General features: G+C 45.5%; 56 protein-coding genes and 1 pseudogene (2 of these 57 running past the window's edge). 32 read left to right on the top strand and 25 right to left on the bottom strand.

Translation table 11 applies throughout. From position 1 onward, the window contains the following. The 3 genes in view from gspL to R8O70_RS04505 are tightly spaced (at most 7 nt apart) and all read left to right on the top strand, a layout consistent with a single transcriptional unit that may run on beyond the window. Window positions 1–640, top strand: the 3' portion of a protein-coding gene (gspL, locus tag R8O70_RS04515) for a type II secretion system protein GspL (protein ID WP_053303405.1). Its footprint begins 563 nt before the window's first position; only the last 640 of its 1203 coding nucleotides appear in the window; its start codon lies beyond the left edge, outside the window; the stop codon is at window positions 638–640. A gap of 7 nt (window positions 641–647) precedes the next feature. Then, window positions 648–1139 (top strand): type II secretion system protein M, encoded by a 492-nt coding sequence (locus R8O70_RS04510; protein ID WP_005383002.1) that lies wholly within the window; start codon window positions 648–650, stop codon window positions 1137–1139. A gap of 1 nt (window position 1140) precedes the next feature. Next, the gene (locus R8O70_RS04505) at window positions 1141–1902 is read left to right on the top strand and encodes a type II secretion system protein N (protein ID WP_017635007.1); all 762 of its coding nucleotides are present in this window, start codon (window positions 1141–1143) and stop codon (window positions 1900–1902) included. A 303-nt stretch (window positions 1903–2205) separates the two neighbouring features. Here the strand turns inward: R8O70_RS04505 and cysQ are convergent, their stop codons facing one another. The 4 genes from cysQ to R8O70_RS04485 all read right to left on the bottom strand — a co-directional run bounded on the left by cysQ (window position 2206) and on the right by R8O70_RS04485 (window position 5231). After that, entirely contained in the window at window positions 2206–3033 is an 828-nt protein-coding gene (gene cysQ / locus R8O70_RS04500) for a 3'(2'),5'-bisphosphate nucleotidase CysQ (protein ID WP_005379308.1), read from the bottom strand. Window positions 3034–3077: 44 nt separating this feature from the next. Then, window positions 3078–3647 carry an ADP compounds hydrolase NudE gene (gene nudE, locus R8O70_RS04495; RefSeq protein ID WP_065275013.1) on the bottom strand — a complete coding sequence of 190 codons (570 nt, stop codon included), beginning with the start codon at window positions 3645–3647 and terminating at the stop codon, window positions 3078–3080. A 176-nt stretch (window positions 3648–3823) separates the two neighbouring features. Continuing rightward, window positions 3824–4408, bottom strand: coding sequence for a Fe-S biogenesis protein NfuA (nfuA, locus tag R8O70_RS04490; RefSeq protein WP_005379313.1), 585 nt, complete (start codon window positions 4406–4408; stop codon window positions 3824–3826). 97 nt (window positions 4409–4505) lie between these two features. Beyond that, on the bottom strand, window positions 4506–5231 hold the full coding sequence (locus tag R8O70_RS04485; RefSeq protein ID WP_258625042.1) for a phosphoribosyltransferase family protein: 726 nt from the start codon (window positions 5229–5231) through the stop codon (window positions 4506–4508). 84 nt (window positions 5232–5315) lie between these two features. Between R8O70_RS04485 and bioH the strand changes: the two genes are divergently transcribed. Both bioH and R8O70_RS04475 read left to right on the top strand, forming a co-directional pair. Continuing rightward, window positions 5316–6083, top strand: a complete 768-nt coding sequence (gene bioH, locus R8O70_RS04480) for a pimeloyl-ACP methyl ester esterase BioH (protein ID WP_005384724.1) — start codon at window positions 5316–5318, stop codon at window positions 6081–6083. Between the two features lie 124 nt (window positions 6084–6207). Beyond that, complete coding sequence (locus R8O70_RS04475) at window positions 6208–6672, top strand: hypothetical protein (protein WP_005379316.1); 465 nt, start codon at window positions 6208–6210, stop codon at window positions 6670–6672. A gap of 104 nt (window positions 6673–6776) precedes the next feature. Here the strand turns inward: R8O70_RS04475 and R8O70_RS04470 are convergent, their stop codons facing one another. Then, window positions 6777–9098: a Tex family protein gene (locus R8O70_RS04470; RefSeq protein WP_005379317.1), complete on the bottom strand. Its 2322-nt coding sequence runs from the start codon at window positions 9096–9098 to the stop codon at window positions 6777–6779. A 230-nt stretch (window positions 9099–9328) separates the two neighbouring features. Between R8O70_RS04470 and R8O70_RS04465 the strand changes: the two genes are divergently transcribed. The 5 genes from R8O70_RS04465 to envZ all read left to right on the top strand — a co-directional run bounded on the left by R8O70_RS04465 (window position 9329) and on the right by envZ (window position 14563). Beyond that, window positions 9329–11209 carry an ATP-dependent zinc protease gene (locus R8O70_RS04465; protein WP_086013892.1) on the top strand — a complete coding sequence of 627 codons (1881 nt, stop codon included), beginning with the start codon at window positions 9329–9331 and terminating at the stop codon, window positions 11207–11209. Window positions 11210–11326: 117 nt separating this feature from the next. Beyond that, window positions 11327–11818: a transcription elongation factor GreB gene (gene greB / locus R8O70_RS04460; RefSeq protein WP_005379321.1), complete on the top strand. Its 492-nt coding sequence runs from the start codon at window positions 11327–11329 to the stop codon at window positions 11816–11818. A gap of 105 nt (window positions 11819–11923) precedes the next feature. Next, complete coding sequence (locus tag R8O70_RS04455) at window positions 11924–12319, top strand: DUF1090 domain-containing protein (RefSeq protein WP_017635004.1); 396 nt, start codon at window positions 11924–11926, stop codon at window positions 12317–12319. Window positions 12320–12448: 129 nt separating this feature from the next. After that, window positions 12449–13168 carry a two-component system response regulator OmpR gene (gene ompR, locus R8O70_RS04450; protein ID WP_005379333.1) on the top strand — a complete coding sequence of 240 codons (720 nt, stop codon included), beginning with the start codon at window positions 12449–12451 and terminating at the stop codon, window positions 13166–13168. Between the two features lie 102 nt (window positions 13169–13270). Then, entirely contained in the window at window positions 13271–14563 is a 1293-nt protein-coding gene (gene envZ / locus R8O70_RS04445; protein ID WP_017820700.1) for a two-component system sensor histidine kinase EnvZ, read from the top strand. Between the two features lie 71 nt (window positions 14564–14634). Here the strand turns inward: envZ and R8O70_RS04440 are convergent, their stop codons facing one another. From R8O70_RS04440 to R8O70_RS04380, 13 genes are all read right to left on the bottom strand, one after another. Then, on the bottom strand, window positions 14635–16023 hold the full coding sequence (locus tag R8O70_RS04440; protein ID WP_005379335.1) for a uracil-xanthine permease family protein: 1389 nt from the start codon (window positions 16021–16023) through the stop codon (window positions 14635–14637). A gap of 232 nt (window positions 16024–16255) precedes the next feature. Then, window positions 16256–18337: an ATP-dependent DNA helicase RecG gene (gene recG / locus R8O70_RS04435; protein ID WP_086046435.1), complete on the bottom strand. Its 2082-nt coding sequence runs from the start codon at window positions 18335–18337 to the stop codon at window positions 16256–16258. Window positions 18338–18590: 253 nt separating this feature from the next. Beyond that, on the bottom strand, window positions 18591–19274 hold the full coding sequence (gene trmH / locus R8O70_RS04430; RefSeq protein WP_017635001.1) for a tRNA (guanosine(18)-2'-O)-methyltransferase TrmH: 684 nt from the start codon (window positions 19272–19274) through the stop codon (window positions 18591–18593). Between the two features lie 52 nt (window positions 19275–19326). Next, window positions 19327–21447 (bottom strand): bifunctional GTP diphosphokinase/guanosine-3',5'-bis pyrophosphate 3'-pyrophosphohydrolase, encoded by a 2121-nt coding sequence (spoT, locus tag R8O70_RS04425; RefSeq protein WP_005379340.1) that lies wholly within the window; start codon window positions 21445–21447, stop codon window positions 19327–19329. A 39-nt stretch (window positions 21448–21486) separates the two neighbouring features. Then, window positions 21487–21759 (bottom strand): DNA-directed RNA polymerase subunit omega, encoded by a 273-nt coding sequence (rpoZ, locus tag R8O70_RS04420; protein WP_005379346.1) that lies wholly within the window; start codon window positions 21757–21759, stop codon window positions 21487–21489. Between the two features lie 182 nt (window positions 21760–21941). Beyond that, on the bottom strand, window positions 21942–22565 hold the full coding sequence (gene gmk, locus R8O70_RS04415) for a guanylate kinase (RefSeq protein ID WP_005379347.1): 624 nt from the start codon (window positions 22563–22565) through the stop codon (window positions 21942–21944). 448 nt (window positions 22566–23013) lie between these two features. After that, window positions 23014–24237 carry a tetratricopeptide repeat protein gene (locus R8O70_RS04410; RefSeq protein WP_086046436.1) on the bottom strand — a complete coding sequence of 408 codons (1224 nt, stop codon included), beginning with the start codon at window positions 24235–24237 and terminating at the stop codon, window positions 23014–23016. A 9-nt stretch (window positions 24238–24246) separates the two neighbouring features. Beyond that, window positions 24247–24879, bottom strand: coding sequence for an energy transducer TonB (locus R8O70_RS04405; RefSeq protein ID WP_182038432.1), 633 nt, complete (start codon window positions 24877–24879; stop codon window positions 24247–24249). A gap of 4 nt (window positions 24880–24883) precedes the next feature. After that, the gene (locus tag R8O70_RS04400) at window positions 24884–25291 is read right to left on the bottom strand and encodes an ExbD/TolR family protein (RefSeq protein WP_005379359.1); all 408 of its coding nucleotides are present in this window, start codon (window positions 25289–25291) and stop codon (window positions 24884–24886) included. Between the two features lie 25 nt (window positions 25292–25316). Beyond that, complete coding sequence (locus tag R8O70_RS04395) at window positions 25317–25844, bottom strand: MotA/TolQ/ExbB proton channel family protein (RefSeq protein WP_005379363.1); 528 nt, start codon at window positions 25842–25844, stop codon at window positions 25317–25319. 9 nt (window positions 25845–25853) lie between these two features. Beyond that, complete coding sequence (locus R8O70_RS04390) at window positions 25854–27215, bottom strand: MotA/TolQ/ExbB proton channel family protein (RefSeq protein WP_258645032.1); 1362 nt, start codon at window positions 27213–27215, stop codon at window positions 25854–25856. A 3-nt stretch (window positions 27216–27218) separates the two neighbouring features. Then, on the bottom strand, window positions 27219–27983 hold the full coding sequence (locus R8O70_RS04385) for a DUF3450 domain-containing protein (protein WP_005379365.1): 765 nt from the start codon (window positions 27981–27983) through the stop codon (window positions 27219–27221). 65 nt (window positions 27984–28048) lie between these two features. After that, window positions 28049–30649 carry a TonB-dependent receptor plug domain-containing protein gene (locus R8O70_RS04380; RefSeq protein WP_033905922.1) on the bottom strand — a complete coding sequence of 867 codons (2601 nt, stop codon included), beginning with the start codon at window positions 30647–30649 and terminating at the stop codon, window positions 28049–28051. Between the two features lie 820 nt (window positions 30650–31469). Between R8O70_RS04380 and R8O70_RS04375 the strand changes: the two genes are divergently transcribed. From R8O70_RS04375 to R8O70_RS04350, 6 genes are all read left to right on the top strand, one after another. After that, window positions 31470–32495, top strand: coding sequence for an ABC transporter permease subunit (locus tag R8O70_RS04375; RefSeq protein ID WP_005384771.1), 1026 nt, complete (start codon window positions 31470–31472; stop codon window positions 32493–32495). Between the two features lies 1 nt (window position 32496). Continuing rightward, window positions 32497–33540, top strand: coding sequence for an ABC transporter permease (locus R8O70_RS04370; RefSeq protein ID WP_053303397.1), 1044 nt, complete (start codon window positions 32497–32499; stop codon window positions 33538–33540). 38 nt (window positions 33541–33578) lie between these two features. After that, complete coding sequence (locus R8O70_RS04365) at window positions 33579–35405, top strand: extracellular solute-binding protein (protein WP_161446244.1); 1827 nt, start codon at window positions 33579–33581, stop codon at window positions 35403–35405. A 9-nt stretch (window positions 35406–35414) separates the two neighbouring features. Then, the gene (locus R8O70_RS04360; RefSeq protein WP_005379371.1) at window positions 35415–36272 is read left to right on the top strand and encodes an ABC transporter ATP-binding protein; all 858 of its coding nucleotides are present in this window, start codon (window positions 35415–35417) and stop codon (window positions 36270–36272) included. Between the two features lie 35 nt (window positions 36273–36307). Then, window positions 36308–37147: an ABC transporter ATP-binding protein gene (locus R8O70_RS04355; protein ID WP_005379372.1), complete on the top strand. Its 840-nt coding sequence runs from the start codon at window positions 36308–36310 to the stop codon at window positions 37145–37147. Window positions 37148–37315: 168 nt separating this feature from the next. Then, window positions 37316–37741, top strand: a complete 426-nt coding sequence (locus R8O70_RS04350; RefSeq protein WP_025768316.1) for a phosphate-starvation-inducible protein PsiE — start codon at window positions 37316–37318, stop codon at window positions 37739–37741. Between the two features lie 55 nt (window positions 37742–37796). Here R8O70_RS04350 and R8O70_RS04345 read toward each other — a convergent pair whose 3' ends face one another. Further along, window positions 37797–38663, bottom strand: a complete 867-nt coding sequence (locus tag R8O70_RS04345; RefSeq protein ID WP_005384776.1) for a YicC/YloC family endoribonuclease — start codon at window positions 38661–38663, stop codon at window positions 37797–37799. A 184-nt stretch (window positions 38664–38847) separates the two neighbouring features. Here R8O70_RS04345 and rph point away from each other — a divergent pair, with 184 nt between their 5' ends. Together rph and pyrE are read left to right on the top strand one after the other, a co-directional pair. Next, window positions 38848–39564, top strand: coding sequence for a ribonuclease PH (rph, locus tag R8O70_RS04340; protein WP_017634994.1), 717 nt, complete (start codon window positions 38848–38850; stop codon window positions 39562–39564). 104 nt (window positions 39565–39668) lie between these two features. After that, window positions 39669–40310 carry an orotate phosphoribosyltransferase gene (pyrE, locus tag R8O70_RS04335; RefSeq protein WP_026000307.1) on the top strand — a complete coding sequence of 214 codons (642 nt, stop codon included), beginning with the start codon at window positions 39669–39671 and terminating at the stop codon, window positions 40308–40310. Between the two features lie 84 nt (window positions 40311–40394). Here pyrE and R8O70_RS04330 read toward each other — a convergent pair whose 3' ends face one another. The 3 genes from R8O70_RS04330 to coaBC all read right to left on the bottom strand — a co-directional run bounded on the left by R8O70_RS04330 (window position 40395) and on the right by coaBC (window position 43313). Further along, window positions 40395–41345: a Kdo(2)-lipid IV(A) acyltransferase gene (locus tag R8O70_RS04330; protein WP_033905948.1), complete on the bottom strand. Its 951-nt coding sequence runs from the start codon at window positions 41343–41345 to the stop codon at window positions 40395–40397. A 6-nt stretch (window positions 41346–41351) separates the two neighbouring features. After that, window positions 41352–41942 carry a nucleoid occlusion factor SlmA gene (gene slmA / locus R8O70_RS04325; protein ID WP_005379386.1) on the bottom strand — a complete coding sequence of 197 codons (591 nt, stop codon included), beginning with the start codon at window positions 41940–41942 and terminating at the stop codon, window positions 41352–41354. A 171-nt stretch (window positions 41943–42113) separates the two neighbouring features. After that, window positions 42114–43313 carry a bifunctional phosphopantothenoylcysteine decarboxylase/phosphopantothenate--cysteine ligase CoaBC gene (coaBC, locus tag R8O70_RS04320; RefSeq protein ID WP_054701136.1) on the bottom strand — a complete coding sequence of 400 codons (1200 nt, stop codon included), beginning with the start codon at window positions 43311–43313 and terminating at the stop codon, window positions 42114–42116. Between the two features lie 193 nt (window positions 43314–43506). Between coaBC and R8O70_RS04315 the strand changes: the two genes are divergently transcribed. From R8O70_RS04315 to R8O70_RS04280, 8 genes are all read left to right on the top strand, one after another. Further along, a complete protein-coding gene (locus tag R8O70_RS04315; protein ID WP_258490751.1) occupies window positions 43507–45180 on the top strand; it encodes a methyl-accepting chemotaxis protein in 1674 nt (557 codons plus the stop codon). Between the two features lie 114 nt (window positions 45181–45294). Beyond that, the gene (gene radC / locus R8O70_RS04310; protein ID WP_017820707.1) at window positions 45295–45969 is read left to right on the top strand and encodes a RadC family protein; all 675 of its coding nucleotides are present in this window, start codon (window positions 45295–45297) and stop codon (window positions 45967–45969) included. Between the two features lie 302 nt (window positions 45970–46271). Continuing rightward, on the top strand, window positions 46272–46508 hold the full coding sequence (rpmB, locus tag R8O70_RS04305) for a 50S ribosomal protein L28 (RefSeq protein ID WP_005384783.1): 237 nt from the start codon (window positions 46272–46274) through the stop codon (window positions 46506–46508). 13 nt (window positions 46509–46521) lie between these two features. Beyond that, on the top strand, window positions 46522–46692 hold the full coding sequence (gene rpmG / locus R8O70_RS04300) for a 50S ribosomal protein L33 (RefSeq protein WP_004410866.1): 171 nt from the start codon (window positions 46522–46524) through the stop codon (window positions 46690–46692). Between the two features lie 272 nt (window positions 46693–46964). Beyond that, complete coding sequence (locus R8O70_RS04295) at window positions 46965–47441, top strand: hypothetical protein (RefSeq protein ID WP_025998646.1); 477 nt, start codon at window positions 46965–46967, stop codon at window positions 47439–47441. A 102-nt stretch (window positions 47442–47543) separates the two neighbouring features. Beyond that, window positions 47544–48353 (top strand): bifunctional DNA-formamidopyrimidine glycosylase/DNA-(apurinic or apyrimidinic site) lyase, encoded by an 810-nt coding sequence (mutM, locus tag R8O70_RS04290; RefSeq protein WP_053349744.1) that lies wholly within the window; start codon window positions 47544–47546, stop codon window positions 48351–48353. Window positions 48354–48439: 86 nt separating this feature from the next. Beyond that, window positions 48440–48922, top strand: a complete 483-nt coding sequence (coaD, locus tag R8O70_RS04285) for a pantetheine-phosphate adenylyltransferase (protein WP_017820709.1) — start codon at window positions 48440–48442, stop codon at window positions 48920–48922. Further along, a complete protein-coding gene (locus tag R8O70_RS04280; protein ID WP_053303391.1) occupies window positions 48909–49844 on the top strand; it encodes a glycosyl transferase family 90 in 936 nt (311 codons plus the stop codon). Before coaD ends, R8O70_RS04280 begins: the two co-directional genes overlap by 14 nt. A 31-nt stretch (window positions 49845–49875) precedes the next feature. On the opposite strand, the gene R8O70_RS04275 is transcribed toward R8O70_RS04280, so the two are convergent. From R8O70_RS04275 to R8O70_RS04265, 3 genes are read right to left on the bottom strand one after another with little or no spacing between them, the layout of a single operon-like run. Then, on the bottom strand, window positions 49876–50664 hold the full coding sequence (locus tag R8O70_RS04275; RefSeq protein ID WP_054701158.1) for a glycosyltransferase family 2 protein: 789 nt from the start codon (window positions 50662–50664) through the stop codon (window positions 49876–49878). Beyond that, window positions 50661–51428 (bottom strand): glycosyltransferase family 2 protein, encoded by a 768-nt coding sequence (locus R8O70_RS04270; RefSeq protein ID WP_005395793.1) that lies wholly within the window; start codon window positions 51426–51428, stop codon window positions 50661–50663. Before R8O70_RS04270 ends, R8O70_RS04275 begins: the two co-directional genes overlap by 4 nt. 35 nt (window positions 51429–51463) lie before the next feature. Then, window positions 51464–52519: a glycosyltransferase family 9 protein gene (locus R8O70_RS04265; protein WP_065275024.1), complete on the bottom strand. Its 1056-nt coding sequence runs from the start codon at window positions 52517–52519 to the stop codon at window positions 51464–51466. A gap of 107 nt (window positions 52520–52626) precedes the next feature. On the opposite strand from R8O70_RS04265, the gene R8O70_RS04260 reads away from it, so the two are divergent. The 6 genes and pseudogenes from R8O70_RS04260 to R8O70_RS04235 form a co-directional block, all read left to right on the top strand. Continuing rightward, window positions 52627–53034, top strand: a complete 408-nt coding sequence (locus tag R8O70_RS04260) for a diacylglycerol kinase (protein WP_065275025.1) — start codon at window positions 52627–52629, stop codon at window positions 53032–53034. Between the two features lie 11 nt (window positions 53035–53045). Next, window positions 53046–53756 (top strand): 3-deoxy-D-manno-octulosonic acid kinase, encoded by a 711-nt coding sequence (locus R8O70_RS04255; protein WP_258625028.1) that lies wholly within the window; start codon window positions 53046–53048, stop codon window positions 53754–53756. A 144-nt stretch (window positions 53757–53900) separates the two neighbouring features. Beyond that, window positions 53901–54965: a dTDP-glucose 4,6-dehydratase gene (gene rfbB, locus R8O70_RS04250; RefSeq protein WP_258625027.1), complete on the top strand. Its 1065-nt coding sequence runs from the start codon at window positions 53901–53903 to the stop codon at window positions 54963–54965. Further along, window positions 54965–55063, top strand: a pseudogene (locus tag R8O70_RS04245) (sugar phosphate nucleotidyltransferase); the annotation flags it as partial. The gene rfbB and the pseudogene R8O70_RS04245, both read left to right, overlap by 1 nt. Before the next feature lie 183 nt (window positions 55064–55246). Continuing rightward, window positions 55247–56332 carry a DegT/DnrJ/EryC1/StrS family aminotransferase gene (locus R8O70_RS04240; RefSeq protein ID WP_199266749.1) on the top strand — a complete coding sequence of 362 codons (1086 nt, stop codon included), beginning with the start codon at window positions 55247–55249 and terminating at the stop codon, window positions 56330–56332. Between the two features lie 27 nt (window positions 56333–56359). Continuing rightward, window positions 56360–57424 carry the 5' portion of an amino acid adenylation domain-containing protein gene (locus tag R8O70_RS04235; RefSeq protein WP_258625026.1) on the top strand. It continues 471 nt past the right edge of the window, so 1065 of the gene's 1536 nt are visible here — the first part of the coding sequence; it begins with the start codon at window positions 56360–56362; its stop codon lies beyond the right edge, outside the window.

Raw genomic sequence — 57424 nt, 5'->3', positions numbered from 1 at the left:
TTGGAAGCTCGATTGCTATAGCTCGGTCCCGGAATCTGCGTTACCTGAAATATGGGAGCCGCAACCAGAAGAAATGACGATGGCTTTACTGGCGAAGGGGGTGACAGAAAGCAAAGTCAATTTGCTGACTGGGATCTTCAAGCCGAAATCTTCTTGGGGTAAATACTGGAAGCTCTGGCAAAAAGCCACCATTGCTGCGGGGGTGCTTATCGTTGTCATGGTTGCGCAGCAGTTGCTCGTGGTCCACAAGTACGAAGCACAAGCTCAAGCGTATCGTGAGGAGAGTGAGCGTATTTTCCGCCAAGTGTTCCCAAATAAAAGACGCATTCCTACCGTTAGTTACCTCAAACGACAAATGGATGATGAAGAGCGCCGCTTATCTGGTGGAGGTGGTCAGCAGGCAATGTTGTCATGGTTGGCGGCATTACCCGCGACGCTTGGTCAGGTCAGCGACTTGGAGATCACTAGCTTTAAATACGACGGACAACGTGGCGAAGTACGTATTCAGGCTCGTAGTTCAGACTTCCAACCTTTTGAGCAGGCTCGTGTGAAATTGGCAGAGAAGTTTAATGTTGAGCAAGGTCAGTTGAACCGTAGCGATAACGTTGTGGTTGGCAGCTTTGTTTTGAAGCGTTTGTGAGGTGATGATGAAAAATTTAATTTCTCAAGCTCAGGTTTGGTGGAGCAGCATCTCGCAGCGTGAGCAGCGTTTGGTCATGGGATGTGGCGCTATTGCCGTTATCGGTATTATTTATTGGGGTTTATTACAACCAATGAGTCAACGTGCGGAGCTAGCTCAGTCACGTATTCAAAGTGAAAAGCAGTTGCTAGCTTGGGTACAAGATAAAGCGGATGGCATCACTGCACTGCGAAAAAGCAGCGGTGTGAGCTACTCTAGTCAACCGTTGAATCAGTTAGTTTCTTCTTCAGCTCGTCGTTATAAAGTTGAGTTGATTCGAGTACAACCTCGTAATGAGAGCGTTCAAGTGTGGATCAAACCACTCGCGTTTAATCAACTAGTGGATTGGTTACGTTACTTGAAAGAGCAACAGGGTATTGAAGTCGAATTTTTAGATATCGACCGAACAGAGCAAGCGGGCATGATCGATGTAAACCGCCTTCAGTTTAAGCGAGGTTAAGGTGAAGCGAGCAGTACTTTACGTTGTTATCTTTATCGTCTTTTTTTCAGTCAGTCTTTTAATGGGATTACCAGTCTCTTGGGTGTTACAACAAGCACCAACAGTGAGAGGCCTGGACATTCAAGGAGCCAACGGTTCGGTATGGCAAGGTCAAGCTGCTAGTATTCGTTGGCAGCGCCAGAACCTTGGAGAAGTTAATTGGGATTTCCAATGGTCGAGTCTACTGACAGGTAAAGCTGAGTTTGCTGTGCGCTTTGGTCGTGGTAGTGAAATGGACGTTCGTGGGCGCGGTTTTGTCGGCTATAGCTTAAGTGATGGCCCTTATGCCAAAAACTTAGTTGCCTCGATTCCGGCGGTAAAAGTTGTTGAGCAAGCGCGCCTCCCTGTGCCTGTTGGTGTTGATGGGCAGCTTGAGCTGAATATTCGTCATGCGACTTATGCTGCGCCTTGGTGTAAGAACGGTGAAGGCACTTTAGTATGGAATGCCAGTGGTATTCAAAGCCCCGTTGGCAGCTTAGATCTCGGTCCTGTGATTGCCGATATAAACTGTCAGGATAGTGTATTGACGGCAACTGGTGAGCAGAGCAGCAAACAAGTCTCTGCGGCGTTTTCCGCTGAACTGATGCCTAATCAACGGTACTCAACCAAAGCGTGGTTCAAACCTGGTGCAGAGTTCCCATCCAGCATGGGGGAGCAACTGAAATGGTTGGGTAAGCCGAATGCTCAAGGTCAATATGAGTTTAACTACCAAGGGCGCTTCTAACCTATCGTGACAAAATCCAATATCTTAAAAGAGCTGCTATTGTGCAGCTCTTTTTGCTTTTGGATCATCGTAAGCTAAAACCTCTATTCGCTGTACATTCGATCTTGATTGGGAGTGAATGAAAGTTTAAAGTCATGATTTTTTAAGCGATTTGTTTCTTTTGTTCAGCTTTGCAAGTAACTGGAACATGGTAGGCCAAATACTCCAAGTGCTGTACAGAAGGTCAAAAAGAAAAGGCCACGAAGATATTCGTGGCCTTTCTATTGCTAGAATTTTGTGCTCTAAATTTTACCGATAGGGCGCTTAATCTTTGCGTTGTAAAATCTCATTCCAAGGTAAATCCGCATCACCAAGAACAATAAAATTCGGGTTTTCTAGTGTTTCCCGCTCGTTATATGACAGCGGTTCTAATTGCGTGCTGAGAATACGTCCGCCAGCTTCTTCAACAATGCATTGTGTCGCAGCGGTGTCCCACTCACCTGTTGGACCTAGTCGGAGATAGCAATCTACCGCCCCTTCCGCGACGAGGCATGCTTTCAATGCCGCAGAACCGAGCGGTATTAAGTCGTAATTCCAGGCGCTGCTCATACGGTTAGTAATACGATTGATGTCTTGGCGACGACTAATAGCAATTGCGATGCTTTGCTCTGGCTGTTCGTGTTTGTGTGTATGGATTTTGACGCTGTCCGACATGTCGGGAATTTTCCAGGCGCCTTTGCCATTATAAGCGTAGTAAGTCACGCCAGATACAGGACCGTAAACGACGCCCATGGTTGGTCGATTGTTGTCGACCAACGCGATAATAGTGGCAAAGTCACCACTGCGAGCGATGAATTCTTGAGTACCATCAAGAGGGTCGACTAACCAATAACGTTCCCACTGAGCGCGTTGCTCTAAGCTTATGTCTGCGTCTTCTTCTGACAACACGGGAATGTCAGGCGTCAGATCACTCAAGCGTTCAGTGATGAACTTGTGAGCTGCAATATCTGCACTTGTTACGGGAGTTTCGTCACTTTTGGTGTAGGCCTCGTATTGCTTCTTTTCATATATTTCGAGGATCATTTGCCCAGCACTGCGGGCAATCTCGATGACTTGAGGAAGTAGGTGAGATAGATCTTTTGTCATTGGCATAAGTGATAGTCCTTACTCACAGTGTTATTCGGTTCTAATGACCGTTATTGGTTATGATTGTGAGTGGTGTTTGGTAAGTGTTTCAGTGCCAACATTAGCGCTGTGATGCTTCGTGCTTCACAGAAATCCATGTGAGTTAATAACTCTTCGGCTTGCGCAAGTGGCCAACGCACAATTTCCAGTGGTTCAGGCTCATCGCCTTCTTGCTTCTCTGGATAAAGCGCCTGTCCTAAAAATAGAGTCATTTTGCTCGAAAAGTAAGATGGCGCGAGGATAACTTGTTTCAACGGGGTTAACTGATTGCAGCCAAAGCCGATTTCTTCTTTTAACTCACGATCCGCAGCTTGGTGTGGTGTTTCTCCTGGGTCAATCAGCCCTTTTGGGAAACCTAGCTCGTAACGTTCAGTTCCAGCGGCGTATTCACGCACCAGTAATAAATCGCCTTGTTCTGTTACAGGGACTACCATTACAGCATCTCGTCCACTTGGCTTCATACGCTCATAAGTACGGTGCTCACCATTGGAAAAACGAAGGTCGAGCGCTTCCACAGCAAACAGTTTGGATTTTGCAACCGTCTGGCATGAGAGTATCTCTGGTGGGGTTCGTTTCGGCATGACGCTGGCTCCTTGGTGTCGTTGGCGTTTACGAGATGCGTAAGATTCTTAATATATGAGAACTCCGCCTGAGTTTCTAGCGGATTTTACGAGTCGAGCTAAGCATCTCAGCATCACCTCAGTATCGATACAAAAATGGGAGACCGAAGCCTCCCATTTTCTGACAGTGTTTACTCTTAGTAGTAAGAGTGATCACCACGGTCATGTTCTGTAGCATCACGAACTGCGGTTAGTTCACCAATGAACTGGTTTAGCAGCTCTTTCTCGATGCCTTCTTTTAGTGTTACGTCAACCATAGAACAGCCATTACAACCGCCACCAAATGCAACAATCGCAACACCGTCTTCAGTGATCTCAACCAAGTTTACGTGACCACCGTGGCCAGCAAGTTGTGGGTTCACTTGAGTTTGGATAACGTACTCAACGCGCTCAACCAGTGGTGCGTCGTCCGCAACTTTACGCATTTTAGCGTTAGGTGCTTTTAGCGTTAGCTGAGAGCCCATTTTATCGGTAACAAAATCGATTTCAGCGTCTTCAAGGAATGGCAGGCTTAGCTCATCCACGTAAGCTGAAAAACCGCTGTAAGAGAGTTCAGTGTCGGTCGATTCTACTGCTTCTGGTGGGCAGTAAGACACGCCACACTCAGCGTTTTGTGTACCTGGGTTCACAACGAAAATACGAATGTTAGTGCCTTCAGGTTGTTGACCTAAAAGGTTAGCGAAATGCGTTTGCGCAGTTTCTGTAATAGTAATATTTGACACGACGAATACCCGAGTAAATTTGTAGGTTACTGCTGCTATTCTACTCTTGTTGACGTATGGGTCTAGTCTTTTTGATGCTAAGGCATGGCGAAGCGATCTAGAGAGAACGAGGAGCAGGTGTTCTGCAGATGCAGTAAATATCGATGCTTTCTACGCCAACTTCAAGTAGTAAATGACATAATTGTCGGACGGTACTGCCTGTGGTGACTACATCATCGACGATGGCAACATGGGAATAGTGAGGTTGCTTATTGAGAATAAACGCGCCTTTTAAGTTTTGTTCACGGCTTGTTTTGGTATTACCACGCTGTGATTGGGCGAGCTTTACTCGACGAAAGACCTTCGCATCAAAATTAGTCTGCAATTGCTTGGCGAGGTGTCGGGCTAAAACATCACTTTGATTAAAACCCCGGCGCAGGTAACGCTGCCAGTGCAATGGCACACTGGTAATGATTGGAGCTGGCGTGGTGATGCGCAGTGCCAGTTGCTCGGTTAATGCTTTTACATGCCAAGACTCTCCGTGATCTTTAAAGCGTTGTACTTCCCGTGAAAGGGGAAAGTCGTAATCGCCTAACGTGTACAGCCTTTGCCATGGCGGTGGCTTTGAAAGACATTCACCACACATACTATCCGTACTCATTTCTTCTTTCTGTAATGATAAACCGCAGCGTTGACATCGTTTTACCGGAGTTAGGTATTTTAAACAGTGCTCGCACCAGCGCAGAGTATTTGTGTGGCTTGGTGTTTGAATAGGGAACCGACACAGGCCGCATTGACTGCTCAATACGCGATGCATGATGTTTTGCCAGTGATGAGATAACATAGCGTTTATTCATGGTGATATTGTACTCAGCCTAACGCTTGGCTGAAGCCGTAGGGAATAAAATAAGTGGGAGAGATTGAGAGCATGAGCACGAAATTACACTGGCAGTCATTTGGTCAGGGACCAGATTTGGTGTTACTGCATGGTTGGGGCATGAATGGTGCGGTATGGCAGCAGACAGTCGAGTCTCTTCAACCTTATTTCCGAGTTCATGTGGTTGACCTTCCGGGGTACGGACATAGCGCCGAATCTCATGCCGAAGATTTAGACCATATTGCTAACTTGGTGGTGCAAGGTGCGCCAGAGAAAGCGATTTGGCTTGGTTGGTCCCTCGGAGGTTTAGTGGCGACGCATGTGGCGTTAAATATGCCCGAGCGTGTGGCTAAGTTGATTACGGTTGCCAGCTCACCTAAATTTGCCGCAGAAAAACCGTGGCGCGGCATTCAACCGAATGTACTGAGTGCGTTCACCTCTCAGTTGCTAGAAGATTTCTCACTGACCATTGAGCGCTTTATGGCGTTGCAAGCGATGGGTAGCCCATCAGCGCGTAAAGACGTTAAACAGCTCAAGCAAGCGGTACTATCGCGCCCTCAGCCAAACCCTGAATCGCTGTTGGTTGGGCTAAACATCCTTGCTGATGTGGATCTGCGCGATGCGTTGACGTCTCTTTCTGTTCCAATGTTGCGTCTTTATGGCCGTTTAGATGGGTTGGTGCCAATTAAAGTAGCTAACGATTTGAGTGAACAGTTGCCTCATACCCAGCAGTTTGTTTTTAATCAGTCCTCTCATGCGCCTTTTATCACCGAACATGACGAATTTTGTGTTCAAATCCGAGAGTTTGCTCACGATTGAGCTAGTGCGAGCGGAAACACCTCAAGTTGTTTAAAAAGTGGTCGATATAAAGGCTGGTGAGGTTTTATTAGCCAATAAAGCTAAGCCATATTGACGAGTTGGGCGACTCTGAGGAGGGTTCGCAATGATTGTGTCACCGACCAACGTAAGTGTGCCACTGATCGCCCCATCCGTGAATGTGCAGACGGAACAAGCAGCTCGCGACAATAAAGTCCGAGAGCCTGTAACGCCAACGGTCGCATTGGCCAAAACCAATGCAGAGCGAAAAGTAAAAGGTGATGACAAGCGCCGACGTCAGTCTTCTTGGGATCCTTCAGAGCATCCTGATTATGATATGGAAACGGAAGTCGACACACGTTATCAAGAAGAGCCGGAAGATACACTAGAACGGCTTTTTAGTTTGCTTGCGCTCAAATCGTATAGTGAAGACCAGGGGAAAGGCTACGCGATCCGCTTTCGCTTACCAAAGCGCATTTTGGATGCTGCGATCAATGAAGGATTAATGGAAAAGCGCAGGAAGGTGATCAAGTTTCATTATGGTCATGCAGTCGCTCCCCATACCCCGTCAGAAGTGATAGCAGTATTATGACGACTCAATATCCTACTCAAACAAAAACGCTCCAAGCAGGTTGACTGATTGGAGCGTTTTCTTTTTAGTTATGAAAGCTCGTTAGCGGTGAAGCCTAGGTAAGGTTACTTTTTCGCTTTAGCAAACGCTGCAGCAAACGCACCGCCCATCGCGCTGTTTGATGACGAATCATCACGGCGAGGCTGACGACGCTGCGGTTGGTCATTACGACGTGGCGCTGCTGATGAGCGTTGGCTGCGGTTGTCTTGACCCGGTTCGTCGTTCATACGCATCGATAGACCAATACGCTTACGCTGCACGTCAACTTCCATCACTTTCACTTTGACGATGTCGCCCGCTTTCACCACTTCACGTGGGTCAGACACGTAACGATCTGTCAGTGCAGAGATGTGTACGAGACCATCTTGGTGAACGCCAATATCAACGAAGGCACCGAAGTTGGCTACGTTTGATACCACACCTTCTAGAATCATGCCCGGTTCCAAGTCAGATACCGAGTTTACACCTTCTGCAAAGGTCGCCGTTTTGAATTCTGGACGTGGGTCACGACCCGGCTTGTCTAACTCTTTGATGATGTCTGTAATGGTTGGAACGCCGAAGTTATCGTCGGTGTAATCGACCGCATGCAGACCTTTAAGGAAGCTTGAATCACCAATCAGTGCTTTGATGTCTTTGTTGTTCTTCTCAGAAATTGCTTTGACCACCGGGTACGCTTCTGGGTGAACCGCAGACGCATCAAGTGGGTTCTTACCATCCATGATTCGTAGGAAGCCCGCACACTGCTCGAACGCCTTAGGACCTAAACGAGGTACTTTCTTCAAGGTTGTACGTGCTTCAAAGCGACCGTTTTCATCGCGGAAGTCGACAATGTTCTGCGCGATGGTGCTTGATAAGCCTGCTACGCGTGTTAATAGTGCGGCAGAAGCGGTGTTCACATCAACACCAACCGCATTTACACAGTCTTCCACAATCGCATCTAGGCGTTTTGCCAACATAGATTGGCTTACATCGTGCTGGTATTGACCCACACCAATAGATTTCGGATCAATTTTCACGAGTTCAGCCAATGGATCTTGCAAACGACGTGCAATCGACACTGCACCACGCAGTGATACGTCCATATTCGGGAACTCTTTTGCTGCAAGCTCAGACGCTGAGTAAACCGAAGCCCCCGCTTCACTTACTATGATCTTCTGAACTTTCAGGTTGCCACGTTTGATGACGTCTGCGACAAAGCTGTCGGTTTCACGTGAAGCCGTACCGTTACCAATCGCAATCAAATCCACGTTGTACTTACGCACCAACTGCTCAACGATTTGTGCTGACTTGTCGTATTGTTTTTGTGGTGGGTGAGGGTAGATGGTTTCGGTTGCAAGCACTTTACCTGTTGAGTCGACAACCGCGATTTTTGAACCTGTACGCAGACCCGGATCGAGACCAAGTGTTGCACGAGGGCCAGCCGGTGCTGCCATCAACAAGTCTTTTAGGTTAGTGGCGAATACTTCAATCGCTTCGATTTCAGCGCGCTCTTTCATTGCGCCCATTAGCTCGGTTTCCATGTGCATCGATACTTTGATGCGCCATGCCCAGCTGATCACTTGCTTACGCCAGGTATCCGCAGGTGCGCTGCTTAGCGTTACGCCATAATGGTCGGCGATAATCGTTTCGCAGTAAGACTGACGAGCGCCTTCTTCCTGTTCTGGATCAGCGTTCATCGCCAATGTCAGGAAGCCTTCGTTACGGCCACGCAACATCGCCAGTGCTCGGTGCGATGGCACTTTGCTTAGGGGCTCGTTGTGGTTGAAGTAATCTTTAAACTTCTCGCCTTCTTGCTCTTTGCCTTCAACGACTCGTGAGACCAGTTCCGCATTGCGATTTAAGTGGTTGCGAATTTTTTCCAGTAAGTTTGCGTCTTCTGCGATGCGCTCCATGATGATCGCGCGAGCGCCATCCAATGCAGCTTTGGTGTCTGCGATGCCTTTGTCTGCATCAAGGTATTTGCTTGCTTCGCTTTCTGGCTCGGTTTGTGGGTGATTCCAAAGCTGATCTGCGAGCGGCTCAAGACCAGCCTCAATCGCGATCTGACCTTTCGTACGACGCTTGGGTTTGTAAGGTAGGTATAAGTCTTCAAGACGAGTTTTGCTGTCTGCCTGCGCGATCTCTTGTTCTAGCTCTGGCGTCAGTTTGCCTTGCTCTTGGATTGATTTGAGGATGGTTTGACGGCGATCATCCATTTCACGAAGGTAAGACAGACGGCTGTCCAAAGTACGAAGCTGGGTATCATCAAGGCCCCCCGTCACCTCTTTGCGGTAACGTGCAATAAAAGGGACAGTGTTGCCATCATCAATTAGGGTGACAGCGGCGTTGACTTGCTCTGGGCGAACATTCAGTTCTTGAGCAATCATGCGACAGATAGCTTGGCTCATCCGTGTTTTCTCTTTTAATTCGGTTTTGGTTGTATAGAACATTGGGGTCGTTCGAAGAATTTGCAATGTTTTAAATTAACGAGGCAAAAATTTACCGGGCGCTGGTGGACATCAGTCAGATTTATGTCAAAACTGTAATTAAATTGAGAACTTATATCCGCAGTTATCGACTAACCTAATTCCACGGTTGTTGATATCACTAAATGTACCTCGGCTTATACCGGATAATCATGATGAAAAAAATGTCTTTGGCGTTAGCGCTTACGAGTGCCTTACTTGTCGCCCCGCTTAGTTGGGCGCAGTCTATCTCAGGAACCACACAAGCTCCCGTTTATCAGCTCGATAACAAATTGGTACTAGGGCGTGTGGAGAGCGTCTACTACAGTGACATTCCGGAACTAAAAGCGGTGCCATTTATTGGCAAGATTGATACTGGTGCAGATACGACATCGATGCATGCGGAGAATATCCATGTCAGTAGCTCACACCCAGATTACCAAGATTTGAAAGATAACGAGTTACTTTGGGCGATTGTCGATGACTTAGGTGGTACGAAGGCAAAGTGGGACGCCGACAGCTTTAAGCCATATCAAGTAAAGGTTAGCTTTACGGTTCCTCACCCTTATACAGGGAAGGAAATACAGATTACCGATGATCTGGAAAGAGTGAGCGCGATTCGCAGTCGAACAAGCAAAAAGCCCATCCTACGCCCGACAATAAAAATGCCGATGACAATCGCTGGTCACACCGTTGATACGGAAGTGAACCTGACCAAGCGTACGCAATTCTCTTCTCCTATCTTGATTGGTAAAACCTATCTCGATGATAACGCATGGGTCTTCGCTGGTTACGATTACCTTCAAGAACAGCCACGCGCAAAAATGATTGGCAAAAAAGAGACGGTTGAAGTCGAAGGTGTGCCATATAAGATCAGCATCTCAACTTCTAGCCGTTATACCAACGTCCATGCACTGGACATCAAGGTAGACAAGAAGCATAACGAAGTCTCTTTTATGTTAGAGGGCGAGAATGGCAAGCGTCATCCAATGACATTACCCTTGGTACGAATGCTGAAAACGACCAAAAGCGAGCGCCCTTTAGTCTATTTACCCGTCAAAGTCGGCGAAAATGAAACTCAACGTTGGTTGGTGTATCTGCGTGATCGCAGTAAGTTCAGTTCGCAAATTCGCTTAGGTCGGGACGTCGCGAGTCAGCACTTTGTTATTGATACGGACAGAGAAAATCTACTGGGTGGCGTAGAAAAAACGTTCAAAAGCGCACTCAAATCAAAACCTCTTGTCGTTTCACCAGAAGAACAGGTCACCATTGATGGTTATACCGTCCCTGCTTACCCCACTTTTACTGTGAAAACGCCATTACTGCGTGTAAATGGGTTTGAAGTAACAGAAAAAGGTAAGGATGAATCCGTCACGTTTTATTTAATGAACGATGAGGGGAAAGAAGAAAAAATCACCAAACCAGTGTTGAAAAAGCTCAAGGTTGGCAGCGCGGTTCGCCCTGTTGTCGAAGGAGACTTTCTTCTCGGTAGAAAAGACACATCAATGAAGTTTGCGCTCGATGTGCTTGATGAGGGTGACACTCAACCCTTTTTCGTCTTTGGTCATGACATAGCCAAGGGTGGTGTGTTGCTGAACACTCGCGCAGACCATCTACTAGATGCAAGGCCACTTTTCAAAGCTGGCCATATCGAAGTGGCTGAAGTTGAGGGGATGTCTTTCCCTGTGAAGTTAGACACGGGTGCAGATGTAAGCTCAATCAATGCTAAGAACATCAAGCAGTTTAAGAAAGACGGCAAAGACATGGTGAGCTTTACCTATGAGAACGATCTTGGCATGAAACAGGCGTTTACCAAGCCTGTTGTTGATGTCATGCGTATTAAAGCGAAGAAAGGCGAGAAAGCGAACGTACGCCCTGTGGTTGAAATGCATGTTAAGCTTGGCGAATTAGAGAAGAAGATCCGAGTCAACTTACAGGACCGAGGTCGCTTCCATTACAGCATGATTTTAGGTAAAAACTTCCTAAAACATGGCGCGGTTGTTTCGAGTGATACGAATTACATCGTGACGCAAAAACCGGATTACGAAAAGTAACACTCTGGCCGCCTTATCACCTTGATACCCAAAGCCTGAACAACATTGGACCTTTGGGTATATCATCTCCTTAATGCTGCCAAAGAGCAGCATTTTTTAGTTGAGATAGGAGTTAATTTGAAAACTAAGCTGATTACACGAGAAGGTTACAACAAACTCAAACAAGAGCATGATTACCTTTGGAATGAAAAGCGCCCGGAAATCACCAAGATCGTTACTTGGGCGGCGAGCCTGGGCGATCGCTCAGAAAATGCGGATTACACCTTCAATAAACGTTTACTCCGTCAGATCGACCGTCGTGTCCGCTTCCTTCGTAAATTCCTGCCAGAAGTCACGATCGTTGACTATTCTCCGCAACAAGAAGGCAAAGTCTTTTTTGGTGCATGGGTGGAAATAGAAAATGAGGCAGGAGAAGTGAAAAAGTTTCGTATTGTCGGGCCTGAAGAGATTTATGGCGATGCGAAAGACTACATCTCTATCGATTCACCTATGGCGCGAGCGATGTTGAAAAAACAAGTGGATGAAGAGTTCACGGTACGCACCCCAGAAGGTGAAAAAGAGTGGTTCATCAACTCAATTGAATACACTCAACCGGCCTCGGAAGACTGAGGCTTTATCACTGATTCAAGTCTCATGAAGTTCACTAGAAGTGACTTGGGTCTCAACGTCAGAATATTTGGTATAAAGGCATGGTGCCTTTCTCGGAGAAGTAAAATGAACAAAGCAGTCATGTGTAGTGCTGCACTAACAATAGGATTCTCACTTTCAGTTTTTGCTCAAGATGAAGTGAAAGGCTGTGACGCTAAAGAGTTAGCGGTAGAGCAGCAGCTTGAGTATGCAAAAGCGCAAGGTAATGAGCATCGCATTAAAGGCTTGGAGCAAGCACTTTCCGCTATCCAGAATGAATGCTCGGAAGGTGAGCTGCGCCAAGAGCTGCAAGCAGAAGTGGAAGAAAAGACTAAAGAAGTTGAGGAGCGAGAGGAAGAATTAGTCGAAGCTCAGCATTCAGGTAAAGCAGACAAAATTGAGAAAAAACGTCACAAGCTGGCTGAGGCACAGCAAGAGCTGCTTGAGGCCAAACGTGAACTGGAATGGAATTATGGTCAATAGTAGGTGCTGAAAATACCTGCTAGAGAGAGAATAAAGCGCTTAAGATAAAAAGAGTAACAATTTGCTTGAGCACGTTAGGAAAAACAGTGATACATTTTCGACAATAGACGCTTCTGAAAGGATGTTTCAATGCAAGAAAATCATAAAATTTTAGTGGTTGATGACGATGCTCGTTTACGTGCTCTATTGGAGCGTTACCTTTCTGAGCAAGGTTTTCAGGTACGAAGTGTCGCCAATGGCGAACAGATGGATCGCCTACTAACGCGCGAAAACTTTCACTTAATGGTGCTGGACCTAATGTTGCCAGGTGAAGACGGTTTGTCAATTTGTCGTCGTCTACGCCACGCGAACAATATGTTGCCAATCTTAATGCTCACCGCGAAAGGTGATGAAGTGGACCGCATCGTAGGTCTTGAGGTAGGGGCGGATGATTATTTGCCAAAACCGTTTAACCCACGCGAATTGTTGGCTCGCATCAAGGCAGTATTACGCCGCCAAACTGTAGAGTTGCCGGGTGCACCAAGCACGGAAGAAAAAGTGGTGGAGTTCGGGGAGTTCCGACTCAATCTAGGCACTCGCGAGATGTTCCGCGGTGACGAGGCAATGCCACTCACCTCTGGAGAGTTTGCTGTCCTAAAGGCGCTCGTGATGAATGCGCGTGAGCCAATGTCACGAGATAAATTGATGAACATGGCGCGTGGCCGTGAATATTCTGCAATGGAACGCTCTATTGACGTACAAATCTCACGTTTACGTCGCATGTTAGAAGACGATCCGAGCAAGCCGCGCTACATTCAAACCGTATGGGGCCTAGGTTATGTTTTCGTCCCAGACGGCAAAGAGGTGTAACCTCTTCACTCCATAGCCAGCACTTGGCTATAGCAACTTCAGCCTTCATTACCTTCCCTTTGAAGGCTGAAATTTCGCGATTAGGACCACTAGGAACGTTCCATGCGCATCCGAAGTTCACTGACACAATCTATTCTGCTGTTCATCTCTTTGCTTCTCGCGAGCCAAGTTTTCTCTTACTACGCCGTTTTTAACTACGCGTTGATGCCGAGTTTGCAGCAGTTCAATAAAATTCTCGCCCATGAGCTCAATTTGGTGCTTGATGATGAAGGACCTTTAAAGTCTGATGCACCGTTAAGGCGTCAATTATTAGAAAGATTAGGGGTGACGGTTCACAGCCTTGACAGCGATAAGGCGATTGAATTTCATCACGCAATGTCGATTGATTTGATGTCTGAAGAAATGAGCCAAGAGCTGGGTTCGCCTACAGAAGTACGCTTATTGCTTGGCGATGAAAGTTACATTTTGTGGATGCACATCGAAAAGTTGCCGAACTCCATCATTCGTATTCCGTTATCTGAGCTGCAAGAAGAAGATTTTGCACCGCTGTTTCGTAACAGTTTGATTATGGCGCTGCTGATCATTGCTGGTGGTTGGTTGTTTATTCGTTTGCAAAACCGTCCACTTTTGGCTTTAGAGAGAGCCGCGAAAGACGTCGGTCGAGGTGAGATCCCGCCCCCCTTAGCAGAGAAAGGCGCATCGGAGATTCGCTCTGTAACTCGAGCCTTTAATCAAATGTCGAAAGGTATTCAAGAGCTAGAAGAAGACCGAGCCTTATTAATGGCGGGGATTAGCCATGACTTACGAACGCCTCTGACGCGTATTCGCCTAGCGACAGAAATGATGTCTCCTGAGGACAGCTATCTTGCGGAGGGGATCATTAGCGATACGGAAGAATGTAATGAGATCATCAGTCAGTTTATGGATTATCTCAAACCGGTGAACCAAGAATCGTTTGAAGCGGTTGATATCAGTACGATTGCCAGTGACGTTGCCAGTTCTGAAGGTGGCTATGAGGTTGAAATTGAAACAGATCTTAATCTTAACTTGCCACCAGCCAAAGGAAGCGCGATTGCGATTAAGCGGGCGATCAGTAATTTAGTTGTGAATGCGCTACGTTATGGTAATGGCTGGGTCAAAATCAGCACTGGTGTGACAGCAGATAAGCAGCTAGTGTGGATTTCAGTAGAGGACAACGGACCGGGTATCGAGCATTCTCAAATCGCGAGGTTATTTGAGCCCTTTACGCGTGGTGACACCGCTCGCGGTAGTGAAGGCACTGGGCTAGGGTTGGCGATTGTGAAGCGTATAATCAGCCAACATTCAGGCTCTGTGGTGATGCGTAATCGCAGTGAAGGCGGTTTAATCGCTCAAATCAGCTTTCCTACCAAGTAAGTCGATGGCCTGCACCCTTTAAACAAAAAGCCCAACCTAAATAGGTTGGGCTTTTCTTATTCTCAATAATCTTAAGACTCTTTCACTTCCTGAGGAAGTTCATCTTCGTCTTCCAGTTTCTCTGGCAGAAGTAGATTTAAAATGATCGCTGTGATGCCACCTGCTGCAACACCAGTTGAGAAAATACTCTTAATAAATTCTGGCATAAATTGCAGGATCTCTGGTTTTTGTGCGATACCAAGTCCCATTGAGAAGGATAAGGCCATGATCAGAATTGCGCGGCGATCGAGCTCAACACGAGAGATAATACGCACACCAGCGGCAGCAATCGTACCAAACATGACAATCGTTGCGCCGCCAAGTACTGGCTCAGGAATCAGCTGAACAAAGCTAGCGACGCCAGGAAACAAGCCAAGAATCACTAACATGCCAGAAATAAAGTAACCAACGTAGCGGCTCGCGACTCCTGTTAGCATGATGATGCCGTTATTCTGGCTAAACGTTGAGTTCGGGAAGCTGTTGAAAACGGCTGCGATTGCAGAGTTTAAGCCGTCTGCTAACACACCGCCCTTAATGCGTTTCATGTACACTGGGCCTTTTACTGGCTCACCAGACACTTCAGATGTTGCGGTAATATCACCGATGGCTTCTAGTGCGGTAATAAAGAAAATCAGTACCAGCGGAATGAACAGAGACCAGTCAAACGATAAGCCATATTGCATTGGTACGGGCAGTGCTACGATCTCGGTTGCGCCTAGCTGAGAAGTATCTACCATCCCCATAAAATACGCCATGATGTAGCCCACTAGCATCGCAATCACGATTGAAGCCACACGGATGTATGGGTTTTTCGAGCGGTTTAAAATCACAATTAATCCAAGTACCGTCCCAGCCAGAGCAAGTTTGTCTAAGCTGCCGAAGGTTCCTTCATTTAATGCTGCGTAGCCACCGCCCATTGATACTAAGCCGACTTGAATCAGTGTGAGACCGATAAGAGTGACGACGATGCCTGAAACAAGCGGAGTGATGATTCGGCGGGCATGCTCCAACACGCGAGATAGAAAAATTTCTGCAAATGATGCGACTAAAATCGTACCAAAAATGGCAGCCATCATGGTACTGATGTCTGCTCCACCGGCTTTCAGCGATAGGCCTGCACCAATAATAGGACCTAAAAAGTTAAAGCTGGTGCCTTGAACAGAGAGCAAACCAGAGCCAATTGGGCCAACGGTGCGAATTTGAATAAACGAAGACACGCCTGACGCAAACAAAGACATGCTGATGATGGTATTCGTTTGGTCTGCTGGTACACCCAAAGACTGACAGATGATCAGTGACGGAGTGATAACCGCGACGAACATCGCCAATAAGTGCTGAAGTGCGGCAAAAATGGTTTGAGGCAAAGGTGGTCGATCGTTGAGTTGATAGACCAGTTCCGAAGATCGGTTTGAAGTTGTCATTGTTTGTCTCGCTAGTCGCAATATTTCCCTAGTTCTCGCTGAATGGGAGAGCAGGGTGGAGTTGACGTCGTTACCTGTGATTGCTGTTAATCAGAGTCAACTCAGGTTGGTGGAGTGTGATCTAACACACTTAAAAATTTGTGCGCGATTATAGAGAGATTTACTCAAAAAGCAAACGTTTGCTTTGTTTTTGGCGTATTAAAAAACGAGCCATTTGGCTCGCTTTCAATCATTACGCTTTGGAGTAAATATCCCGCTCACCCAACCAGCGATCGATAATCGCTGTTGCGTTAGTCGGGTAATTGTCATGAATATGACGCGCAATACGCTGAACTTCGGGAATCAGGCGTTGATCTCGAACTAAGTCTGCGATTTTGAAATCAGCAAGACCTGTCTGCTTTGTACCCAATAGTTCTCCAGGGCCACGAATTTCTAGGTCTTTCTGCGCAATGACGAAGCCATCGTTACTTTCACGTAGTACTCCGAGACGTTTTTGCGCGGTTTTTGACAGCGGAGAGTGGTACAGCAGCACACAATGGCTAGCAACGGAACCTCGGCCCACGCGACCTCTTAACTGGTGTAATTGTGCCAAACCAAGACGTTCAGGGTTTTCTATGATCATCAAGCTAGAGTTTGGCACATCCACACCAACTTCAATCACTGTCGTTGCGACCAGCAAATGCAGTTTATTGTCTTTGAAATCTTGCATCACCGCTTGTTTCTCTGCCGGCTTCATTCGTCCGTGCACTAGACCAATTTTTACGTCCGGCAGTTTACGTTGAAGCTCTTCTGCGGTATCTGCCGCGGCTTGCGCTTCTAATACTTCCGACTCATCAATCAGGGTACACACCCAATATGCCTGCTTGCCTTCGTTTAAGCAGGCATTTCGGACACGCTCGACGATGTCGTCACGTTTTGTATCTGGAATGGCAACGGTTTGAATCGGCGTTCGACCCGGTGGTAGCTCGTCAATCACGGAAGTTTCTAGATCGGCGTAAGCGGTCATGGCTAAGGTGCGAGGAATAGGCGTCGCCGTCATGATCAACTGATGTGGATAGGCGCCTTGTTTTGCGCCTTTTTCACGCAATTCTAATCGCTGATGGACACCGAAGCGGTGCTGTTCATCAATGATGACCAAAGCAAGGTGATGAAATTCAACGTGCTCTTGGAATAGCGCGTGAGTACCCACTACCATTTGCGCTTCACCACTGGCAATACGAGCCAGCTCGGCTTCCTTTGCCTTACCTTTGAGTTTGCCCGCTAACCAACCGACTTGAATGCCCATTGTTTCAAACCAGTTTGCGAAGTTGATAGCGTGTTGCTCGGCCAATAGTTCGGTTGGCGCCATGAGTGCCACCTGATGGCCATGCTCAATGGCTCTAACAGCGGCCAAAGCGGCAACCAATGTTTTCCCCGAACCAACATCGCCTTGCACTAATCGCATCATTGGGTGCGGTTTTTCTAGATCGGCTTCAATCTCTTGTACTACTCGGGTTTGAGCGTTTGTAGGAGAGAAAGGCAGTTGGGCTAAAAGCTGCGTTTTTAGTTTATGACAAGGACCGAGAGGTAGCGCTGAATCCTTCTGACCTTTGCTACGCACCGCCAGCATCGATAAGTTTTGTGCGAGCAATTCTTCCATGATCAAGCGGATTTGGGCAGGATGTTTGCCTTCGTCAAACTCATCTAAATTAATGGTTGGTGGTGGGCGATGAATGGTGTGCAGCGCTTGCGACATCGTGATTTGATGGTCATACAACCCAGCTGGAAGTAATTCCTGCACTGCGGTTTTATCAAGCAGGGCTAAAGCTTGTTCGGTAAGGTTGCGCAATGTGATTTGGCGTAAACCATCTGTAGTGGGATAAACAGGAGTTAAGCTCTGTTCTACATCGGGCTTTTGCTCGCTAACGTAAAACTTGTAGTCAGGATGAACAATTTCCAAACCCATGCCACCGCGCTTAATTTCACCGTAAGCATGTACTAACTTACCTTGCGTGAAATTGTTCTTCATGGCTGCGGTAAAGTTGAAAAAGCGCAGCGTGATAGTGCCATTACCGTCGCTGATTTTTACCGTTAGCATTTTGCGCTTACCGAAGATGGTGTCGACTGCCATGACCTTACCTTGCACGGCCGCCCAAAGGCCAGCATGCAGTTTGGCAATAGGGTAAATACGAGTACGATCTTCGTAGCGTAACGGAAGGTGAAACAGCAAATCTTGAACGCTATGTAAGCCAACTTTGGCGAGTTTTTCTGCGACTTTCGCGCCAACTCCAGAAAGGGAGGTTAATGGGACGGCAGATAACATTTGGGCGGACATAGAGGGCTCAAGAAAATGGTTAACATAGCAGTATGTTAACCATGGAGCTGTGTTTTTGTACAGGAAAAAATAGTCATGCTTTAGTTAGTGTCATGATTTGACTGATAACCTATCATTCCGAGGAGCTTTAGCGACATCAGGATTCTATTTTCAACAAGTATGTCGCTGAAGTTAACACTATCAGCATCTGTATATTTGAGAATTAGATCCTGAACCACGCTCCTTCGCCGCCGTTCAGGATGACGAAAGTCTGTTACTTGCTTTGCATCTCTTGCCACCACGCGTCATCGGCGATGATTTGACCTTCTTCATCGAGTGGTGGGTAAACGAGCCCTTTTCGTTTCGCGACCTTTGCCAGCACTGGGTGACCACGTTCAAAGAGAATACGGTTGATTGTCTCTTTAGGCAGAGCGCTTTCTTCTCGGTCGTACATGCCTGCGGCTTCACGTTGACGTTGCGCTTCATACAAAATTACGGCACTGGCAACCGATACGTTTAGTGACTGCACCATGCCCACCATTGGGATAATAATGTCTTGATCGGCAAGCTGTTTGGCTTGCTCCGAAGCGCCAACTTTTTCACTGCCTAAAATGATTGCCGTTGGTCTGGTGTAGTCGATCTCGCGAAAATCGACGGCGGTGTCCGAAAGATTGGTCACCAAAACCTGCATACCTTGCGCTTTGAGTTCGGTAATCGCAGTTTCAATCGAATCGTGAGTATCCACTTCAACCCAGTTACGCGCGCCAGCTGAGGTATGGCTCAGCGTACGCATTTTGTCTGGCCAAATTGCGTGAACTTTGTGTAAGCCTGTCGCGTCAGCGGTGCGGATCACAGCAGAGACGTTGTTTGGCTTATGTACTTCTTCGAGACAAAGTGTCAGATCAGTTTGGCGAGTTTTTAGGACTTGGTGAATACGGTTGTAACGTTCTAGGTTCATATTTATTGAGGTATAAAAAATCGCCACCTAACAGAGTAGGTGGCGATAGAGGTTAGTTCTTTCTGCGTCTGACTCGGGTTGCTTGAGGCATTGCCTTAATCTTACGCATGATACCAGCAAGGTGGACACGATCTTTCGTCGTCAACAGCACAGTCACAGTGTATAGACGACCATCACGTTCTTCCGTTGAAAGGCCATGAATGTTTGATCCTGTTTTCGAGATCACGTTGGTAAGTTCTGCAAGAGCACCTTGGTTGTTAAGCATGTCGACTTTAAGTTCAGCAATGAACTCTTTATCGTAGTCTTCAGACCAAGCGACAGCCATATAACGGTCTGGCTCTTTCTGATAACCACGAACGTTCGGACATGTTTCTCGGTGAACAACCAAACCACGACCAGGCGATACGTGAGCAATAATGTGATCATCTGGGATAGGATGACAACAATTTGCAAACGTCAGCAATAAGCCTTCTGCGCCACGAATCGGAAGCTTCTTCTTCGAGTCCGTTGGGATTGAACTTGTTGTCGTGAGCTCTTCGGTGTCACCAAGGAGACGACGTGCGATCACAATGCTCATCAACTCACCCAATCCAATAGCAGCCAATAAATCATCGATGCTTTCTAGGCGAAGATCATTCAAGACTTCTTGGATATTTTCTGGATAAATTGAATCAATCGAGTGACGGCCAAGTGCGTGATTAAGTAGGCGACGACCTAAAGTAATCGACTCTTCACGACGCATCGTTTTCAGTACTTGTCGAATCTTAGTGCGGGCACGAGAAGTCACGACATAGTTTAGCCATGCCGCATTCGGACGCGCACCAGGGGCACTGATAATTTCCACCGTCTGACCGTTTTTCAATGCCTTACTCAATGGGTAAGGGTTACGGTCAACACGAGCACCAACACAAGAGTTGCCTACATCGGTATGTACGGCATAGGCAAAGTCGACAGCCGTTGCGCCTAAAGGCAATTCAACGATACGACCTTTTGGTGTGAAGACGTAAATCTCATCTGGGAAAAGATCGGATTTTACGTTTTCAATGAATTCGAATGAGTTACCCGCGCTTTGTTGTAGCTCTAACAGGCTTTGCATCCAACGCTGAGCTTTCACTTGCGCAGTGGTGCCAGACTTGTCGCCTTTGTCTTTGTAAGACCAGTGTGCCGCGACACCTTTGTCCGCCATTTGATCCATATCTTCAGTACGGATCTGAACTTCAACAGGTACGCCGTGTGGGCCAACCATGGAAGTGTGTAGCGATTGATAGCCGTTCGCCTTTGGTACCGCGATGTAATCTTTCATGCGACCAGGACGTGGCTTATACAAGCTGTGTACTTGGCCTAAAACGCGATAACAAGTATCAGCGGTATCAACAACGACTCGGAATGCATAGATATCCATGATGGTGTGAAAGCGCTGTTCTTTGGTTTTCATCTTGTTGTAGATAGAGAACAGGTTTTTCTCACGACCAACGACGCGAGCATTCAAGCCAAAATCTTGCAGACGGCCTTCTATTTCGCTGTGAATGCGTTGGATCATCTCTTTACGGTTACCACGTGCGGCTTTAACCACTTCTTTCAGTACGCGGTAGCGGTTGGGATATAGCGCCTCAAAGCCCAACTCTTCGAGTTCGGTTTTGATATTGTGAATACCAAGACGATGAGCGAGGGGCGCGTAAATTTCTAACGTTTCACGAGCAATACGACGCTTTTTATCTGGTCGAAGCGCGCCAAGCGTACGCATGTTGTGCGTGCGGTCAGCCAGTTTGATCAGAATGACGCGGATATCTTGCACCATGGCCAGAACCATCTTACGAAAGTTCTCAGCCTGAGCCTCTTTCCTATCGCGGAATTTGAGTTTGTCCAGTTTAGATACACCATCAACCAATTCTGCGACAGTGTTGCCGAATTTCTCTTCGAGATCTTCTTTAGTTACATCACAGTCTTCAATGACGTCATGCAGCAAAGCAGCTTGGAGGGTTTCGATATCAAGGCGCATTTCGGCCAAGATACGAGCCACAGCGACAGGGTGGATGATGTATGGTTCACCGCTAGAGCGGGTTTGCCCTTCATGGGCATCTCTCGCTACCACATAAGATTGACGCAGAGCCTCAATCTGAGGCTCTGTTAGGTATTCTTGGGCAACGTCTTTGAGGCTATCGAATAGATACAAATTATAGGCCCGGGAGGTTGTTGAATTCTAAAGTCAGAATTAACGGTTGTGAGCGATGCTGCTTACTGCCGCTAGCTCTGCCGCTTCTTGCTCTTGCTGTTCTTGACGTTCACGAGCGTCTAGAACTTCTTTAGTAATTAAACCTTCTTCGATTTCGCGTAGAGCGATAACCGTTGGCTTATCGTTCTCTTCTGGCACTAGTGCATCTTTACCGCCAGTTTGCATTTGACGAGCGCGGCGAGCCGCAATCAGTACTAGGTCGAAACGGTTGCCAACTTTTTCAACAGCGTCTTGAACAGTTACGCGTGCCATGAGGACTCCAAATAGTTAACTAAAATTTTAGAATGACGAGAAAGTATACAACCTAACTACTTTATTTACTAGCAATTAGACAAGCCACCGTTTGTGGACTTTCTCAGGTAGTTTATTGTGTTTTTCGCACTGGGCAAAAAACGGGAAATTCTTTTATGTTTTACAGCGTGACTTTTTTGAAGTTACTCTGCTAACAACGCGTCAAGCATACCTTTATATTTAGCAGCTTGCTTTTCTTCCTTCAATCTTTCAGCACGCAAGATAGCTTTAAAATCCATCAAAGCGGTATCAAAATCGTCGTTTACGATCACGTAGTCGTACTCGTTGTAATGAGAGATTTCCGACTTGGCTTCAGCCATACGCTTTGCGATCACTTCATCGCTATCTTGACCACGAGTGTTCAAGCGACGCTCTAACTCACCGTTTGATGGTGGCAGGATGAAGATGCTTTTGGCTTCTGGCATTTGTTCACGGATTTGGCGTGCGCCTTGCCAGTCGATATCTAGAAAAACGTCGATACCTTTATTTAGTGTTTCTTCAATCCATACACGAGATGTGCCGTAATAATTACCAAACACTTCTGCGTATTCTAGGAAGTCACCTTTAGCGATCAGGGCTTCAAACTCATCTTTCGCTACAAAATGGTAGTGGACACCATTTTCTTCACCAGGTCGCATGTTGCGCGTGGTGTGAGACACAGACACTTTCATTGCGTAGGTTGGGTTGCGTTCCAACATCGCTGAGATCAAGCTAGATTTACCTGCGCCGCTAGGTGCAGATACGATATAGAGAGTACCTTTGCCCATTGTACTGTTCCACTTTTGATTGGATTGATTGAGTGCCGAAGGAAAGTTCGACATTCTTATAACGATAGTACTGGCATTGAGAAATCAACCACCAAAGGGGTGGATATTGGTGATAATCCCGCCAGAAAAATGGAGGCGAAGAGTATCATGATCTCTATTTTGTTACCAGTTGATCTTTCTGTCTGTGATCGTCTCTGATGAAATAGTTACTTACGCCAGAGTGTTCCTAAACAGCGAAGAAGGAGCGTGATACAGGACTTACCATCCGCGCACTCTGTTATTAAAACCATTTCTACAACCGTTTAGTGTGCTGATTTTAGGTTTAGAGTCCCGATTTGGCTTGCGTGAGTGACTCTGGTTAAAAATAGGGGTTAATAATGATAAGACGGAAAAAAGGGGAAGCTTTCACTTCCCCAGGCGTGCGACTGACTCACACTTAATCTTCGAATTATCCTTGAGACTCTAGGAAATTTATCCAAGGGCTAACGGTTGACCTGAATTTTGGCGATTGAGCAGCGCCTTTCATCGCCTGCAAGGCCTTTTGTGGCTGCTTAAGCTCGAAATAGGCCATCCCGCGAATGTATTCAAGTTCTGCCTTTTGCTCTCTAGAGGCACTGGATGTCGCGCTTTCTACAAAACGAGTTGCTTCAGAATACTGCTTGTCTTGTATCATTAAGCGAGCAATCTGAATTTGCGTTTTAGCAGAAGGAGCGAGGTTATATGACTTTTTATAAGCGAGAATTGATTTATCTAGCTCTTTAGCTTGCTGCCAGAAACTGGCTAGGCGGTCATAGTTTTCCTTCGTCTTTTCAATGTTTCCAGCTGCCATTTCCTTTTCAAGAGTTTTGGCTGCTTTATATGGAATACCTTGATAAGCCAAGAAGTTTACAAAGCGTAAATATTCCTTCTCTCCTTCTAGTTTCCCCATTTTGTAAACCATTTCTAGGGTGGCTAGAGAGTTGCGTTCTTGACCTAGCTCCATGTAGACACCAGAAAGTTGCATCCAGTAACGCTTTTTCTGAGGGTACTTTGAAGTCAGAGTTTTGAGTACACTGGCAACGCTTTTCAGCTGGCCTAACTCGTAGTGAGATGCAACGAGAATTAAGTACCAAGACTCACTTGGGCTCTTGCTCATCGCGATGGCTTTTTTGGTTGGCGGGATTGCATTTTTGTAATCTTCCAACTGAACATAAGCGCTCGCTAACGTGATATAAGCATGAGCTTGAGGCTTCTCTTTGGTTGTTTCTGCAACCTTGAACCATTCCTTCATCGTTTTTACAGACAACGTATACTTTTCTTCAGCTAGGTAAAGCTGAGCCAAGCTGTAGCGAACTTGTTGAGCAACCGGAACGGGAAGTGCGTCGAGCTGTAATGCTTCGGCAAAGTATTTTGCTGCTTGCACATAATTGTCTTGTAGCGAATACAAAAAGCCAGTCTGCTGAAGTAAAACTGCTCGGTCGTATTTTTTCGAACTTGTGCTTTCTAAAGCGCTTGCTAGTTTTTCTTTCGCTGCTGAATATTTTTCAGTTGCGATCAACTCTTGCACTTTGTTAACGGTTCGAAATGTCCGATCTGATAACTGAGGAGCTTCTTTTGCCATCGTAGGAGCGGCCATTGCCACTCCTGCGAAGAGAATTAAAGAAGCCACTTTGCTTTTCCATAAACTTTTCATCGTGACTCCTTAATTGGTTGAGAACTCTATTTCTTGCGATAGGCGCGAGCTAACAGGTTTCCCGTCAACCAATTTTGGTTTAAATGTCCATTTAGAGACTGTTTTTCTTGCCGCTCGACCGAGGCCTAAGCGTCGTGGTTGCTCTTTAAGAACTTTGATGTCCTCTACGGCACCACGTGCGTTTACAGTAAACTCTAATAAGACGACCCCTTTTTCTATTCCTGCTTTCGCAGCCTTCCTAGGCATTTGAGGTTGGAATGTCGCTAGAGGTGTTGGACCTCCGCTACCCGCGAGTTGCGCACCTCCACCCTGGCTATAATGTCCAAGCACCGAACCACCTGTAACATTTACGGGTAGGTTAAGCTTTGGCATATCCATTGGGGGCTGCTCCATCACCGGTTTTACTGTCGCTGTCACTTTCATTTCTGGCGGTGGCGGCGGACGCTTAGGCGGTGGTGGTTTTGGAAGTTCGCGTTTTTTCTCCTGTATTTTTTCGTCTGGTTTAATGCGAATAAACTCGACCATACGCAGGTCATCATTCGACACTAACTCGTGGCGCTCTTTGTTTACTAGCTTGTCCATCCCCCAGAACAACCCGAGGGAGACAATGAGCGCCAGTGCAATTGAGGCCAGATACCGCATAAGCTTAATCCTTATTGGTTGCGGCAATGGAGATGCTTTCTACACCTGCCATTTTGATCTGGTCCATAACCTTCACGACTACGCCAGCATTTGCTTCAGTGTCGGCTTGGATAACTACTGCGCCATCAGGGCTTTCTGCACGAAGACGTTCAATATTCGCGCGAACCGCGTCCACTTCGATGCGGCGTTTATCAACCCAAACATCACCCGCCGCACCAACTGCGACCATGATGTTACCTTTTTTCACGGTTTGCGCAGAGCTTGCTGTCGGGCGGTTTACTTCTAGACCAGCTTCTTTTACGAACGATGTTGTTACGATAAAGAAGATCAACATGATGAATACGATGTCGAGCATCGGTGTCATATCGATAGCGGTTTCATCACTGCTATCACTGCTATAGCGTCTTTTCATGACCTATACCTCTAATTCCATTTACTCAGGCAATATGCTTTAGCTTATCTTCCAGCTTTTGCGTTGTGACTTTGGCTAAATGATCAAGACGTGAACTAAAGAACAGTCCTGATAGAGAAGCCACCATCCCGGCTAAAGTTGGGATTGTTGCCTTTGAGATCCCCGAGGCCATTGCTCGAGGGCTTCCTGTTCCTGTTACCGCTAAGATGTCGAATACTTGGATCATGCCAACAACGGTGCCGAGCAAACCCAGTAAGGGACAAAGCGCAATCAACACTTTCACGATTGGCAGGCCCTTTTTATTCTCAATGTCCTGACGAGAAACAATTTCTTGTCGGATCATCTTAGCGTTCCAGCTCTGGTGCTCTGATCGCCCCTGCCATGAGCCAACGGCTTTTTTCATGGCTTTTGGAGCGACGGCAGCAAAATAGAACCAACGTTCTAACAATACTGCCCACAGCATAAAGCTGAGGATGAAGATGGCGACGAGTACATCGCCACCCATTCCCAAGAAGCGCCTAATTGATTCAAGTTCTCCAACTAACCACCACATAACGCCTCCTTAGCTTTCGGCTTTATGTAGTTTTTCCTGATAGCGAGCGATGAAGCCTGCACTCTGTTCTTCAAGAGTTTGAACCAAACGACGACCTTTACTGTGTACGATGGTGTACAGGAACAGTAGAGGAATTGCGACAACCAGACCAAGCATCGTAGTAACAAGTGCTTCAGAGATACCGCCAGCCATTAGCTTAGGATCACCTGTACCAAATAGTGTGATTGCTTGGAACGTACCGATCATACCCATTACCGTACCCAGTAGACCTAGAAGTGGTGCTACAGAAGCGAACAGTTTGATTGAGCTGATAAAGCGTTCAATGCTCGGTGCGTTACGTAGGATGATTTCGTCCAGTTTCGCTTCAAGATCTTCAAGGTTGTCACCTTTGTGTTCTTGGTAAGCTTGGATAACTTCACCCAGAGGATTACCAGGAATCACGGTTTCTGATTTCGCTTGCTTACGCATTTTACCGCCAATCACTTGAAGGCGTAGGAAGCAAACTAGAGCAATGATAGCGCCAACTGCACCCATACCAAGGATGACGTAACCTACAATGCCACCTTGATCAATACGTTCTTGAACGGTAGGGCTTTGTACAAGTAGAGACAGAATTACACCACGGGATGGGTCAATAAACAGTGGCTTATAGCTGTTTGACGCTGACTCAAAGCCCGCAACATGACGTGTAATATTGGTGCGAGGCTGTCGAGAGAGTTCTTCGAACTTACCTGTTTGAGGTACATAAGTAACGTACTTACCATCGGCAATCGCGTTAAATTCACCGACAAGAGTAACATCGCGAACCGCTTCTTTACCTTCGCCATAAACAACCGTTGCTTGGGTTGTTACTGTCTCGCCTGAGGCAACCACTTGTTGAAGAATGGTATGCCAGAATGCTTCTAGCTCTTGTGTTGATGGCAGTTCTTTGCTTTCAGCCAGTTTCGTTAGTAGAGCGTCACGCTCTGGGAACTGAACAGCGTTTTGAGAGGCAGCAAATAAGCCCTTAAACTCGCCCGCATATTGGCGGACCACACCAAACATTTCGCCCAAAGTACCAGAGCGAACACGTAAGGTTTCTGTTAGTTCAGTCAGCTGCTTATCGTTTTCATCAAATGTCGCTTTAAGTTGATCGCCCAGTGCTTGCTGTGAAGCTAGCTCTTCACGAGCCTGTTGCAATAATGCCGCTTGCTTATCTCGGTTGTTCTTGAACTCAGCTTCACGGGCTTTGTTCTCTTTTGACTCAACGATGCTTTCTGATTTTACGTTTTTGAGTAGTTCAGATAGGTTTTTAGGCGTTTCTGCTTGTACGCCTGAAACCATAAATAAGCTCGCTAGTAGACCAGCGGCTAGAGTTTTGAATCCTTTCATCTCTTATTCCTCCCCAGCATATACAGGCAATTTGATTAGCGCTGGTGGCGCTTGCTTCTTCGCGATACGAAGGCCTTGCTGTACCGCTATGCGGTAGCTTTCCGGTAATGTTTCCCATTGACGTGTTTGTTGGTTCCACATACCTGTCTCACCACCGTCTGGAGATTGGAATAAAAGCGCCGTGCGACCAATACGTAGGAAGTCGTAAGTCACGGTTTCCCCATTTCTATCTAGGCTAGCTTTGTAAGATTCAATTGAGCGAGAGAAGCCTTCTTCAATTTGGTAGGCTTCCATCACTTTACGGAATTTCTCAGAAGTTGTTACGTCGGCGCGATCCATGAGACGACGCAGTTCTTGGACACGTTTATTACGTTCTTTTTTCTGGAAAGGCAGATCGAGAGTCACAAACTCATCGAGTGCATCGATCATTTTAAGTGTTAGTGGCACTACTTCTGTTGCCGTTTGATCGATCTGAGCAATTTGGTTATTTAATGAGTCCAATTCACCTTGCTGTGATTGAACCATACGGTTAATTTGCTCGTTGTAGACTTTCATGCTGTCGATTTGACGTAGTAAGCCTTTGTATTCTGCCAACATGCCTTCAGTACTTTCGGCATAATTGTCGATTTTTTGTTGCGAAGCTTCTGAAGATTGATTTGCTTTTGCTTGTGTGGAAACGACAGCACCAGAGTTGGCCGCTATAGAGCTACTACTGATAGTAAGCAATGCTGCAGCTATGGCACTGAGACCAAATTCCTTGAATTTCATGGTTGCATCCTTGTCAGTGTTTTAGTCAGTCGAAAAGGGCGCGGAAAACCCGCGCCAAATATTTTTTAGAAGTCGTATGATGCCTCGACGTATAGTTGACGTCCGATTGGATCGTCATACCCAGTTGCATAGAATGGAGAGGTATCGCTTAGAGGATCTGCAGGCGGTACTTTGTCAAACATGTTGATAGCACCAAGAGTTACACGACCACTCTCGTTGAATTGGTAAGAAGCCGTTAGGTTCCACGTTGTCATACTAGCGATTTCTGCTTTGTAACCCGCTTTTTTAGCAGAATCACAGTCATCAAAGTAGTAACGGTTAGCGTAGCTTGAACACATACGGTCGCGGTATTTACCAAATAGGTTGATAGCGACATCTTCATATGCCCAGCCAAGATTTAACGTTGCGGTGTATTCAGGCATGAAATCTCTTTCATCCGTTACAGGCTCGCTGTCGTTTTCTTGATATTCAGCAATCAAGATCTTCGTTACAGCAACACGCGTGTTAAATGAGCCGAACTCATTAGTGTCGTATGCGTATTTGATCGCTAGGTCAATACCAGAACGCTCTTCATACGACTGGTTCACTGGACCATAGGATACCGACTTGATGGTGCCATCTGGGTTACGAACGACTTCAGTACCTGGGTATTTACCTGGATCGTTAATTACGTCTTGGTAAGTTGGTGCTGTTACGACGTCTTCCATCTTGATGTGGTACCAGTCAACAGTTACACCAAGATCATCCACAGGCTCCCACGCTAGGCCCAAGTTAATGTTTGTACTTGTTTCTTCTTTCAGCTCAGAGTTAGGGCCATTAAGCGTATCGAAGTATTGAGTATCACACTCTGGGTACTTGTCTTTATCTTGTGGGCCGCTACCACCAGCGTTGGCACAAAGCTCTGGGTCAAAGCCAGAACCAAAGCCTCGAGTTTGATCACCAAATAGTCGCTTCAAGTCTGGAGCTCGGAAGCCTAGACCGTAGCTACCACGTAGCAATAGGGTGTCAGTAGGACGGTATGCTAGGGCTACTTTAGGAGTGAATGCGCCACCAGTTGCCGAGTCGTCGAAGTAGTGGTCGTAACGACCAGCGACAGTCATTTCTAAATCTTCAATGATAGGAATAAGAGCTTCAACACCAAGACCAATCTGATCGCGGTCACCGCCGCCTGACGTTCCACCTAGACCAGAGAAACCACCAGCTGCTGTTGTAGCATCAATCGTCTCATTGTAGTCAGTACGGTTCCATTCACCATAAACAGCAAAGCCAGACATACCTGCAGGAAGTTCAACCAAATCACCAGCCAGTGAGCCGTTAACAGAGTAAAGCTTTGAGTAAGCTTCTTTGCTTGAAGTGCCGCTGTATTTGTCTACAACGTCTTGTGAGATAGGCCCTAGAAGATCGACATCACCATTTTGTACAGCTTGGTCGAGAGTTAGAAAGATTGCTGGGTTGCTTGTTTCAACGCTTTGCTCAGAGTAACCAGCGGATAGGTCCCAATCATACGTATCAGCAAGCAGGCCGTTCAAGCCTAAGGTTAAGCCAAAAGAATCGGCTTCAGTGTTACTTTCGCGTGGTCCAAATTCGACCATACGGCGAGTGTATTCGCCTTCGCCGCGGAAGTGAGTGGCATCAACTTCAACGCTGTAAGGGTTAGGTTCGAATTCAGATTCTGTAGACTTGTAGCCAAAACGGGCTTCTGCCATGGCAGTGACATTGTCGTTAATGTCCATTTCACCACGTAAAAGTAGGTCTACTTGTTTGTTTTCTGGTTTTAATGTTCGGTATGCAGAACGGTTAACACCACACTTTCCATCCGCTCGTTCAATCGCGGCATCACCAACGACTTCTTTACATGAAGAACCTGCATCAGCTGGTGTTAGAAGTGTTCCGTTGGCGCCTTCAAAGTTTGCACCGTAGCTAGAGTAGCCACTTAGCTGAGAACGGCTAGAACCGTCATCGCCAGCCCAATCATCTCGGTCAGATTGCTTTAGCATTTCGTTGCCCGCAAATTGGCCAACGAAGAGAATACGTTTGTCGTCAAAGTTTTTGCCTGCCACAACGTCTAAACGGCCGTTTTGGTAACCACCATCCGTCGCGTCACCCGCGCGTACTTTTACAGAAACGCCATCAAAGTCTTTCTTTAAAATGAAGTTTACGACACCACCGATTGCGTCGGAGCCGTAGATAGCAGAACCTGAGTCGGTCATTACTTCAACACGCTCAATAGCGGCGACAGGGATTTGGCCGATATCTTGGAAGTTAGATGTACCATCTTGTGCTAGCGGGTATTGAGGAAGACGACGGCCATCAATAAGAATCAATGTGCGTGACGCGCCAAGGCCACGTAAGTTGACTGACTGCGCTGCTGGTGTAAACGAGAAAGAGTCTGTTTGAGCCATTACACCACCTGTGTTTTGGGTCAAACTGTTCAATACGTCTTGCGCGCTGTTAAAGCCTTTAGACTCAATGTCTTTACTATTAATAACAGTAACTGGTGAAGGACCTTCCATATCCGTCGTGGAGATACGCGAACCAGTAACTTTCATCTTTTGAAGTTTTTCAACTTGCTGCTCTTCTGCCAGTGCTGTTGCTGGGGCTGCAACTGCTGCTGTCCCCAAAGCAAGGCTTATCGCAACAGATAAAGCGGTTGTGTTTTTATACATCCTTGTTGCTCCGATTATTATTATTTCCTATGTCTGGCCGCATAGCGGCCAAATGTGACGTTAATATTTCGTTAACGTTCGGCCAATGTATAACCGAGATGAAAAAAGGAAGTCAAACCAGTGGTAAACGGGGATGCTTAAATGTAAAAAAGATGTAAATAACCAGGCTTTATTTAAAAGGCGGAATAAAAAACCGAATAAGGTTTATGAATCGAGATTAAATTTCAATAAAACACCGTATTTTGTGTTTCTTATAAACTTTAATGACTTATCTTGCCTATGGTTTTTTAGTGGGTAATTGAATCTGGAAAAAGATATTTTTCCAGTGAATTGTTCTGAGATGAGTTTTATATCGAATCCATACTTTGTTAGCTCGAACTTATTAGGTGGTATCAAAATATGATACCCATTGCTGTTAAAGGGCTCACTCGTATTTTTAGGTCAAATATAACCTTGGATTATGTGTCTATTTATGTGTGTAGGGTGCATTTTTATGTAGGGTTTTGGCTCTAAACAGCCTAGATTGATATTCTGTATGAATTATTTTTGTGGTTTTTTATAATTTTTTACAAAAACATTTCTGTTTTTCGACATCGAAGGAAGTTTGTCATGTTTTGGTTTCAAACACTTGAAGCTGATGTGGATTCAAGATAAATATGACGCTGAAATTATTGCAGTAGTAGAAAAGTCTAGCTCTTGAGGCGCAGGGAGTGTGCTTCAACAGTTTTAGTTACTACGAGATAAATATGCACCATTTTGGGCGGAAAATATCCTCTTTCACTCCGTTTGAACTGGACAGTAGACAAGGAGCAAGTTGTATATGCTGTCGTACTTTTTACGCCGTTTGGCGTTGGTTATCCCAACGTTTCTCGGGATAACTATTCTCATCTTTGCTATCACTCGTTTCGTGCCTGGCGGACCTGTTGAACGCATGTTGTCACAAATGCAGTCTCAGGGAGATGGCGCCGCATCAATGACGTCTGCGGGTGGTAATACGGCCCTTTCTGACGATCAAATCGCGGAGCTGAATGCGTTTTATGGCCTGGATAAACCTGTAACGGAAGCGTACGTCGAGTGGTTAAGTCGTTTGGTAATGCTAGATCTTGGCGAGTCGACGCGTTACTACGAGCCTGTCTCGGACATGATCGCAGAGCGTTTGCCAGTGTCGTTGTTTTATGGCGGCATGACCTTCTTTATTAGTTATTTTATCTCGATTCCTCTTGGTTACTATAAGGCACTCAAGCACGGTTCTGTGTTTGATTCCGCTTCTTCAGTACTCATTTTCGTAGGCTACGCGCTACCAGGTTATGTGGTGGGTGTATTGCTGATCACGTTATTTAGTTATCACTTGGAATGGTTTCCGATGGGAGGTTTTGTCGGCGATGACTTCGACGATTACGAAACCTTCTTTGAACGCGCTAAAGACATTATGTGGCATGCGGTGTTGCCTTTGATCTGTTACCTCATTGGTGATTTTGCCACGCTGACGATGACAATGAAAAATAACCTGATGGAAAACCTTTCCTCAGATTACATCCGCACCGCAATTGCGAAAGGATTACCTTTCAAAAAAGCAGTTCGTAAGCACGCGTTGCGTAACAGCTTAATTCCAATCGCGAGTCACTTTGGTAACTCTTTGTTGTTCTTCATGACCGGTGCCTTCCTGATTGAAGTTATCTTCAATATTGATGGCATTGGCTTATTGGGTTACGAATCAATCATGGAGCGTGATTACCCTGTTGTTATGGGTATTGTCGCCATTAATGCGTTGTTACTGCTCATTGGTAACATCATTTCAGATATTTGTGTTGCTTTAGTCGACCCTCGTGTGAAGTTTGGAGCGTAACATGATTAAAGTTAGTCCATTAACTCAAAAGAAAATTCGTCACTTTAAAGAGATCAAACGAGGCTATTGGTCGTTTGTTGCTCTTTCTATCATGTTGCTCCTTTCTCTATTCGCCGAACTTTTGATCAACAGTAAAGCGCTAGTCGTCAAGTACGATGGTAGCTACTATTTTCCTGTTGTCAGTGACGTACGTTTAGGTAGCGAATTCGGCCAAGAGTCATCCAGTGAAGCCGATTATCGTGTACTGCAAAAAGCGTTTGAGGCTGAAGGGGGCGACAACTTTGTTATTTTGCCGCTTGTGCCGTGGAACCCATATGAACAAGATTTTAGTGGTGATTTCCCGCCAACAGCACCTAGTGCCGAAAATAAGCATTATTTAGGTACAGATGTGATAGGTCGCGATATTTTGGCGCGACTCGTCTACGGATTCAGAACTGCGATGGGATTTGCGTTGCTTACGATGGCCATTTCCTACGCGATCGGTACTGCAGTCGGTTGTGCTATGGGTTTTTGGGGCGGTAAATTTGACTTGTTTGTACAGCGACTTATCGAAATCTGGTCAATGGTACCGTTTTTGTACGTCATAATGATTCTTGTTTCAATCGTTCAACCGACGTTTGCTCTCTTTGTCGCTATTAACGTGCTTTTCACTTGGATGGGGATGACATGGTACATGCGGACCATGACCTATAAAGAAGCGGCACGAGAATACGTAATGGCGGCACGTGCTTTAGGGGCATCGACTGGACGTATCTTGTTTAATCACATCTTGCCAAATACGATGGTGATGATTGTAACCCTAGCACCTTTCACTATTGCAGCTAACATCACAGCATTGACTGCTCTCGATTACCTAGGCTTAGGCTTGATGCCACCAACACCAAGTTGGGGGGAATTACTGCAACAAGGTAAGTCAAACTTAGATTCGCCATGGATTGTTGCGTCAGTAGTGACTTCTATTGTTCTGGTTCTGGTAATGGTGACCTTTATTGGTGAAGCCATTCGAGCGGCTTTCGACCCGAAAAAATTCACACGCTATGTTTAAGCGAGCATTGTGAGCAAAACATAAAAAAGGGAAGTTTTATGAAGAAATTATTTTTAGCGTCCACGCTGAGCGCCCTGAGTTTTGGTGCAATGTCAGCAACGCTTCCGACTGACTTAAACTGGCAAACAAACTGGGATGAGCCTCAATATGGTTCGCTAGAAGCGAAACGTGGAGGGACTTATCGCACCTTTATGTCAAGTTTCCCGCAGACGTTACGTAGTGTTGGTCCAGACGCTAATGCAGGGCTACGTTCTTTTATCTTAGATGAAACACCAGGCTTGGTGGTCCGCCACCCAGATACTTTAGAGTTCATACCTGAGCTTGCTAACGAGTGGGCGTTAGCAGGTGACAACAAAACGGTCTATTTCAAACTCAACCCTGAAGCCAAATGGTCGGACGGCAAACCTGTGACTGCCGACGATTTCGTGTTCATGCTGAAGTTTTATCGTTCCAAAGACATCTTGGAACCTTGGTACAACGATTACTACAACAAAACGATTGCGGATGTTATCAAGTACGACACTCATACGTTTGCTGTTAAGGCGGCGAAAGAGTTTAATCCGGAAGAATTGCTGTTACGAATGGGGGCTCTGCGCCCACGTCCCGCACATTTTTATGCTAACCCTTCAAAAGATGAAAATGGTGACGGTATACATGACAACTTTGTCCGCTACTACAATTTTAAAAGTGAACCAACGACCAGTGCATACTACCTAGATGACATTAAAAAAGGTAAAAGTGTGACCTTCAAACATGTCGGTGAAGACTGGTGGGGTTACAGCAATAAGTATTATCAACATCGCTATAATGTCGACAAAATCCGCATCACAGTGATTCGCGACAGTGATATCGCGATGAAGCACTTTGAGAAAGGGAAGCTGGACGCATTTGGTCTTGTTTTACCAAGCTTATGGCATGATAAATCGAATACGGAACCTTACCAAAAGGGATACATTCAAAAGTTCTGGGGTTACAACCAATTCCCAGTTGGGGCTGGTGGTGTATGGATGAACACCGCGATGCCTTTGCTGGATGATTTAAACATTCGCAAGGGCATTACTTACGCGATTGACTTTGATGGCATGATAGAGAATGTCATGCGTGGCGACTACTCCCGTAAACCGAACCCGACCGGTTATGGTCATGGTAAATACACCCTACCAGATGCTAAGGCACCGAAGTTTGATCCCGCAAAAGCGGCCGAGGCATTCGAAGCCGCAGGCTTTAACAAAATTGGTTCTGATGGTATTCGTGTTAATGATAAAGGTGAGCGCTTAAGCTTCGAGCTGACCTACGGAACACCTGTTCATACTCCTCGTATTGCATTTTTGCGTGAGCAAGCCAAGCTAGCAGGGCTGGATATTGAGCTCAAGTTAGTTGATGGCTCATCCATGTTCAAATACGTACGTGAGAAAAAGCACGATTTGGCTTTCTTAGATATGGGTACGTCTGAGATCCCAACGTATTGGGAGTACTTCCATTCAGTCAATGCGAACAAGCCGCAAACTAACTCTTTCACAAACTACAGCACGCCTGAACTGGATGAAAAGATCATCGAGTATCGTTTTGGCATGGATATGGATAAAAAGATCCAGCTAGGTCATGAGATTCAGCGTGACATCATTGATGCTCACGTTATCGTCCCAGGCTACATGGTTCCTTATGTCCGCTATGGTCACTGGCGCTGGTTAAAGTTTCCAGATAAGCCAATGAATCGCATGACAGAGGCGCTGTTCAGTGGTGCAATCATAGGCGATGGCACTTACTGGATTGATAGTGATATCAAAAAAGAAACGAAACAAGCGATGAAGTCAGGCAAAGCTTTTGAACCTGTTGTTGTCGTAGATGACACTTATAAGCTGTAAGGATTGGTTATGGAAAACGATGTAATCCTAAGTGTTAAAGATCTCGAAGTTGAATTTACCACCGATGATGGGCCAGTGAAGGTTCTGCATGGTGTGAACTTTGATGTGAGAGCTGGACGTACACTCGGTCTGGTAGGAGAGTCAGGTAGTGGTAAGAGCGTAACCTCAATGTCGATCATGGGGCTATTACCTAAGCCATATGGCAACATTATCAAAGGTGAAGTGAATTATCGCGGCACCAACCTAGTTGATTTGCCTGCGGAAGAGATGTACGCCATGCGTGGCGATCGCATTTCGATCATCTTCCAAGACCCGATGACGGCGCTCAACCCAGTGCACACCATTGGTCGTCAAATATGTGAAGTGCTTGAGCTCCATCGACCTGAGCTCGACAAAAAGGAGCGGGAGGCGTACTCGATTGAAATGCTGGCAAAAGTAAAAATTCCAATGCCAGAGAAGCGATTGAATGAGTATCCCCATAACCTATCTGGTGGTATGCGCCAGCGTGTCATGATCGCGATGGCATTGGCCTGTAAGCCGGATATTCTGATTTGTGATGAACCGACTACAGCGTTGGATGTTACGGTTCAGGCGTCTATCCTTGAACTGATGAACGAGCTTCAGGAAGAAACGGGCATGGCGATGATCTTCATCACTCACGATCTCGGGGTTGTGGCAGAAGTGTGTGATGATGTTGCCGTGATGTATGGCGGACGTATTGTCGAAAAAGCAGAAATTTTTGAGTTGTTTGATAACCCGCAGCACCCATACACAGAGCGTTTGATGGGGCTGATGCCGAGCTTAGATAATGAGCCGAAGCAGATGATCGATATCAAGCCTATTGATGCCAGTATGTTTGCCAGTTAACTGGGCAAAGTGAACCAGTCATAAAAGAGGATGTTATGGCAAAAGAAGTATTAAGAATTGAAAATCTTAAGCAGCACTTTGTTTCTGGTAAAGGGCTGTTCAAGAAAGGCTACACCATCAAAGCGGTAGACGGGGTTTCACTGTCTGTTTCTGAAGGTGAAACACTGGGGCTAGTTGGTGAGTCAGGTTGTGGTAAAAGCACCCTTGGTCGCACGATCTTAAAGTTATACGAGCCAACGGAAGGTAAGATTTTCTTTGAAGGTAAAGACATCACTAAATTGTCTGTGAAAGAGATGCGATCGCTGCGTAAAGACATGCAAATCGTCTTTCAAGACCCAATGGAGTCACTCAATCAGCGTCATACCATCGGTATGATTCTGGAAGAACCGTTTGTTATTCATAAAATTGGCACGCCAACAGAGCGTAAACAATGGGTAAAAGAGCTTTTAATCAAAGTGGGATTACCAGAAACGGCAGTAAACCGTTATCCACATGAATTTTCAGGCGGGCAACGGCAGCGTATCGGTATCGCTCGCGCGATTGCATTGAAGCCTAAACTGCTGATTTGTGATGAATCGGTATCTGCGTTAGATGTGTCGGTACAGGCGCAAATCTTGAACCTATTGCTACAACTGCAACAAGAAATGAACTTGGCGATCATATTTATCTCTCACGATCTCTCGGTGGTGAAACATGTTTCTGACAAAGTTGCCGTGATGTATTTTGGTAAAGTGGTAGAAGCAGGCAGTGCTAAAGAAATTTATGCAAACCCGCAAAACGAATACACCAAAAAACTCCTATCTGCGATTCCGATCACTCACCCTAAATATCGGAAGAAAAAGCGCGTAGCTGAAAAAAAGCAGCAAGTGGCGTAAGTGATGCCACAGGTCCTATAACACAAAAGCGCTCCGCCAAATAAGCGGAGCGTTTTTATAAGCAAATGCCAGGACTTGGAGTCGATTTGCACTGATGTTTATTCTGATTGATTGAAGATCGTTGCATGCTAAACTCAAGGCCTATTTTCTTTGTTTGGATAATGGACCATGCCGTCGAATTTACCGAAATCCTTTAGTCGACCTTTCCTGAAAATCTTCCATATTTTGGAGGCGGTGTTATTAGTCTCTATTACCTTGGCGACGTTGTACGCCATGATGCAAGAGTTTGTGCACGTATTTGTAGAGAAGCGTGTCTTACTCACGGATATTCTGTTGATGTTTATCTATCTGGAAGTGCTCGCTATGGTGCAGCAGTTCGTGATGAACGGTAAAATTCCGGTACGCTATCCTATCTACATCGCGATGATGGCCATCGCCCGCTACATCACACTCGGAATGAAAGAGCTGGATGCAGTTTTGGTTGTGTGGTTATCTCTGGCTGCGTTTATTTTGGCTGCGGCTACTTTGCTGATCAGAATTGGGCACCATTATTGGCCCTACGTTGATAACAGTACCTTGGAAAAAGACGAATAAAAGAAAACCCCGTATTAGCGGGGCTTTTTTGTTTCAATACTCGATGACTTTTAGATCATTCAATGTTTTGGATCTGCTCACGCATCTGTTCAATTAGAACTTTCAGTTCAACGCCCGATGCGGTGATGTCGGTGCTGATGGATTTCGACGCTAGCGTGTTCGATTCACGGTTGAACTCTTGCATCATGAAATCTAGACGACGACCCACTGCGCCGCCTTTTTTCAGAATGTTCGTGGTTTCTTTTACGTGAGAATCAAGACGGTCTAGCTCTTCTGCTACGTCTGATTTCTGTGCCAGAAGGATAAGCTCTTGCTCAACGCGAGATGGGTCTAGCTCTACTTTTGCATCTTCAAATTTAGAGAACAGACGCTCACGTTGCCACTCTAGTATTTCTGGCATGCGTGCGCGCACTTTCACAACTTCTGATGTGATCGCTTCGAGGCGTTGCTCAATCAGCGCCTTCATGTTCTCGCCTTCACGAGCGCGCGCTTCAATAAATTCATCCATTGCGCCATCAAACGCTTCTAGTAGCACTTTATTTACCGCATCCATGTCTTGCTCTGGCGTTTCCATTACCCCCGGCCATTGCATAACTTGAAATGGATTGATTCGGCTCAGTTCACCAGTCATGTGCATGACTTGTTCAGCGGCTTTAATTACCTGGCTAGCAAGCGCTTCATTGATGCTAAGCTCACCTTTTGCGGCAGGGTTTGCTTCAAAACGTAGATTACATTCTACTTTGCCTCGCGCTAAGCGCTTACGAAAACGCTCACGTAAAACGGGCTCTAACCCGCGAAATTGCTCTGGCATGCGGAAGTATGTTTCTAAATAACGCTGGTTCACGCTGCGGATTTCCCATACCGCAGAACCCCAATCGCCTTTTACTTCTTTGCGTGCATACGCTGTCATACTGTAAATCATCGAATTTTCCTGTCTTCATTTTTTGAAAATTACTTCAAGAGTGTATCATGCTGCGTCGATAGGTGCGCGGGATGTATGGATTGTTTATGTTGTGCCAGATGCGTAACCTATGAATCCGGAATCGATTCCGTTATAATCTTCGCCCAACCAAATCGTCTTCTCCTCATATTTAAGGTAGATGCCCATGCGTCCAAACGATCGCAAGGCGGATCAAGTTCGCCCTATCAAAATTACTCGTAACTACACAGCTTACGCTGAAGGGTCAGTGCTAGTTGAGTTCGGTAACACCAAAGTGTTGTGTAATGCGACCGTCGAAGAATCTGTGCCACGTTGGCTAAAAGGTCAAGGTAAAGGCTGGGTTACAGCTGAATACGGCATGCTACCTCGAGCAACACATTCGCGTACTCGTCGTGAAGCGGCAAGTGGAAAGCAAGGCGGCCGTACGATGGAAATTCAGCGTCTTATCGCGCGAAGCCTACGTGCTGTTGTCGATCTAAAAGCCATGGGTGAGTTCATGATCACCGTTGACTGTGACGTTATCCAAGCTGACGGTGGTACGCGTACTGCATCCATCAGCGGCGCAAGTGTTGCAATGGCCGATGCATTCCAACACCTAGTAGATAGCGGCAAGCTAAAAGCAAACCCAATGAAAGGCCACGTAGCGGCAGTTTCAGTTGGTTTGCTAGGTGATGATGTTCTGTGTGACCTTGAGTACGTTGAAGATTCAGCGGCAGACACAGACATGAACGTGGTAATGACAGAAGAAGGCAAGATGATTGAAATTCAGGGCACCGCAGAAGGTGAACCGTTCAGTCACGAGCAGCTGATGGCTCTGCTAGAGTCGGCGAAAGTCGGCATTACGGAAATTGTCGCAGCGCAGAAGGCGGCGTTAGCCAATTGATTTAAATAGCTCCCATTATGGGGGCTATTTTTTTATCTCGACAATAGAGAAATGAATGATTGTCGAGAAGAGACACAAGAAACCAAGGACATAGAGAGAAAATAATGAAAGCATACCAGCGTGAATTTATTGAGTTTGCACTTGAGAAAGAAGTTCTTAAGTTTGGTGAGTTTACTTTGAAATCTGGCCGTAAAAGCCCGTACTTCTTTAACGCTGGTCTTTTCAATACTGGTCGTGACCTAGCGCGTCTTGGTCGTTTTTACGCAGCAGCGCTTGCTGATTCTGGCATTGAGTTTGATGTGCTGTTTGGCCCGGCGTACAAAGGTATCCCAATCGCGACGACAACAGCAGTCGCGCTGGCGGATCATCATGACGTCGACACGCCTTACTGCTTCAACCGTAAAGAAGCGAAAGATCACGGCGAAGGCGGTAACCTTGTAGGCTCTGCGCTTGAAGGTCGTATCATGCTAGTGGATGACGTAATCACAGCAGGTACTGCGATTCGTGAATCGATGGAAATCATTCAAGCAAATGGCGCAGACCTTGCTGGTGTGTTGGTTGCGATTGACCGCCAAGAAAAAGGCAAAGGTGAGTTGTCTGCGATTCAAGAAGTGGAGCGTGACTTTGGTTGTGCAATCATCTCGATCGTTAGCTTGACTGACCTTGTGACTTTCCTTGAAGAGAAAGGCACAGACAAAGAGCATCTAGAAGCAGTCAAAGCATACCGCGCAGAATACGGCATTTAATTGGTTACTTTTTCTGAAAAAGTAAAAAGGGCAGATGGATATTCATCTGCCCTTTTTTGTTTTTGGATTCATCGCCTTGACCACTTACTTATAGCGAATGCCTTTCTCGACATGCTCATCTTGCATGGTTTTATAGCGTTTATGGAGCCACATCCATTGCTCTGGAGCGCGTAGAATGACTTCTTCCACATACTTGTTCATATAAGCGGCAGCGGCGACTTCGTCTTTTTGTGGATAGTCGGCTTCAATGCACTTATCGGCGATGATGTCGTATTTTCCTTCGTCATTGCGAAACCCTGAGCCTGGGATGATCGCACATTTTGAGGTATACGCCAGAATGCTCGTGCCTGTTGTTGTACACGCATCGTCTACGGCAAAGAAGGGCACAAATACTGATTTTTTGCGACCGTAATCGTGATCCGGTAAATAGAACAGACGCTCACCGCTGCGTAAAACACGAATCATCTTTTTTACATCTTTACGATCAATCAGTTTATTGCCGTTATGTGTCCGTCCCCAATACTGGATAAAGTTATAAGCAGGATTATTATGCGGACGAAACGCGCCGTACCCGGCCACGCCTAACACGGCGAAAGCACGCGCAGTGATCTCTAGATTAAGAGCATGGACACAACAAAGTAGGACGCCTTTACCTTCTTTGGCTTTTTCACGCAGTGCGCCGAGATCTTTCTCGACGATCAGGTTTTTAAAGCGCCAAGTCGGCCAGAACCAAGTGATTCCGGTTTCTATCAGTGCCATACCGGTATTTTTGAAGTTCTCTTCAACAATATGTTGAATCTCTTCAGGTGTTTTGTCTGGAAAGGCCAATTCTAAGTTACGCTGAGCAACGTGGACACGCTTTTTACCGTAGCGCATGCCAAGTTTGCCGAGTGAACGACCTAATGAAAGCAGCAGCCGATAAGGAAGAATATTGACGAGGATGGCCAACAGACCAAAACCAAGCCATACGCCCCAGTTACGAGGGTGAAGAAGTGAAAGAGAAAACTCGGGCTGCGTGTATTTGTCTTTACTCATAGTCTTTTACTTTATTTGTGCACTCAAAAGCGCCCAGTACTCGTCAAAGTTTGCAGTCGGCTGGTATTTAAAGTCGCTACGCACAAAGCGGTTTAGGCTCCCCTCAACTTGTCCCAGAATTTGCGCGGCTAGGATGCGCTCTTCGACAGGGAAAGACTTCCCTTCACGAATCTTACGTTCACGCAGGATTTGGCGCAATTGTGTTTCTATACGCTCAAAGAGTTGATTGATGCGTTCACGTAGACGTTCATTTTCAAACATTAGAGCATGACCCGACAAAATGCGTGTTAGACCTGGGTTACGTTCAGAGAACGCCAAAATAAGGTGCATCACCATACGAATACGCTCTAGTGTATCTTTTTCGTCGTCTAGAATACGGTTGATACGTGTCATCAAGGCTTCTTCAATGAACTCAATCAACCCTTCGAACATGCGCGCTTTACTTGGGAAATGACGATACAGCGCGGCTTCTGAAACGCCGACTTGCTTGGCCAGTTTTGCCGTAGTAATGCGTGAAGCGCCATCTGTTGATTCAAGCATTTCTGCCAATGCTTGTAAGATTTCTTCACGACGGTTGGATTTTTTACTGCCGGCCATTAGTTACTTCCTTTCAAAATACAAAGTTGAGCGGAGGGGATTATAAGACGCTATTTCGCCTCAAACTAGACCACTAAGGGTGGAATGGGAGATTTAACACCCTTAGTTGTCATTTTTGTACCAAATTTATGCCAGCTTTTGTAAAAAATTGGCAGGGTTTTCAAACGTTAGTTACATCAATTGATGCATTTTTTCGAGAATTTTAACGCTCAATGCTTCTTTTGATTCCAAAGCGAGCGCAAGTTCACCTTCAGGCCAGTAAAGGGTAATTGCGTTGTCGTTGCTGTTAAATCCTTGCCCTGCAACCGAAACGTCGTTTGCACAGATCATATCGAGGTTTTTCTTTGTTAACTTGCCTCGAGCATAGGTCTCTACATCATTGGTTTCAGCCGCAAAACCGACGGTAAACGGACGCTTCTCCGTCATTGCTGCCACAGATGCAACAATATCAGGATTTTTAACCATATTAATGACCATTTCGTCGTTGTCTTCTGTCTTTTTCAACTTTTGAGACGCGATCGTTTGTGGGCGGTAGTCGGCAACGGCAGCGCAGCTAATAAAGGCATCATGCTGGTTTGCATGTGTCATAACGGCTTCGTGCATCTCTTGGGCACTGGAAACATTTATGCGCTCAACACCTACGGGCGTATTTAAACTGACAGGACCGCTCACGAGGGTGACTTTTGCTCCCATCTGCGCTGCGGCGCTCGCCAATGCATAGCCCATTTTCCCGGAGCTATGGTTCGTAATGTAACGCACTGGATCAATCGCTTCGCGAGTTGGTCCGGCGGTAATGAGTATCGACCTACCTTCTAGCAATTTTGGTTGAAAGAACTGTTCACATAGCTGTACTAGCTGCATTGGTTCCAGCATTCGACCTGGTCCTACATCACCACAGGCTTGCTCTCCTGCCGCAGGGCCCCAGATGTGCATACCACGACGCGCTAACGTAGCGATGTTCTCTTGGGTTGCGATATTGCGATACATCTGTTGATTCATCGCCGGAGAAACAGCAACAGGGGAATCCGTCGCGAGCACGAGCGTAGTAAGTAAATCGTTCCCCATGCCTGCGGACATGCGCGCGATTAAGTCCGCGGTCGCTGGCGCTAATAGCACTAAATCTGCCCATTTGGCCAATTCAATATGGCCCATAGAGGCTTCCGCTGCTGGGTCTAGTAAACTGTCCGAGACAGGACGGCCCGAAACGGCTTGCATGGTTAAAGGGGTAATGAACTCTTTTGCGGCTTTCGTCATTACAACTTGAACTTGCGCTCCTCTCTCTATGAGGCGACGGGTTAGCTCCGCACATTTATACGCGGCAATACCGCCACTGATGCCGAGTAGAATTTTCTTTCCTGCTAGTGTTTGCATGTGAGATCTCCAATTTGATGACCGGATTTTAACACAATTCAAAGTCTGACCGCCCGAGCATATATAACGAGAAGATAATTCACATCAAACTCCAGAGTATTAATCTGACCGAGGAAGGGAAAATTCTCGCCTACCTCACAGACAAGTTGCGCGGAGTTTGCAAGTCTGAAAAGAAAAAGAGGTAGTGGAAACCATGGTGTTGAAAAGTCGAAACAAATTGCTGCTGATAACCCTAATTCCGCTGTTGTTGATCACTACGTTGATCTCAGTGGTGTATTACATCAACAGCAGTAAAAGTTTGGAAGCGGAGCTGGCAAGAGACAGGCAAGAGCTCATCGAAACGAAAAAGAAAGAGTTACAAGCCTACATGATGATGGGCGTGACGGCGATAAAACCGTTATACGACGCGGATGTAAATGGAAGTAATAAAGAGGCAGCAAAAGAAATTTTGAAAGCCATGCGCTTTGAAAGCGATGGCTACTTTTTTGCCTACGACTCTCAAGGTGTGAATACGTTGCACGCCATCAAACCTGCATTAGAGGGTAAAAACCTTTACGACTTAAAAGATGAAAATGGGGTCGCAGTTATTGCGGGCTTGATTGACGCTTCTCAAAAAGGGGATGGGTTCCTCTATTTCTCGTGGCACAAACCGACCATTGACGCACAAGCGCCTAAGTTGGGCTATGCAGAATATCTATCGAAATGGGACTGGGTTTTAGGTACTGGCGTTTATATTGATGACATCGACCAGCAAGTTGCGATGCACAGAGAGTTAAAGACTCAAGAGCTAAAAGAGCATACATTATCTGCCGTGTTGATTTCCGTTATTGGATTGATCATTACCAGTGTTCTCACCAGTATCGTGGTGTCTAAAGGCATTCAGCCATTACAACATGTCGCGGCTTCATTAAAAGATGTTGCCGCAGGCGGCGGTGACTTAACGGCTCGTTTAAAAGTCGAAAGTCAGGATGAAGTCGGTGAAGTGGCGGCCGCGTTTAATGATTTTATGGATAAGCTGCACCCACTGATGCAGGACATTCATCGCTCTGCGACGACAGTACAGACCGTTTCCCAAATCCTGAACACTCAGACCAGCCAAGCGAGCGGTCAAATGCAGGATCACTGTTTAGAGACGGACAAAGTCGTGACGGCAGTGACGCAAATGAGCATGACTGCCAAAGAAGTAGCCAGCAATACTAATGCGACCGCGCAGGCAATTGACGATGCCAACAGTCAAGTCACCGCTGCTCAGCATGAGGTCGAGCAAGCAATAGAAGGCATTACCGAACTCGTGACGGAGATAGACAGCACGTCAGATGCAATTTCTGAGTTGAGTTTACAGACTGAAAAAATAACCAAAGTGCTGGATGTGATTGGCGAGATAGCCGAGCAAACGAATTTGTTGGCCCTAAATGCGGCGATTGAAGCGGCTAGAGCCGGTGAGCAAGGTCGAGGGTTTGCCGTCGTTGCGGATGAAGTGCGCTCGTTAGCCAGTCGTACACAAAATAGTACTCATGAAATTGGTGACATGCTTAAGCAGCTACAAAATGGTGTATCAAGAGCGGTCAGTACGATGTCGGTGAGCCAAAAAAGAGGTGTCAAAACGGCGGAAGAATCGGCGCTCATTCAGCAATCTCTTTCTGGTGTTCATAATTCTATCGGTACGATTCGAGATATGGGGATTCAAACCGCGTCTGCCGCCGAAGAACAAAGTGCAGTTGCAGAAGACATCAACCAAAACTTAGTGGCTATTCAACAGATCGTGAACAAAATTAATGAGACGTTGCAGCATGCCGAGTCAATCAGCACGCAGCTATCACAGTCTGGAACGGAAATTCACGGCTTGGTTGGCAACTTTAAACTCTGATGAACTGTTAAGTTGCATGGAAAGCACTGATGGTACGAAGAAAGCGAAAGTCATACTCGACTTTCGCTTTTTGTTTTGTGGAATAGGGACACTTTCCATATAAAGAGACATCAGATGATACTGAAAGCTTTGCCAAATGAGTCCATGCCCAGAGAGAAGCTACTGCAACGAGGGCCGCAAGCTTTGACCGATGCTGAGCTACTGGCCATCTTCTTGCGCACAGGCACCCGCGGAATGAACGTGATTGAGCTTGCAGATTTCCTTATTCAAGACTTTGGTTCGCTAAGACAACTATTTTCAGCATCAGAAGAAGAGTTTTGTCGTCACAAAGGATTGGGGCAAGCCAAGTATGTTCAATTGCAAGCGGTACTAGAAATGACACAACGTTACTTGGCGGAGACGCTAAAGCGTGGTGATGCCTTAACCAGTCCCGACCAAACTAAGTTATATCTGTCTTCTATTTTAAGGGATCGGCAAAGAGAGGCTTTTTATATTCTTTTTCTCGATAACCAGCACCGAGTGATAAAAGATGAAATTTTATTTGAAGGAACGTTGGATGCAGCGTCGGTGTATCCGAGAGAAGTCGTCAAGCGTGCTCTACATCATAACGCGGCGGCTTTGATTTTGGCGCACAATCATCCTTCAGGCGTCGCTGAGCCGAGCCAAGCTGACAGAAGGATTACAAGGCGTCTCATCGACGCATTAGCATTGGTGGATATTCGTATTTTGGACCATTTCGTCATCGGAGATGGGGAAAGTGTCTCTTTTGCTGAAAGAGGCTGGATATAACTGTGCGTTTTTTAGGTTGTTAGTTGCTAAAAATCTGCTATCATCCACGCCACTAAATTTTTAACTGAATTCAGCTTGGACTGCTAAAAAAATCTGCTGTCTAAAAAAAGATCACGAAAACCTGTAAAAAGGATCTGTTCGGGTCTTGAGCAATGCATATCAAGTTAGTATAATGCGCGACCTTTGATAGCCTTGTATGGATTTTCCATAGCGGTTCTTAACCTCTAACTTCTTTTCGAGAGATAGAGAGGTTCGGCCACCAAGGTTGATATCGAGCTGAAACGATTTTGGAGAAGACATTCATGTCACGAGTATGCCAAGTAACTGGTAAGCGTCCAGTAACGGGTAACAACCGTTCACACGCACGAAATGCTACTAAGCGTCGTTTTCTGCCGAACCTACAAACTCATCGTTTCTGGGTAGAGAGCGAAAAACGTTTTGTTAAACTACGTCTATCTGCTAAAGGTATGCGCATCATCGACAAGAAAGGTATTGATACTGTTCTTGCAGACATGCGTGCACGTGGCGAAAACGTTTAAGAGGAAATAAGCAATGGCAAAGAAAGGCGTTCGTGAGAAAATCCGTCTAGTATCTTCTGCAGGTACAGGCCACTTCTACACAACTGATAAGAACAAGCGTAACATGCCAGGCAAATTTGAGATCAAAAAGTTTGATCCAGTAGTTCGCCAGCACGTTATGTACAAAGAAGCAAAAATCAAATAATTGGTTTCAGTCTCTTTGAGGAATTGAAAAACCCAACTTTCGAGTTGGGTTTTTTATTACGTGAATAAAAGTGCTGAAGAAAAGGTTCAGTACGTCATCGGGTTATAAGGCACTGCTGAAGTTATTCTACTGGTCCGACTCTATACTCGAATTTTTGATTGATCGCCTCTGCCGCTTAGTCACCACTCCCTACACACTTGCACACCGTTGTTCTAGTCAAGCTCAATACTCTTTGGTAATTTACTCATAACGATAAGAGAGTAGAGATGGTTATGCGTGTGAGTCCGGCTCGTCGCCGCCGATGGAACAATATTCTTATTCTGGGCATTATCGCATTTATAGTGATCTTAAATGCGCCGATGTGGATCAAAACTTACCTATTAACAGATCAAGCAGACCCTTACCCAAATGTACTTCGCTCCGACTATACGGTGGAGTCTTTGTACTATAGTGGCTGGGAGTTCGAGCTGCATGATGGACGGTGGCAATCCAACATCAAAGTTGATGCACCGATCAGTGAACTTGTATCACGCTGGCAATCATTGGAAGGGACCGAGCTCACCTCAGAACAGTACGATCATTTAAAACCTAACCTGGCGGTACCTGAAACGGTAGAAGTTTGGTATCAGGATCTCGAAGAGCCGCAGCGGGTGACTTTCTTTCGTTTACCTGATTTTTGGCTATTTAAAACCTGGCAAGACAAATGGGTCGCTATCTCCGTCGATGAAAACTACCTTATGCCAGAGTAGAGCCTTTTTTCGCCTATACCCCTAATAAGCTTCCCTATTTATCGTTTTTCTTTTCGATTATGCTAGCAGCGAGAACTATTAGCCGGTGAATTGGAGAATCTAATGCCTGAGTTGCCAGAAGTTGAAGTCAGCCGTATGGGGATTAGCCCCCACATGGTTGGACAAACGATCCAGTCGTTTACTTTTCGAACGCCTAAATTGCGCTGGGATATTCCTACAGAGCTTAAAAAATTGGAAGGGCAGGTGATCCGTGCGATTAGCCGTCGTGCGAAATACTTACTGATCGAGACAAACACAGGTACAGCCATTGTTCACTTGGGCATGTCTGGGTCTTTACGTGTCCTAGATGCTGACTTTCCGCCAGCAAAGCACGATCATGTGGATCTCAAACTAAGCAGTGGAAAAATACTGCGTTATAACGATCCGCGTCGTTTTGGGGCATGGCTGTGGTGTGCTCCTGGCGAGTCACATGCTGTGCTAGCAAACATGGGGCCTGAGCCTTTAACTGAAGAGTTCAATGCGGAATATGTAGCGGAGAAAGCTAAAAATAAGCGTGTCGCCGTCAAGCAGTTCATCATGGACAACAAAGTCGTGGTTGGTGTTGGGAACATCTACGCGAATGAGTCGTTGTTTAAGTCTCGAATTCACCCTTCAAGGCCCGCAGGTAAGTTGACTTCTCAAGAGTGGGGGTTACTTGTTGAAAATATCAAAATGACACTTGAGATTGCCATTACGCAAGGTGGGACTACGCTGAAAGACTTTGCGCAAGCCGATGGAAAGCCGGGTTACTTTGCACAAGAGTTACTAGTTTACGGAAAAGCCGGAGAGCCATGCCCAGAGTGCGGCGAACGACTTCAAGAGCTAAAAATAGGCCAGCGTAATACCTTCTTTTGTAGTGAGTGTCAGAAGTAAGTCGAGCTATTATCGAGCTTAAGTTGTTGTAATCTTGCGCTCGAGCCTCAATAATTCAATCAGTTTCGAATAACTTAGTAAATTATATGAAAGTCATTTATCCGGGCACTTTTGATCCAGTGACTAATGGTCACCTCAATCTAATAGAACGTACTCACGAAATGTTTGATGAGGTTGTGATTGGCGTAGCCGCAAGCCCATCGAAGAACACTATGTTTTCATTGGAAGAGCGCGTTGCACTGATGCAGGACGTTGTAGCGCATTTACCTGGTGTGACGGTAAAGGGGTTCTCCGGGTTATTAGTGGATTTCGCGAGAAATGAGAAAGCTAAGGTTCTTATTCGTGGTTTACGAACAACGGTAGACTTTGAATACGAGTTTGGACTGACCAACATGTACCGAAAGCTATTACCAGGAATCGAGAGCGTATTTTTAACTCCTGAAGAAGAGTTTGCGTTTTTATCGTCGACTATCGTGAGAGAAGTAGCGATTCATGGCGGAAGTATCGAACAATTCGTTCCCAAGCCAGTAGCCATCGCGATTGGGGAAAAACTCAATGAAAGACAGTAAGTTCCCTTATTATTTCTCAAACGCTCTCTCGATACTTATCCCTCGCTTTGTATATCGAGCACAAGCCAAGCGTTTACTTTCGAATCTGACCGAAGCAGAGCAGCAACGCTGTATTGAGCGGGTGAACTATTACAATAAGTGTGAAACGCCGTTTTCAGTTGATAGCCGAGAACAAAGTTACTCGACCATCGATACATTCAAAAAAACGAAAGGCTGGACGTATTTTTTCGATCTTCGCCAAGTTGTACGCTATTTCCCTTCCAGTTTTGCGTTTAACTACATCAACGGCGATGTTACACACATCCCCAATGTACCGAGCTTTATAAAAAGCCGCCCTATTTTTGGTAACAACCAAAATTCAGTGGTGTTGAAACTTAATCAAGTTCGTCATTTTAAATTTATTGATGATCCTGTTCGCTATCAAGATAAAAAGGACATGGTAGCGTGGCGCGGCGTGGGTTTTCAGCCGCATCGTAAAAAGGTGATTCATGCGTTTTACAACCATCCGCAATGCAATATTGGCCAGACCCGCCCGGTAGAAGGGAAACCATGGGAAAAGGGCTTTATGAGTATTGAAGAGCAACTGCAGTATAAGTTTTTGCTCTGTATAGAAGGCAATGATGTGGCCACCAACCTTAAGTGGGCTATGTCGTCTAACTCCTTGGTTATTATGTCAAAGCCAAAATATGAGACTTGGTTTATGGAAGGTAAGTTAGAGGCAGGCGTCCACTATGTTGAAGTGAAGGATGACTATTCGGATTTGCCCGAAAAGATGGATTATTACCTAGCGAATGAGCAAGAAGCATTAGCGATCATTGAAAATGCGCACCAGTGGGTTGAGCAGTTCAAAGATAAACGTAAAGAGCGTTTGATCTCATTGATGGTTGCCGATAAGTACTTCGCTTTATCTCAGCAACAATAAAAAAGGGGCGAAACGCCCCTTTTTTATAATCTTAAGCTTCTAGAAATTGATCAACACCATTCTCACAGCGTTTAAGCTTGTTTTTAATGGTGTTCTCTAAAATCTCATCATTTTGTCCGAGTGACGCACGAGAGTTTTCTACGTGGTACAAGTGGTAGCCTACACCTGCGAATTTTAGGTAAAGACGTGACTTACCCGCATTCAACATGCGATGAACAAACTCGCTGTCTTCGCGTCCCCATCCAACAAAATCTTGGTTGAAGCCATTCACCTCGATGACATCTTGTCGCCAAAACGCCATGTTGCAACCGCGAGTGGCTTTATCGTTATTGCGCTCGTAAGAGAACCATTTCGATAGCAAAGCGTTGGTGATGCAGTTTTTACGATTGCGAATGCCTTTGCTGAAGATAGAAGGCACTAAGCCGTTTTCCATGATGGCCTTGCTGCAGTTTTCATCCGTTAACACGCGTCCACCCTGCACAAACCAATTTGGCTTTGCGACTTGCTTATGTGATTCAATAAACGTTTGGGACAGCACCATGTCTCCATCAATCATGATGAGGTAGTCACCTGATGCTTTGGCGATCGCACGGTTGCGGCTCATTGAAAGCTGAAAGCCATTATCCTCGTGCCAACTATGAATCAGTGGAACCGGAAAACCTTCACGCATTTGGTCAACCATTGCTTTGGTGTCTTCTCGAGAACCATCATCTGCAACAATTACTTCGTCAGGCAAAACGGTTTGACGTTTCACGCTTTCTAACACCGCTTTTAATGCTTCTTTCCAGTTGTAAGTGGTGATAATTAAAGTCGTTTTCATGATTTTTTTGCCTGTTCACGTAAGTAGAGATCGATGTATTTTACAAAAGTAGAGTGCATGCTTAGCCAAGCTAGAATGAAGCCATGCTTGCCATCAAGGAAGCCTCGTTTGAGAACATACATCTTCAAAAAGCTAGCAAGAGCGTGAACGATAGCGGTCGTTAAACCCGCTTTCTTTTTACCTTCACGTTCATCTGTCCAGGCCTTGAGGTAGCCAGTGGTTTTATTGATGTAATGATGAAGGTGCTCGTAAGTGTAGTGATGCAGTCGACCATCCAGTTTTTCAGTTTGATAGTTTTTCTCATCAACTTTTTCATGAACGAGCGAATCATTATATTGTGTATATTCGGTGCGATATAAGCGCACAATCCAGTCTGGAGACCAGCCAGAATGGTAGATGAACTTACCAAACGCTGAGCTTAGTCGATTAAGTTTGTATAAAACGTTCGGCTTATTGGCTGATACCGCGTGTAAGATACTTTCTTTTAGCTCTGGAGTGACTTGTTCGTCCGCATCAAGCCACAAAACGTAGTCTGCCGTAACGTATTGCTGCGCCAGTTGGCGCTGTTTACCGAATCCTGGCCAATCTAGATTGGTGTAAAACTTATCTGTGTATTGTCGGGCGATTTCTTCGGTGCGATCGGTGCTGCCCGAGTCTAGAAGGACAATCTCATCGACCCAATCTTTTACTGTGTCTAGACAAGCTTGTAAGTGCTTCTCTTCATTTTTTACAATTAAGGCAACGGCTAAGGTTGGTTTGGACAAGGTCATTTCCTTCTTAACAAATCAAGACAGTAAGTTTACTGGTATTGAGGATACAAATCTTCTAAGACTTGATCGAACATGCTCATTACTTGAGTGCTGGTAATGCGGTTCATTGCCGTTTCATCTTTAGCGCGAGTTCGCCAGTTTAACTCGTGACTGTTTTTACCTGTTTCTGCAAAGATCGTTTCTTCATAAACAGAGACAACGTATTTTAGGTAGCGGTAAGGTCCCACTCGAAGCGGATTATGGTGTGCATAGAGCCCGATGATTGGCGTTTTCATGGCATTTGCCATGTGTGCTGGTCCGGTATCGGGGGCGATGACCATTTCAACCTTATCTATTAACGCAAGCATTTGCAGAATTGAGCTTTGTCCAACTAAATTTAGACACGGTTCTTCCAAGCGAGATTGAATGGCTTCAGCCAAATCCAGTTCAACTTGAGCTGGGCTACCTGCCAGAATCACGTTCCAGCCTTTTGCTCTGGCGTGATGAATCACATCCACATAACTTTCCGCGTTCCAGTTTTTATAAGCTTTGCTCGCACCAGGCACAATCAGCAGGTTAGGTTTACTACGAGAAATATGAGACTCTGCCCAAGCTTGGTCGTGGTCTGAATAAGAAAGTACCCAGTCTAGTTCTGCCTTTGGTACCCCAATTTGATGGGCAAAGGCCATTAAGCCATCTGCGACATGCAGAGATTGCGGGGAAGGCACTTTGATATTGGTAAATAGTGTTTGAAAGTCCTGGCTTCTATCAGAAGAGAAACCAAGTTTGTATTTTGCTTTAATGCCCAACGTTGCGACACTCGCTCTAATCGCGTACTGCATATGCAATAGCGCATCAAACTCTCTGCCTTTCAGCTGTCGCCAAAGTGATTTGTAGCCATCAAGTCCCGCTTTTTTATCAAAAACAATCACTTCTACACCATCGATGGCGGCTAATAACTGGGCTTCAAGTTTACCCGTTATCCAAGTAATCTGGGTCGAAGGCCAGTGTTTCTGAATAGCTTGAATGCTGGCGATAGTATTGCAAACGTCTCCGATAGCGGACAAACGCAAGACGCATAGTGACGATGGGGCAGAAGTGAACATAATTATTGTCTGATTCGATGAATAGAAGCAGGTAAATTATGCAGACATCCCCAATAAATGTAAAATACACGGCTCGAATATAGCTAAGTACTGATAAGTGTTCTGCAATGTCAAAGATAACACCGCATCAATCGCAAGAATCTGGCAAGCCGGGTAATACCGGGCTACAGCGCATCGTTAAAGCGACGGGTTATTCGATCCAAGGATTAAAAGCGGCTTTTAAGCATGAAGCCGCCATTCGACAAGAGTTGGCTCTGTTGAGTATTGCTGTGATTTTGTCTTGGCTAGTGGATGTCGGCATGGTTGAGCGTATCTTAATGATCGGGGTCGTGGTATTAGTCTTGATTGTAGAGCTTGTAAACTCAGCGATTGAGGCAGTGGTTGATCGTATCGGTATTGAACGGCATGAACTCAGTGGTCGAGCTAAAGATATAGGCTCTGCTGCCGTTATGGTTGCTTTGGCGTTTGCTGCATTTACTTGGTTGTATATATTAGCCAGCCGGTATTTAGGCTAGAGGGTGAGCGTATGATTCAACAGTATAAAAACAACAACCAAGTGATCTGGTTTGATGACGAGAACATTACAGACCCTAGCCAACCGATATTTGATGCGGAATACTGGCAGTCCTCCGACAAGGTGGTTGGCAGTGCGACGGGGCGAGGCACGACATGGTTTATCCAACTAGAGAACATGCAAGCGGCACTACGTCATTACCGTCGTGGCGGTTTGTTTGGGAAGTTAGTTAACGATCATTATTGGTTCTCTGGCTGGGATAACACCCGTTGTGCGCAAGAGTTTCAGCTTTTGTTGGCGCTAATTGAGGCTGGGGTGCACGTTCCTCGTCCTATTGCAGCAAGAGCCTTAAAGTCAGGACTCTTCTATCAAGCTGATTTATTAAGTGAGCGAATCCCAAACGCCAGAGATCTGGTTAGTATCTTGCAAGAACAGTCTTTATCGGTAGAAATGTATCAGAAAATAGGGCAAGAAATTGCCAAGATGCATCAGGTTGGCGTTAACCATACTGATTTGAATATCCACAATATCTTGATCGACGACAAAGATAAGGTATGGATTATCGATTTTGATAAGTGTCGTTTTGAAACTTCTGGTGACTGGAAGCATCAAAATCTAAATAGACTTCTGCGTTCATTTAATAAAGAGCGTTTAAAGCGACATATTATTTGGCAAGAATCCGATTTTGAACATTTTCAGGACGGTTATGCTTCTCAATCTTAATTGAGTTTTTTATCATTTTATGTTGATTGCTCTAAGTAAGCCTTCTTGAGTCTAACGATGCTCGAGTGAGTCTATAAACTACAATAATCATAAAGTATTCATGTGTATCTGATGGCACAAAAATTAACGTAGGTAACATTTGTAATGAAAATATTAGTAACCGGTGGAGCAGGCTTTATTGGGTCAGCTGTTGTCCGACATATCATTCGTGACACCCAAGATACCGTCATCAATTTAGATAAACTGACCTACGCAGGGAATCTAGAATCACTGGTTGATGTCTCAGAGAGTGAACGTTACTACTTTGAGCAAGTAGATATCTGTGACCGAGCTGAACTAGATCGCGTGTTTTCAGAGCATCAACCCGATAGGGTGATGCATTTGGCCGCCGAGTCTCATGTCGATCGCTCTATTGATGGTCCTGCTGCTTTTATTGAGACCAACGTGATGGGCACTTACCATTTGCTTGAAGCGGCTCGTCAATATTGGTCGGGCTTAGATGAAGCGCGCCAATCGGCATTCCGTTTTCATCATATTTCTACGGATGAAGTGTATGGTGATTTAGAGGGAACGGATGATTTGTTCACCGAAACCACTTCATACGCGCCGAGCAGCCCATATTCTGCATCTAAAGCTTCGAGCGATCACCTGGTTCGCGCTTGGCAACGTACTTATGGCTTACCAACACTTATCACTAATTGCTCCAACAACTATGGCCCGTACCACTTCCCAGAGAAGTTGATCCCTCTGATGATTTTAAATGCCCTCGATGGCAAGCCGTTGCCTGTGTATGGTGATGGTATGCAGATCCGAGATTGGCTGTTTGTGGAAGACCATGCTCGCGCGCTGTACAAAGTGGTCAACGAAGGTGAAGTCGGTGAAACCTACAACATTGGTGGCCATAACGAAAAAGCCAACATCGAAGTGGTGAAAACCATTTGTGCTTTGCTTGAAGAGCTGCAACCAAACAAGCCGGCCGGGGTCGAGTCTTATGAATCTTTGATCACGTATGTGAAAGATCGCCCCGGTCATGATGTGCGTTACGCAATTGATGCCACCAAGATCGCTCAAGAGCTTGACTGGACACCAGAAGAAACGTTTGAAAGCGGTATTCGCAAAACCGTCGAATGGTACCTAAACAACTCACAATGGTGGCAACGTGTGCTTGATGGTTCATACAGTTTAGAGCGATTAGGAGCGGGCGAATAATGAAAGGCATTATTTTAGCAGGTGGCTCGGGCACTCGCCTTTACCCTATTACACGCGGTGTCTCTAAGCAGTTACTGCCGGTTTATGACAAGCCATTGACAATATTAAAGGCCCTAAATTTGCCTGTTTAACCAGAGATTACATGGCGCAATGAGTGGTTAATAAAAGAACAGGTTCTTGCTATTGAACAATCGATGCAAAAACATGCTTATGGATGTTACCTTTCCTAGTTAGCCACCGAACAAAAATAGCACTACACGTTAGTTGCAATGAGATATTAAATGATGAGCAATGAAATTGTTCCTGTAACAAAACCATATTTACCTTCAAAAGATAAATACAAACAATATGTCGATCGTATATATGAGAGCGGTTGGTTGACCAATCGTGGTCCTCTCGTTGAGGATTTAGAATCTCGACTAGCTGAGTATCTTGGCGTTAAACACGTTATATTGGTTGCAAATGGCTCATTGGCACTTCAAGTGGCTTATAAAGCACTAAATCTATCAGGAGAGGTGATCACAACACCTTTCTCTTTTGCTGCGACCGCAAGTACGCTTAGCTGGGAAAACTTAACCCCTGTTTTTTGTGATATTGAAAGTGATACCTTCAATATTAACCCTGAGCTAATTGAAGGTCTTATTACAGAAAAAACGTCTGCAATAGTACCGGTGCACGTGTTTGGTAATCCATGTAAAGTCAAGGAGATTCAAGCGATAGCAAACAAGCACGGTTTAAAAGTTATCTACGATGCTGCCCATGCTTTTGGGGTGGGGCTAAATAAAGAAAGTATATTAACGCACGGTGATATCAGCACATTAAGTTTCCACGCTACGAAGCTATTCCACACGATAGAGGGTGGCGCTGTGGTTACACAAAATGATGGATTTGCAGCGAAAGTACGTTTGATGATTAACTTTGGAATAACAGGGCCAGATTCAATAGAAGGCGTTGGAACCAATGCTAAGATGAATGAATTTGAAGCTGCTATGGGTCATTGTGTGCTAGATGATATAGAACGTGTTATGTCTAAGCGAAGAGGCTTATTGCAACGTTATCAAACTAGTCTTTCCGATGTTTTTCAAATGCAACATTGGTCGGATAGCTCAAAACCTAATGGTGCGTACGTACCAATCGTGTTTGACTCGGAGCAGTCATTACTTAGAGCTAAGGCTAACTTGGAAGCGAATAACATTTTTCCAAGAAGGTACTTTTATCCAAGTTTAGATCTTGTTGATAGTTATGGTCATGAAGGAACTCCATGTGAAGTTAGTCGCTCGATTAGTAAAAGGATCTTATGCTTGCCTATATATTTTGATTTGTGTGAATCAATGATAAACAAGATAAAACAAATACTTAAAAAATAATGAATGGTTGCAAAAAGAGAGTCTAAGATGAGAAACAGCATTCTGAAATATCTACAAGCATCGTCAATGAAACACCCAGAAAATATTTGTGTTTCGGATTCGAGCCACTCTTTGACTTATGCAGAAAGCACGGCAAAGTCATATGCTATCTCATTGCAACTAAGACAGCTAGGCAGTTTAAACAAGCCGATAGTTGTGTTTGCGAAAAAATCTGTCAATGCACTCTCCATGATCTTTTCTGCGACAATGGCTGGAGGTGTTTACTGTCCGGTAGACATTAACTCACCTAAAGAACGACTATTAAAGATCTTATCTAACCTTCAAGATTGTCTTGTTCTTTATGATGAAACTTCACGAAATTTATTAAGTTCATTAGAATTAGATAGTCCAATTTCAACTATTAATATCGATGAAATACCAGCATCTAAGCTACCTATGCAAGATATTTGGGCTGATATCGAAAAGTTTAATCAAACCGTTATTGATAAAGATCCATGCTATATAATTTTTACTTCAGGCTCTACAGGCACACCAAAAGGTGTCACTATTTGCCATTCTAGTGTTATTGATTATATTGATTGGGCTAATTCAGCCTATGAAGTGAGCAAGGCTGATATTATTGGTAGTCAAGCACCACTATTCTTTGATAACTCGACTTTAGACATTTATTTGGCGTTGTCTAATGCGGCAGAATTGCATGTTATTCCTGAAAGCGTGTTTATTTTTCCTCAGAAAACACTTGAATACCTGAAAGAAAAAGCAATAACAACGATCTTCTGGGTTCCTTCATTGCTTGTAAATATTGCTAACCTTAAGTTACTTGATCAGTTTCAATTGCCATGCTTGAAGAATGTATTGTTTGCTGGGGAAGTAATGCCAGCGAAGACGATTAAGTACTGGTTAGATAAGCATCCTAATGCTCATTACTCTAACTTGTACGGACCAACAGAAATTACCGTTGATTGCACCTACTATGATGTGCCGTCAGACTGGGATGGGGATAGCTTACCTATAGGGATCCCTTGCCATAACTCAGGAATTCTAATCCTAGATGAAAACGACCAACGTAATGATGAAGGTGAATTGTGCGTT

The organism is Vibrio sp. 779(2023) (genome assembly GCF_033344285.1).
Lineage (GTDB): Bacteria > Pseudomonadota > Gammaproteobacteria > Enterobacterales > Vibrionaceae > Vibrio > Vibrio alginolyticus.
Note: the sequence above shows the minus strand (reverse complement) of the source record. Positions and strands in the feature narration are given on the sequence as shown.

Coding starts and splice junctions, on each gene's coding strand:
- R8O70_RS04510 (WP_005383002.1), top strand. CDS start 648: ATGAAAAATTTAATTTCTCAAGCTCAGGTTTGGTGGAGCAGCATCTCG.
- cysQ (WP_005379308.1), bottom strand. CDS start 3,033: ATGCCAATGACAAAAGATCTATCTCACCTACTTCCTCAAGTCATCGAG.
- nudE (WP_065275013.1), bottom strand. CDS start 3,647: ATGCCGAAACGAACCCCACCAGAGATACTCTCATGCCAGACGGTTGCA.
- R8O70_RS04485 (WP_258625042.1), bottom strand. CDS start 5,231: ATGTTATCTCATCACTGGCAAAACATCATGCATCGCGTATTGAGCAGT.
- bioH (WP_005384724.1), top strand. CDS start 5,316: ATGAGCACGAAATTACACTGGCAGTCATTTGGTCAGGGACCAGATTTG.
- R8O70_RS04475 (WP_005379316.1), top strand. CDS start 6,208: ATGATTGTGTCACCGACCAACGTAAGTGTGCCACTGATCGCCCCATCC.
- R8O70_RS04470 (WP_005379317.1), bottom strand. CDS start 9,098: ATGAGCCAAGCTATCTGTCGCATGATTGCTCAAGAACTGAATGTTCGC.
- R8O70_RS04465 (WP_086013892.1), top strand. CDS start 9,329: ATGATGAAAAAAATGTCTTTGGCGTTAGCGCTTACGAGTGCCTTACTT.
- R8O70_RS04455 (WP_017635004.1), top strand. CDS start 11,924: ATGAACAAAGCAGTCATGTGTAGTGCTGCACTAACAATAGGATTCTCA.
- ompR (WP_005379333.1), top strand. CDS start 12,449: ATGCAAGAAAATCATAAAATTTTAGTGGTTGATGACGATGCTCGTTTA.
- envZ (WP_017820700.1), top strand. CDS start 13,271: ATGCGCATCCGAAGTTCACTGACACAATCTATTCTGCTGTTCATCTCT.
- R8O70_RS04440 (WP_005379335.1), bottom strand. CDS start 16,023: ATGACAACTTCAAACCGATCTTCGGAACTGGTCTATCAACTCAACGAT.
- recG (WP_086046435.1), bottom strand. CDS start 18,337: ATGTCCGCCCAAATGTTATCTGCCGTCCCATTAACCTCCCTTTCTGGA.
- trmH (WP_017635001.1), bottom strand. CDS start 19,274: ATGAACCTAGAACGTTACAACCGTATTCACCAAGTCCTAAAAACTCGC.
- rpoZ (WP_005379346.1), bottom strand. CDS start 21,759: ATGGCACGCGTAACTGTTCAAGACGCTGTTGAAAAAGTTGGCAACCGT.
- gmk (WP_005379347.1), bottom strand. CDS start 22,565: ATGGGCAAAGGTACTCTCTATATCGTATCTGCACCTAGCGGCGCAGGT.
- R8O70_RS04410 (WP_086046436.1), bottom strand. CDS start 24,237: ATGAAAAGTTTATGGAAAAGCAAAGTGGCTTCTTTAATTCTCTTCGCA.
- R8O70_RS04405 (WP_182038432.1), bottom strand. CDS start 24,879: ATGCGGTATCTGGCCTCAATTGCACTGGCGCTCATTGTCTCCCTCGGG.
- R8O70_RS04400 (WP_005379359.1), bottom strand. CDS start 25,291: ATGAAAAGACGCTATAGCAGTGATAGCAGTGATGAAACCGCTATCGAT.
- R8O70_RS04395 (WP_005379363.1), bottom strand. CDS start 25,844: ATGTGGTGGTTAGTTGGAGAACTTGAATCAATTAGGCGCTTCTTGGGA.
- R8O70_RS04390 (WP_258645032.1), bottom strand. CDS start 27,215: ATGAAAGGATTCAAAACTCTAGCCGCTGGTCTACTAGCGAGCTTATTT.
- R8O70_RS04385 (WP_005379365.1), bottom strand. CDS start 27,983: ATGAAATTCAAGGAATTTGGTCTCAGTGCCATAGCTGCAGCATTGCTT.
- R8O70_RS04380 (WP_033905922.1), bottom strand. CDS start 30,649: ATGTATAAAAACACAACCGCTTTATCTGTTGCGATAAGCCTTGCTTTG.
- R8O70_RS04375 (WP_005384771.1), top strand. CDS start 31,470: ATGCTGTCGTACTTTTTACGCCGTTTGGCGTTGGTTATCCCAACGTTT.
- R8O70_RS04370 (WP_053303397.1), top strand. CDS start 32,497: ATGATTAAAGTTAGTCCATTAACTCAAAAGAAAATTCGTCACTTTAAA.
- R8O70_RS04365 (WP_161446244.1), top strand. CDS start 33,579: ATGAAGAAATTATTTTTAGCGTCCACGCTGAGCGCCCTGAGTTTTGGT.
- R8O70_RS04360 (WP_005379371.1), top strand. CDS start 35,415: ATGGAAAACGATGTAATCCTAAGTGTTAAAGATCTCGAAGTTGAATTT.
- R8O70_RS04355 (WP_005379372.1), top strand. CDS start 36,308: ATGGCAAAAGAAGTATTAAGAATTGAAAATCTTAAGCAGCACTTTGTT.
- R8O70_RS04350 (WP_025768316.1), top strand. CDS start 37,316: ATGCCGTCGAATTTACCGAAATCCTTTAGTCGACCTTTCCTGAAAATC.
- R8O70_RS04345 (WP_005384776.1), bottom strand. CDS start 38,663: ATGATTTACAGTATGACAGCGTATGCACGCAAAGAAGTAAAAGGCGAT.
- rph (WP_017634994.1), top strand. CDS start 38,848: ATGCGTCCAAACGATCGCAAGGCGGATCAAGTTCGCCCTATCAAAATT.
- pyrE (WP_026000307.1), top strand. CDS start 39,669: ATGAAAGCATACCAGCGTGAATTTATTGAGTTTGCACTTGAGAAAGAA.
- R8O70_RS04330 (WP_033905948.1), bottom strand. CDS start 41,345: ATGAGTAAAGACAAATACACGCAGCCCGAGTTTTCTCTTTCACTTCTT.
- slmA (WP_005379386.1), bottom strand. CDS start 41,942: ATGGCCGGCAGTAAAAAATCCAACCGTCGTGAAGAAATCTTACAAGCA.
- coaBC (WP_054701136.1), bottom strand. CDS start 43,313: ATGCAAACACTAGCAGGAAAGAAAATTCTACTCGGCATCAGTGGCGGT.
- R8O70_RS04315 (WP_258490751.1), top strand. CDS start 43,507: ATGGTGTTGAAAAGTCGAAACAAATTGCTGCTGATAACCCTAATTCCG.
- radC (WP_017820707.1), top strand. CDS start 45,295: ATGATACTGAAAGCTTTGCCAAATGAGTCCATGCCCAGAGAGAAGCTA.
- rpmB (WP_005384783.1), top strand. CDS start 46,272: ATGTCACGAGTATGCCAAGTAACTGGTAAGCGTCCAGTAACGGGTAAC.
- rpmG (WP_004410866.1), top strand. CDS start 46,522: ATGGCAAAGAAAGGCGTTCGTGAGAAAATCCGTCTAGTATCTTCTGCA.
- R8O70_RS04295 (WP_025998646.1), top strand. CDS start 46,965: ATGCGTGTGAGTCCGGCTCGTCGCCGCCGATGGAACAATATTCTTATT.
- mutM (WP_053349744.1), top strand. CDS start 47,544: ATGCCTGAGTTGCCAGAAGTTGAAGTCAGCCGTATGGGGATTAGCCCC.
- coaD (WP_017820709.1), top strand. CDS start 48,440: ATGAAAGTCATTTATCCGGGCACTTTTGATCCAGTGACTAATGGTCAC.
- R8O70_RS04280 (WP_053303391.1), top strand. CDS start 48,909: ATGAAAGACAGTAAGTTCCCTTATTATTTCTCAAACGCTCTCTCGATA.
- R8O70_RS04275 (WP_054701158.1), bottom strand. CDS start 50,664: ATGAAAACGACTTTAATTATCACCACTTACAACTGGAAAGAAGCATTA.
- R8O70_RS04265 (WP_065275024.1), bottom strand. CDS start 52,519: ATGTTCACTTCTGCCCCATCGTCACTATGCGTCTTGCGTTTGTCCGCT.
- R8O70_RS04260 (WP_065275025.1), top strand. CDS start 52,627: ATGTCAAAGATAACACCGCATCAATCGCAAGAATCTGGCAAGCCGGGT.
- R8O70_RS04255 (WP_258625028.1), top strand. CDS start 53,046: ATGATTCAACAGTATAAAAACAACAACCAAGTGATCTGGTTTGATGAC.
- rfbB (WP_258625027.1), top strand. CDS start 53,901: ATGAAAATATTAGTAACCGGTGGAGCAGGCTTTATTGGGTCAGCTGTT.
- R8O70_RS04240 (WP_199266749.1), top strand. CDS start 55,247: ATGATGAGCAATGAAATTGTTCCTGTAACAAAACCATATTTACCTTCA.